Source organism: Salibaculum sp. (assembly GCF_035270045.1).
In the GTDB taxonomy this organism is placed as follows: Bacteria; Pseudomonadota; Alphaproteobacteria; order Rhodobacterales; family Rhodobacteraceae; genus Salibaculum.
In genome coordinates this window covers 1-55761 of sequence record NZ_DATFIP010000086.1, presented here as the reverse complement: position 1 = coordinate 55761, position 55761 = coordinate 1, and the positions used below count along the sequence as shown (strand labels likewise).

Annotated in this window: 53 protein-coding genes; 22 read left to right on the top strand and 31 right to left on the bottom strand. The window is 65.3% G+C overall.

What is annotated here, in order from left to right:
- Positions 1-17: 17 nt before the first annotated feature.
- Both VJ897_RS14810 and infB read left to right on the top strand, forming a co-directional pair.
- Positions 18-650: an RNA-binding protein gene (locus VJ897_RS14810; RefSeq protein ID WP_324056553.1), complete on the top strand. Its 633-nt coding sequence runs from the start codon at positions 18-20 to the stop codon at positions 648-650.
- Positions 647-3145: a translation initiation factor IF-2 gene (gene infB / locus VJ897_RS14805; RefSeq protein ID WP_324056552.1), complete on the top strand. Its 2499-nt coding sequence runs from the start codon at positions 647-649 to the stop codon at positions 3143-3145. Before VJ897_RS14810 ends, infB begins: the two co-directional genes overlap by 4 nt.
- Before the next feature lie 71 nt (positions 3146-3216).
- Here infB and mutT read toward each other — a convergent pair whose 3' ends face one another.
- From mutT to VJ897_RS14790, 3 genes are read right to left on the bottom strand one after another with little or no spacing between them, the layout of a single operon-like run.
- Positions 3217-3615, bottom strand: coding sequence for an 8-oxo-dGTP diphosphatase MutT (gene mutT / locus VJ897_RS14800; RefSeq protein ID WP_324056551.1), 399 nt, complete (start codon positions 3613-3615; stop codon positions 3217-3219).
- On the bottom strand, positions 3612-4826 hold the full coding sequence (gene argJ, locus VJ897_RS14795) for a bifunctional glutamate N-acetyltransferase/amino-acid acetyltransferase ArgJ (RefSeq protein WP_324056550.1): 1215 nt from the start codon (positions 4824-4826) through the stop codon (positions 3612-3614). The genes mutT and argJ overlap by 4 nt, the downstream gene beginning before the upstream one ends.
- 3 nt (positions 4827-4829) lie before the next feature.
- Positions 4830-5696, bottom strand: a complete 867-nt coding sequence (locus VJ897_RS14790; RefSeq protein ID WP_324056549.1) for a peptidylprolyl isomerase — start codon at positions 5694-5696, stop codon at positions 4830-4832.
- Between the two features lie 189 nt (positions 5697-5885).
- On the opposite strand from VJ897_RS14790, the gene secA reads away from it, so the two are divergent.
- The 3 genes from secA to VJ897_RS14775 all read left to right on the top strand — a co-directional run bounded on the left by secA (position 5886) and on the right by VJ897_RS14775 (position 11300).
- Positions 5886-8612, top strand: a complete 2727-nt coding sequence (gene secA, locus VJ897_RS14785) for a preprotein translocase subunit SecA (RefSeq protein ID WP_324056547.1) — start codon at positions 5886-5888, stop codon at positions 8610-8612.
- A gap of 133 nt (positions 8613-8745) precedes the next feature.
- Positions 8746-9801 carry a hypothetical protein gene (locus tag VJ897_RS14780; RefSeq protein WP_324056545.1) on the top strand — a complete coding sequence of 352 codons (1056 nt, stop codon included), beginning with the start codon at positions 8746-8748 and terminating at the stop codon, positions 9799-9801.
- 71 nt (positions 9802-9872) lie between these two features.
- The gene (locus tag VJ897_RS14775) at positions 9873-11300 is read left to right on the top strand and encodes an OmpA family protein (protein ID WP_324056544.1); all 1428 of its coding nucleotides are present in this window, start codon (positions 9873-9875) and stop codon (positions 11298-11300) included.
- 3 nt (positions 11301-11303) lie between these two features.
- Here VJ897_RS14775 and radC read toward each other — a convergent pair whose 3' ends face one another.
- The 3 genes from radC to dnaK form a co-directional block, all read right to left on the bottom strand.
- The gene (radC, locus tag VJ897_RS14770; protein WP_324056543.1) at positions 11304-12095 is read right to left on the bottom strand and encodes a RadC family protein; all 792 of its coding nucleotides are present in this window, start codon (positions 12093-12095) and stop codon (positions 11304-11306) included.
- 45 nt (positions 12096-12140) lie between these two features.
- Entirely contained in the window at positions 12141-13298 is a 1158-nt protein-coding gene (dnaJ, locus tag VJ897_RS14765) for a molecular chaperone DnaJ (RefSeq protein WP_324056541.1), read from the bottom strand.
- A 74-nt stretch (positions 13299-13372) separates the two neighbouring features.
- Positions 13373-15292 carry a molecular chaperone DnaK gene (gene dnaK, locus VJ897_RS14760; RefSeq protein ID WP_324056540.1) on the bottom strand — a complete coding sequence of 640 codons (1920 nt, stop codon included), beginning with the start codon at positions 15290-15292 and terminating at the stop codon, positions 13373-13375.
- A gap of 154 nt (positions 15293-15446) precedes the next feature.
- Between dnaK and VJ897_RS14755 the strand changes: the two genes are divergently transcribed.
- Together VJ897_RS14755 and zapE are read left to right on the top strand one after the other, a co-directional pair.
- Positions 15447-16082, top strand: a complete 636-nt coding sequence (locus tag VJ897_RS14755; protein ID WP_324056538.1) for an alpha-ketoglutarate-dependent dioxygenase AlkB family protein — start codon at positions 15447-15449, stop codon at positions 16080-16082.
- 279 nt (positions 16083-16361) lie between these two features.
- Complete coding sequence (gene zapE, locus VJ897_RS14750; RefSeq protein WP_324056589.1) at positions 16362-17468, top strand: cell division protein ZapE; 1107 nt, start codon at positions 16362-16364, stop codon at positions 17466-17468.
- Positions 17469-17687: 219 nt separating this feature from the next.
- Here the strand turns inward: zapE and VJ897_RS14745 are convergent, their stop codons facing one another.
- From VJ897_RS14745 to accD, 3 genes are read right to left on the bottom strand one after another with little or no spacing between them, the layout of a single operon-like run.
- Entirely contained in the window at positions 17688-18248 is a 561-nt protein-coding gene (locus tag VJ897_RS14745; RefSeq protein ID WP_324056536.1) for a hypothetical protein, read from the bottom strand.
- On the bottom strand, positions 18245-19516 hold the full coding sequence (locus VJ897_RS14740) for a bifunctional folylpolyglutamate synthase/dihydrofolate synthase (RefSeq protein WP_324056535.1): 1272 nt from the start codon (positions 19514-19516) through the stop codon (positions 18245-18247). The genes VJ897_RS14745 and VJ897_RS14740 overlap by 4 nt, the downstream gene beginning before the upstream one ends.
- Positions 19513-20469, bottom strand: coding sequence for an acetyl-CoA carboxylase, carboxyltransferase subunit beta (accD, locus tag VJ897_RS14735; protein WP_324056534.1), 957 nt, complete (start codon positions 20467-20469; stop codon positions 19513-19515). The genes VJ897_RS14740 and accD overlap by 4 nt, the downstream gene beginning before the upstream one ends.
- A gap of 234 nt (positions 20470-20703) precedes the next feature.
- Between accD and VJ897_RS14730 the strand changes: the two genes are divergently transcribed.
- The 4 genes from VJ897_RS14730 to VJ897_RS14715 all read left to right on the top strand — a co-directional run bounded on the left by VJ897_RS14730 (position 20704) and on the right by VJ897_RS14715 (position 24728).
- The gene (locus VJ897_RS14730) at positions 20704-21336 is read left to right on the top strand and encodes a hypothetical protein (RefSeq protein WP_324056533.1); all 633 of its coding nucleotides are present in this window, start codon (positions 20704-20706) and stop codon (positions 21334-21336) included.
- Between the two features lie 107 nt (positions 21337-21443).
- Complete coding sequence (locus VJ897_RS14725) at positions 21444-22217, top strand: DUF6478 family protein (protein WP_324056531.1); 774 nt, start codon at positions 21444-21446, stop codon at positions 22215-22217.
- An 11-nt stretch (positions 22218-22228) separates the two neighbouring features.
- Complete coding sequence (locus VJ897_RS14720; RefSeq protein WP_324056529.1) at positions 22229-22615, top strand: hypothetical protein; 387 nt, start codon at positions 22229-22231, stop codon at positions 22613-22615.
- 88 nt (positions 22616-22703) lie between these two features.
- Positions 22704-24728, top strand: a complete 2025-nt coding sequence (locus VJ897_RS14715; protein WP_324056528.1) for an oxidoreductase — start codon at positions 22704-22706, stop codon at positions 24726-24728.
- Positions 24729-24731: 3 nt separating this feature from the next.
- On the opposite strand, the gene VJ897_RS14710 is transcribed toward VJ897_RS14715, so the two are convergent.
- A complete protein-coding gene (locus tag VJ897_RS14710) occupies positions 24732-25739 on the bottom strand; it encodes a Hint domain-containing protein (RefSeq protein WP_324056527.1) in 1008 nt (335 codons plus the stop codon).
- 228 nt (positions 25740-25967) lie between these two features.
- On the opposite strand from VJ897_RS14710, the gene VJ897_RS14705 reads away from it, so the two are divergent.
- Positions 25968-26873 carry a LysR family transcriptional regulator gene (locus VJ897_RS14705; protein ID WP_324056525.1) on the top strand — a complete coding sequence of 302 codons (906 nt, stop codon included), beginning with the start codon at positions 25968-25970 and terminating at the stop codon, positions 26871-26873.
- 84 nt (positions 26874-26957) lie between these two features.
- Here the strand turns inward: VJ897_RS14705 and VJ897_RS14700 are convergent, their stop codons facing one another.
- From VJ897_RS14700 to VJ897_RS14680, 5 genes are all read right to left on the bottom strand, one after another.
- Positions 26958-27875: a cation diffusion facilitator family transporter gene (locus VJ897_RS14700; protein WP_324056524.1), complete on the bottom strand. Its 918-nt coding sequence runs from the start codon at positions 27873-27875 to the stop codon at positions 26958-26960.
- A 170-nt stretch (positions 27876-28045) separates the two neighbouring features.
- Positions 28046-28978, bottom strand: a complete 933-nt coding sequence (locus tag VJ897_RS14695) for an OmpA family protein (protein WP_324056523.1) — start codon at positions 28976-28978, stop codon at positions 28046-28048.
- A 7-nt stretch (positions 28979-28985) separates the two neighbouring features.
- Positions 28986-29558, bottom strand: a complete 573-nt coding sequence (locus VJ897_RS14690) for a peroxidase-related enzyme (protein WP_324056522.1) — start codon at positions 29556-29558, stop codon at positions 28986-28988.
- A complete protein-coding gene (locus VJ897_RS14685; RefSeq protein WP_324056521.1) occupies positions 29558-30274 on the bottom strand; it encodes a GNAT family N-acetyltransferase in 717 nt (238 codons plus the stop codon). The genes VJ897_RS14690 and VJ897_RS14685 overlap by 1 nt, the downstream gene beginning before the upstream one ends.
- Positions 30271-30993: a competence/damage-inducible protein A gene (locus VJ897_RS14680; protein WP_324056519.1), complete on the bottom strand. Its 723-nt coding sequence runs from the start codon at positions 30991-30993 to the stop codon at positions 30271-30273. The genes VJ897_RS14685 and VJ897_RS14680 overlap by 4 nt, the downstream gene beginning before the upstream one ends.
- Before the next feature lie 39 nt (positions 30994-31032).
- Between VJ897_RS14680 and sfsA the strand changes: the two genes are divergently transcribed.
- Positions 31033-31737 (top strand): DNA/RNA nuclease SfsA, encoded by a 705-nt coding sequence (gene sfsA / locus VJ897_RS14675; RefSeq protein ID WP_324056517.1) that lies wholly within the window; start codon positions 31033-31035, stop codon positions 31735-31737.
- Between the two features lie 68 nt (positions 31738-31805).
- Positions 31806-32675 (top strand): type I methionyl aminopeptidase, encoded by an 870-nt coding sequence (gene map / locus VJ897_RS14670; RefSeq protein ID WP_324056515.1) that lies wholly within the window; start codon positions 31806-31808, stop codon positions 32673-32675.
- Here map and VJ897_RS14665 read toward each other — a convergent pair.
- The 3 genes from VJ897_RS14665 to VJ897_RS14655 are packed head-to-tail and all read right to left on the bottom strand — an operon-like array spanning position 32669 to position 34643.
- Complete coding sequence (locus VJ897_RS14665; protein ID WP_324056514.1) at positions 32669-32845, bottom strand: hypothetical protein; 177 nt, start codon at positions 32843-32845, stop codon at positions 32669-32671. The two genes, map and VJ897_RS14665, sit on opposite strands and share 7 nt — an antisense overlap.
- 44 nt (positions 32846-32889) lie before the next feature.
- Entirely contained in the window at positions 32890-33438 is a 549-nt protein-coding gene (gene rsmD, locus VJ897_RS14660; RefSeq protein WP_324056513.1) for a 16S rRNA (guanine(966)-N(2))-methyltransferase RsmD, read from the bottom strand.
- Entirely contained in the window at positions 33435-34643 is a 1209-nt protein-coding gene (locus VJ897_RS14655) for an NAD(P)/FAD-dependent oxidoreductase (protein WP_324056512.1), read from the bottom strand. The genes rsmD and VJ897_RS14655 overlap by 4 nt, the downstream gene beginning before the upstream one ends.
- Before the next feature lie 85 nt (positions 34644-34728).
- On the opposite strand from VJ897_RS14655, the gene VJ897_RS14650 reads away from it, so the two are divergent.
- Positions 34729-35217 carry a peroxiredoxin gene (locus VJ897_RS14650; protein WP_324056511.1) on the top strand — a complete coding sequence of 163 codons (489 nt, stop codon included), beginning with the start codon at positions 34729-34731 and terminating at the stop codon, positions 35215-35217.
- A gap of 77 nt (positions 35218-35294) precedes the next feature.
- On the opposite strand, the gene VJ897_RS14645 is transcribed toward VJ897_RS14650, so the two are convergent.
- The 7 genes from VJ897_RS14645 to VJ897_RS14615 form a co-directional block, all read right to left on the bottom strand.
- Positions 35295-36086 (bottom strand): mechanosensitive ion channel family protein, encoded by a 792-nt coding sequence (locus tag VJ897_RS14645; protein WP_324056510.1) that lies wholly within the window; start codon positions 36084-36086, stop codon positions 35295-35297.
- A 124-nt stretch (positions 36087-36210) separates the two neighbouring features.
- Positions 36211-36495, bottom strand: coding sequence for a 4a-hydroxytetrahydrobiopterin dehydratase (locus VJ897_RS14640; protein WP_324056508.1), 285 nt, complete (start codon positions 36493-36495; stop codon positions 36211-36213).
- A 16-nt stretch (positions 36496-36511) separates the two neighbouring features.
- Positions 36512-37699 carry a GNAT family N-acetyltransferase gene (locus tag VJ897_RS14635; RefSeq protein ID WP_324056507.1) on the bottom strand — a complete coding sequence of 396 codons (1188 nt, stop codon included), beginning with the start codon at positions 37697-37699 and terminating at the stop codon, positions 36512-36514.
- A gap of 31 nt (positions 37700-37730) precedes the next feature.
- Entirely contained in the window at positions 37731-38477 is a 747-nt protein-coding gene (locus VJ897_RS14630) for a glycerophosphodiester phosphodiesterase family protein (protein WP_324056505.1), read from the bottom strand.
- Positions 38477-38935 (bottom strand): RidA family protein, encoded by a 459-nt coding sequence (locus tag VJ897_RS14625; RefSeq protein WP_324056504.1) that lies wholly within the window; start codon positions 38933-38935, stop codon positions 38477-38479. Before VJ897_RS14625 ends, VJ897_RS14630 begins: the two co-directional genes overlap by 1 nt.
- Positions 38936-39003: 68 nt before the next feature.
- A complete protein-coding gene (locus tag VJ897_RS14620) occupies positions 39004-40317 on the bottom strand; it encodes an HlyD family type I secretion periplasmic adaptor subunit (protein ID WP_324056503.1) in 1314 nt (437 codons plus the stop codon).
- Complete coding sequence (locus VJ897_RS14615) at positions 40314-42059, bottom strand: type I secretion system permease/ATPase (protein ID WP_324056501.1); 1746 nt, start codon at positions 42057-42059, stop codon at positions 40314-40316. Before VJ897_RS14615 ends, VJ897_RS14620 begins: the two co-directional genes overlap by 4 nt.
- A gap of 135 nt (positions 42060-42194) precedes the next feature.
- On the opposite strand from VJ897_RS14615, the gene VJ897_RS14610 reads away from it, so the two are divergent.
- The 3 genes from VJ897_RS14610 to VJ897_RS14600 are packed head-to-tail and all read left to right on the top strand — an operon-like array spanning position 42195 to position 43920.
- Complete coding sequence (locus VJ897_RS14610) at positions 42195-42965, top strand: MlaA family lipoprotein (protein WP_324056500.1); 771 nt, start codon at positions 42195-42197, stop codon at positions 42963-42965.
- Positions 42965-43564, top strand: a complete 600-nt coding sequence (locus tag VJ897_RS14605; RefSeq protein ID WP_324056499.1) for an MlaC/ttg2D family ABC transporter substrate-binding protein — start codon at positions 42965-42967, stop codon at positions 43562-43564. The genes VJ897_RS14610 and VJ897_RS14605 overlap by 1 nt, the downstream gene beginning before the upstream one ends.
- Positions 43561-43920 carry a hypothetical protein gene (locus VJ897_RS14600; protein ID WP_324056497.1) on the top strand — a complete coding sequence of 120 codons (360 nt, stop codon included), beginning with the start codon at positions 43561-43563 and terminating at the stop codon, positions 43918-43920. Before VJ897_RS14605 ends, VJ897_RS14600 begins: the two co-directional genes overlap by 4 nt.
- A gap of 11 nt (positions 43921-43931) precedes the next feature.
- On the opposite strand, the gene VJ897_RS14595 is transcribed toward VJ897_RS14600, so the two are convergent.
- On the bottom strand, positions 43932-46067 hold the full coding sequence (locus VJ897_RS14595; protein WP_324056496.1) for a transglycosylase domain-containing protein: 2136 nt from the start codon (positions 46065-46067) through the stop codon (positions 43932-43934).
- Positions 46068-46330: 263 nt separating this feature from the next.
- On the opposite strand from VJ897_RS14595, the gene VJ897_RS14590 reads away from it, so the two are divergent.
- Both VJ897_RS14590 and amtB read left to right on the top strand, forming a co-directional pair.
- Positions 46331-46669 carry a P-II family nitrogen regulator gene (locus VJ897_RS14590; RefSeq protein WP_324056494.1) on the top strand — a complete coding sequence of 113 codons (339 nt, stop codon included), beginning with the start codon at positions 46331-46333 and terminating at the stop codon, positions 46667-46669.
- 25 nt (positions 46670-46694) lie between these two features.
- Positions 46695-48005, top strand: coding sequence for an ammonium transporter AmtB (gene amtB, locus VJ897_RS14585; RefSeq protein ID WP_324056588.1), 1311 nt, complete (start codon positions 46695-46697; stop codon positions 48003-48005).
- A 119-nt stretch (positions 48006-48124) separates the two neighbouring features.
- Here amtB and VJ897_RS14580 read toward each other — a convergent pair whose 3' ends face one another.
- From VJ897_RS14580 to smpB, 3 genes are all read right to left on the bottom strand, one after another.
- On the bottom strand, positions 48125-49312 hold the full coding sequence (locus VJ897_RS14580) for an amino acid aminotransferase (protein WP_324056493.1): 1188 nt from the start codon (positions 49310-49312) through the stop codon (positions 48125-48127).
- Entirely contained in the window at positions 49312-50169 is an 858-nt protein-coding gene (gene sseA, locus VJ897_RS14575) for a 3-mercaptopyruvate sulfurtransferase (protein ID WP_324056492.1), read from the bottom strand. The genes VJ897_RS14580 and sseA overlap by 1 nt, the downstream gene beginning before the upstream one ends.
- Positions 50170-50260: 91 nt before the next feature.
- Complete coding sequence (gene smpB, locus VJ897_RS14570; RefSeq protein ID WP_324056491.1) at positions 50261-50737, bottom strand: SsrA-binding protein SmpB; 477 nt, start codon at positions 50735-50737, stop codon at positions 50261-50263.
- 79 nt (positions 50738-50816) lie between these two features.
- On the opposite strand from smpB, the gene VJ897_RS14565 reads away from it, so the two are divergent.
- Positions 50817-52013, top strand: a complete 1197-nt coding sequence (locus VJ897_RS14565; protein WP_324056490.1) for a winged helix-turn-helix domain-containing protein — start codon at positions 50817-50819, stop codon at positions 52011-52013.
- Here VJ897_RS14565 and dapA read toward each other — a convergent pair.
- A complete protein-coding gene (dapA, locus tag VJ897_RS14560; protein ID WP_324056489.1) occupies positions 52010-52882 on the bottom strand; it encodes a 4-hydroxy-tetrahydrodipicolinate synthase in 873 nt (290 codons plus the stop codon). The two genes, VJ897_RS14565 and dapA, sit on opposite strands and share 4 nt — an antisense overlap.
- A 151-nt stretch (positions 52883-53033) precedes the next feature.
- On the opposite strand from dapA, the gene VJ897_RS14555 reads away from it, so the two are divergent.
- Positions 53034-55079 carry a lytic transglycosylase domain-containing protein gene (locus tag VJ897_RS14555; RefSeq protein ID WP_324056488.1) on the top strand — a complete coding sequence of 682 codons (2046 nt, stop codon included), beginning with the start codon at positions 53034-53036 and terminating at the stop codon, positions 55077-55079.
- Here the strand turns inward: VJ897_RS14555 and VJ897_RS14550 are convergent.
- A partial coding sequence (locus VJ897_RS14550) for a DMT family transporter (protein ID WP_324056487.1) occupies positions 55053-55761 on the bottom strand: 709 nt, incomplete at its 5' end. The genes VJ897_RS14555 and VJ897_RS14550 overlap by 27 nt on opposite strands.

Below are 55761 nucleotides of genomic sequence, written 5' to 3'. Positions count from 1 at the left end.
GGGCCTTCTGGGTGTCTATGGGTCGCGGAGGTCGCGCCAAGGAACGGGATGGGCCCGAACGCCGGTGCATCGTCACCGGTGAAACGGCTCCCAAGTCCGGGCTGATCCGGTTCGTTGTCGGGCCGGACGGGGGCATCGTGCCCGACATCCTGGGCAAGCTGCCCGGGCGCGGCATTTATGTCACCGCGGATCGCGCGGTGATCGAGGCGGTAAAGCCTGCCCAGTTCGCACGCGCGGCCAAGGGCAAGGTTACGCTGCCCGCCGGTTTGGCCGACGAGATCGAGCGCCAGCTGGTCCGTCGCGTGGTCGAGGCGATCTCGCTCGCGCGCAAGGCGGGGCTGGCTGTCTGTGGCTTCGAGAAGGTCAAGGGCTGGCTCGCGGGTGGGGCAACCGTACGCGCGTTGCTGCAGGCCTCGGATGGATCGGTGCGCGGAAAGGGCAAGCTCTGGACACCGACCGGGGCACGATATTTCGACTGCCTTACGTCAACCGAATTGGGTTTGGCATTCGGGCGTCAATCTGTGATACACGGTGCGCTTGCCTCTGGTGGACTCGGCGACCGTGTTGTAGAGGAAGCCGCAAGACTGAAAGGTTTGCGGACAAAAGTCGGTGGCGAGGGCGCCGCCGGAAAGGATACAGAAGCCAAATGAGCGATAGTGACGGCAAGAAACCCCTTGGTCTTCGTGGCGGCCCGCGTTCGGGCAACGTGAAGCAGAGCTTCAGCCATGGCCGGACCAAGAATGTCGTGGTCGAAACGAAGCGCAAGCGCGTTGTCGCGCCCAAGCCCGGTGCCGCCGGCGGCAAGACCGGAGGCGCTGGTGGAGCATCGGGCCCGACCGGCGGGGATCCGTCAAAGCGCCCGGCCGGAATCTCGGATGCCGAGATGGAGCGCCGGATGAAGGCACTCGCCGCCGCCAAGGCGCGCGAGGCCGAGGACGTCAAGAAGCGCGAGGAAGACGAGAAGGCCCGCGCCGCCGACCGTGAGCGTCGCCGCGCCGAGATCGAGGCGAAGGAGCGTGAAGAGCGGGAGCGCGAAGAAGCGCTCAAGGCCAAGCAGGAAGAGGAAGAGCGCAAGAAGCTCGAAGAGGCCGAGGCCGCCAAGAAGGCTGCCGCGCCCGCCGAACCTGTCCAGCCCCCTGCGCCCGAGCAACAGCCCCGCGGCGGTGGCCGTTCGGCTCCCGGTCCGCGCAAGGACAAGGAGCGCGACAACAAACAGCCCAAGGGCAAGGGTGGCCGCGACGAGGGCCGCCGCTCGGGCAAGCTGACGCTGAACCAGGCGCTGCGAGGCGGCGAGGGCGGACGCCAGAAATCCATGGCCGCGATGAAGCGCAAGCAAGAGCGTGCGCGGCAGAAGGCGATGGGTGGCCAGGTCGACCGCGAAAAGGTCATCCGCGACGTTCAGCTGCCCGAGGCCATCGTTGTGAGCGAACTGGCCAACCGCATGGCGGAACGGGTGGCCGATGTCGTCAAGGCGCTGATGCAGAACGGCATCATGGCGACCCAGACCCAGGCAATCGACGCCGATACCGCCGAACTCATCATCGAGGAATTCGGGCACCGTGTCGTGCGGGTTTCGGATGCGGATGTGGAACAGGTCATCGACACGATCGACGACAAGGAAGAGGACATGCAGTCGCGCCCGCCGGTCATTACCGTGATGGGCCACGTCGACCACGGCAAGACCTCGGTGCTTGATGCGATCCGCAACGCCCGTGTTACCGCGGGCGAAGCCGGGGGCATTACGCAGCATATCGGCGCCTACCAGGTGCAGACCGAGTCCGGCAGCGTGCTGACCTTTCTTGACACGCCCGGCCACGCCGCCTTTACCTCGATGCGGGCCCGCGGTGCGGATGTGACGGATATCGTGGTGCTGGTCGTGGCCGCCGACGACGCGGTCATGCCGCAGACCATCGAGGCGATCAACCATGCGAAGGCGGCCAAGGTGCCGATGATCGTCGCCATCAACAAGTGCGACAAGCCGGACGCAAGCCCCGACAAGGTGCGCACCGATCTGCTCCAGCACGAGGTCATCGTCGAGGGGCTGTCCGGTGACGTTCAGGATGTCGAGGTCTCGGCGATCAATGGGCAGGGTCTGGACGAACTGCTCGAGGCCATTGCGCTGCAGTCCGAGATCCTCGAGCTCAAGGCCAATCCCGACCGCGCCGCCCAGGGCGCCGTGATCGAGGCCCAGTTGGACGTGGGCCGCGGCCCTGTCGCGACGGTTCTGATCCAGAAAGGGACCCTGCACCAGGGCGACATCTTCGTTGTCGGGGAACAGTGGGGTAAGGTCCGCGCCATGGAGAACGACCAGGGCAAGCGTGTGAAGGAGGCTGGCCCCTCGGTCCCCGTCGAGGTGCTGGGCTTGAACGGCACGCCCGAGGCCGGCGACGTGCTCAACGTCGTCGAGACCGAGGCCCAGGCCCGCGAGATTGCCGAATACCGCCAGGAGGCCGCCAAGGACAAGCGTGCCGCCGCCGGTGCGGCGACCACGCTGGACCAGTTGCTGGCCAAGGCCAAGGCGGACGAGAACGTCAAGGAATTGCCCATCCTGGTCAAGGCCGACGTGCAGGGCTCGGCCGAGGCGATCATCCAGGCAATGGAAAAGATCGGCAACGACGAGGTCCGAGTGCGGGTTCTGCACTCGGGCGTCGGCGCCATCACCGAGACTGACATCGGCTTGGCCGAAGCGTCGGGCGCGCCGGTGATCGGCTTCAACGTCCGGGCCAATGCGCCAGCGCGGAATTCGGCCAACCAGAAGGGTGTCGAGATTCGCTATTACTCGGTCATCTACGACCTGGTTGACGATGTGAAGGCGGCGGCCTCGGGCCTGCTGTCGGCCGAGGTGCGCGAGAACTTCATCGGCTATGCCGAGATCCGCGAGGTCTTCAAGGTTTCGGGTGTCGGCAAGGTCGCAGGCTGCCTGGTCACCGAAGGCATCGCCCGTCGGTCCGCCGGTGTGCGCCTGCTGCGCGATGACGTTGTGATCCACGAGGGCACGCTGAAGACGCTCAAGCGCTTCAAGGACGAGGTGGCCGAAGTCATCTCGGGCCAGGAATGCGGCATGGCCTTCGAGAACTACGAGGATATCCGCCAAGGCGATGTCATCGAGATCTTCGAACGCGAAGAGGTTGAGCGCAGCCTTTGACGCCCCGCGAAATAGACACGTGCAAAGGGCGCCCGACGAGGGCGCCCTTTTGCATTGTGCAGGTTATCGGGTCAGAGCCAGTCCCGCAGGATGGGGATCAGGGGGATATCTGCGGGCGGCATCGGGTAATCGCGCAACTCAGACGTACGCACCCACTTCAGCCGCTGGCCTTCCTTGCCCTGCGGTGCCCCGTCCCATTTGCGGCAGGCGAAGAGAGGCATGAGCAGGTGAAAGTTGTCGTAGCTATGACTGGCGAAGGTCAGGGGCGCCAAGCAGGAGGACCAGGTGTCGATTCCGAGCTCTTCCTGCAATTCGCGGATCAGCGCGATTTCGGGTGTCTCTCCGGGATCGACTTTTCCGCCGGGGAATTCCCACATCCCCGCCATGTGCTTGCCCTCGGGCCGTTGTGTCAGAAGGACGCGCCCGTCAATATCGACCAGTGCGACGGCACTTACCAGAACCGTCTTCACGACCTGTAATCCGCGTTGATCGAGATGTACCCGTGGGTCAGGTCGCAGGTCCAGACCGTGGCCATGCCCCCGGCCAGTCCGAGGTCCACCGCGATCCGTATTTCGTCATTCTGCATGTAGGCGGCGCCGGCCCCTTCGGTATAGCTGCCGGCGACCCAGCCCTTTTCCGCCACGAGAATATCGCCAAGGCGGATCGTGATCCGATCGCGATCCGCGCGGGCACCGCTCTTGCCAATGGCCATGACAATACGGCCCCAGTTGGGATCTTCTCCGGCGACGGCGGTCTTGACCAGCGGGGAATTGGCGATGGACAGGCCAATCTGCCTCGCGTCGCCGTCCGTGGCGGCGCCGCTGACCTGCACCTCGACGAACTTGCTTGCCCCCTCGCCGTCGCGCACGACCTGCTGGGCCAGGTTCAGCATCACGTCATGCAACGCCTTGGTGAACCCGGTGCTTTCGGTGACATCCACCCCCGAGGCGCCGGTGGCCGCACAAAGCAGCGTGTCCGAAGTCGAGGTGTCGCTGTCCACGGTGATGCAGTTGAAGGTCTGGTCCGTCAGGGTGCGCAGCAGGGTCTGCAAATCATCCCGCCCGATGCGGGCATCGGTGAAGATATAGACCAGCATGGTGCCCATGTCCGGGGCCACCATCCCTGATCCCTTGGCGATTCCGGCGATGCGCACCCGCTGGCCGCCGATCTCGACCTCTGCCATGGCGCCCTTGGCAAAGGTGTCGGTGGTCATGATGGCGCGCGCAGCCCCCTCTATCCCCCCGGGGGCGAGGCCGCCGGAGAGGCTGGACAGGCTGGCGAGGATACGATCATGGGGCAGAACCTCGCCGATCACTCCGGTTGAGGCGGTAAAGACACGTGCCGGGTCCAGGTTCAGCGTTTCGGCCACCCCTTCGCACAACGCGGCAACCGATACCGCGCCCGCGGCCCCGGTAAAGGCATTGGCGTTGCCCGAATTCACGAGGATGGCGGCGCGGCCCGTGCCCGCCCCCCCGATCTTGGCCTCGCAATCGAGCACCGGCGCGGCCCGGGTCGCGCTGCGCGTGAAAACGCCGGCGATGGTCGTCCCCTCGGCAAGTTCGGCCAGCATCACATCCGGCCGGTCTGAGTAGCGCACGCCGACAGCCGCGCTGGCGAACCGCACGCCTTCGATGACCGGCAGGTCGGGAAAGCGCGCGGGCGCCAGTGGGGATTTCGCCATGGATCAGTCCTCGATCAGGCCCAGATCGTTGATCACGGCAGGATCGAAATCCCCGTCCGCCGCGCGATCGACCTCGGCACTCTCGCCCAGTTCATCGAGGCGGGCCTGAAGCGCGCTCTCTTGCAGTTGCGAGACGATTTCCTGGCGTATCTCGTCAAGGGCTGGGGCCGCCTGCATGCGGGTGTCGTTCAGCTTGACGATGTGCCAGCCGAACTGCGTCTGCACCGGCTCGGAGACATCGCCAGTCTCCATGGTGGTCAGGGCTTCCTCGAAGGGGGCAACCATCATGCCCGGCCCGAACCAGCCCAGTTCGCCGCCGCTGGAACCGGAAGGCCCGGTAGACCGTTCCTGTGCCGTTTCGGCGAAATCGGCGCCACCTACGACCAGGTCCTTGATCTCGGCAGCCTCTTCCTGGGTCTCGACCAGAATGTGTGAGGCGTTCCACTCCATGGAGTCGCCCATTTCGGCCACGCGCGCTTCGTAGGCGGCCTGGACGGCCTCATCCGTCACGGCTTCGGCGTAGATATCCTCCAAGACTTCGCCCGCCCGCAGCGCGCGTTCCTCGTTGGCCAGCGCGATTTCCAGGCGGCTGGGCGTCTCTTCCAGCGTGTCGGCCAGAAGCTGCTGCTGCACCAGTTGGTCAAGGATGCCCGAAAAGAGCACCTCGTCGGGCAGCTGCTGGTACTGCTCGGGCAGTTGCTGACGCGTGATGATCATCTCGCCCAGGGTGATATCCGTCCCGTTGACCGTCGCGACCACCGTGTCGGCGGCGACGTTGCCCGAGGTCGTGCCCTGGTCCTGGGCCAGGGCCATGCCCGCGGGCAGCGCCAGTCCGGTCAGCAGGGTCGCGATCTTGAGGCTATCGTACATGAGGGTTCCGTCCTTTATCTGTCGCGTCGGCGCGCGGCGTTGACACCTGAATTGCGGCCCCTTACATCGCCTAGCAGGTCCCGAGGGGGGCCGGTCTTGGCCCCGAACTTAGGCGGCGTGCCGGTCTGGCACAACCAACCTCCTCATACTTTGACGCCATGAGGGCCTGGATCTGGCCGCGGAGACAAAATGCTCGGTTTCGGAACAATCGCGAAAAAGGTCTTTGGGACCGCCAATGACCGCAAGATCAAGGCGACACGCCCGATTGTCGAAAGGATCAACGCGCTCGAGCCCGAGTTCGAAAAGCTCAGCGACAGTGATCTGAAGGCCCGGACCGAGGCGCTGAGAAAGCGCGCCATGGATGATGAGAGCCTGGACAATCTTCTGCCAGAGGCCTTCGCCAATTGCCGAGAGGCCGCCAAGCGTGCCCTTGGCCTGCGCGCCTTCGACGTGCAGTTGATGGGCGGCATCTTCCTGCATCAGGGCAATATCTCGGAGATGAAGACAGGCGAGGGCAAGACCCTCGTTGCGACCTTCCCGGCCTACCTGAACGCGCTGACCGGCAAGGGCGTGCATATCGTCACCGTCAACGACTACCTGGCCCGTCGCGACTCCGAATGGATGAGCAAGGTTTACAATGCCCTGGGCCTGACATGCGGCGTGGTCTACCCGCAGCAGGACGAGGACGAGAAAAAGCAGGCCTACGATTGCGACATCACCTATGCCACAAACAACGAGCTGGGCTTTGACTATCTGCGCGACAACATGAAGTCCGAGCTCAAGGACATGAAGCAGCGCGGGCACAACTTCGCCATCGTGGACGAGGTCGACAGCATCCTGATCGACGAGGCGCGCACCCCGCTCATCATCTCGGGGCCGGCGCAGGACCGGTCCGATCTCTACGTGGCTATCGACAAGGTCATTCCGGACCTGAACGACGACCATTTCGAACTGGACGAGAAGACCCGCGGCGTCACCTATACCGACGATGGCAACGAGTTCCTTGAACAGCGCCTGCACGCAGCCGGGCTGCTGCCCGAGGGGCAATCGCTCTACGATCCCGAAAGCACCACGGTCGTCCACCACGTGAACCAGGGCCTGCGGGCGCACAAACTCTTCACGCGGGACAAGGATTATATCGTGCGCGACGGCCAGGTCGTGCTGATTGACGAGTTCACGGGGCGAATGATGCAGGGGCGACGCCTGTCCGAGGGGCTGCACCAGGCGATCGAGGCCAAGGAGGGCTGCGAGATCCAGCCCGAGAACGTGACCATGGCGAGCGTGACGTTCCAGAATTACTTTCGGCTTTACGACAAGCTTTCGGGCATGACCGGCACGGCCCTGACCGAGGCTGACGAGTTCATGGAGATCTATGGCCTCGGCGTGGTCGAGGTGCCGACAAACAAGCCCATTGCCCGAGCCGACGACGACGATGCGGTCTATCGCACGGCCAAGGAAAAGTTCGATGCCATCGTCGAGACCATCAAGGACGCCAATGCCAAGGGGCAGCCGATCCTCGTGGGCACGACCTCGATCGACAAGTCGGAGTATCTCAGCCAGTTGCTGACCGACGCAGGCGTCAAGCACAATGTGCTCAACGCCCGCCAGCACGAGCAAGAGGCGCAGATCATCGCCGATGCCGGGAAGCTCGGCGCCGTGACCATTGCCACGAACATGGCCGGCCGCGGGACCGACATCAAGCTGGGCGGCAACGTCGATTTTCAGATCATGCAGGCCATCGAAGCCGATCCCGAGGGTGATCCCGAGGCGGTTCGCGAACGCATCGAGGCCGCCCACGAGGCCGATGAAGAGGCGGTCAAGAAAGCCGGCGGCCTCTTCGTTCTTGCCACCGAGCGGCACGAGAGTCGCCGCATCGACAACCAGTTGCGCGGCCGGTCTGGCCGCCAGGGTGACCCCGGAAGGTCGGCCTTTTTCCTGTCGCTCGAGGATGACCTGATGCGCATCTTCGGCTCCGAACGACTGGAAAAGATGCTGTCTGGCCTCGGTATGAAAGAGGGGGAGGCGATCGTCCACCCTTGGGTGAACAAATCGCTGGAACGGGCGCAGGCCAAGGTCGAGGGGCGCAATTTCGACATCCGCAAGCAGCTGCTGAAATTCGATGATGTCATGAATGACCAGCGCAAGGTGATCTTCGGGCAGCGCCGCGAGATCATGGAAGCGCAGGATCTGTCAGAGATCGTCAGCGACATGCGCGAGCAGGTCATCGACGATCTGGTCGACGCTCACATGCCGCCCAAGACCTATGCCGACCAATGGGACACCGAGGGCCTCTATGCCGAGGTCATCGCAAAGCTCGGCATCGACGTGCCGGTCATGGAGTGGGCCGATGAGGAAGGCGCCGACAACGACGTGATTCGTGAACGCCTTGAAGAGGCGGCGGACAAGCACATGGTCGAGAAAGCCGAGGCCTTTGGCCAGGACACCATGCGCAATATCGAGAAGCAGATCCTTCTTCAGACCATCGACACCAAGTGGCGCGAGCATCTCGTGACGCTGGAACACCTGCGCTCGGTCGTTGGCTTCCGCGGCTATGCCCAGCGTGACCCGCTGAACGAATACAAGACCGAGTCCTTCCAGCTGTTTGAGGGGCTTCTGGACGGACTGCGCACCGATGTGACGCAGAAGCTGTCGCAGATCCGGCCCATGACCGAGGAAGAACAGAAGCAAATGATGGCTCAGCTGCAGGAGCAGCAGAAACAGCTTCAAGACGCGGCATCGCGTGAAAATACCAGCGGCGCTGCGGCTGGGGCGCCGGCCGCAGCGGCCGCCGCCGCCGCCACGCGCGAAGGTTTCGACGAGCATGACCCCGCCACCTGGGGCAATCCCGGTCGGAACGAAACCTGCCCCTGTGGATCGGGCAAGAAGTTCAAGCATTGCCACGGGCGCCTGGCCTGACGCCCAGCTTTGTGCCGGGGGCATAATACTGCCCCAATTCCGACGCCAAGACTCCCCGGTTGGGTCATCCTGAGGCCACCGGCAGACGCCAGTTTCCTTCCAGACCACATCGTGGGAAGGAGACTTGGGGATGATGTCCCGCGTCAAACAGATCGCCATGGCCGCCGGCACGTTCAGCGTTGCGTTGGGCATCGGCTTCGTCATGCAGAACGGCGACGCCTTGGCCAACCGTTTCGGCTTGGATGCGCCCGATGGCGCCACGGGCGCCGATGTTGCCGGTGTCAAGCAGGCCGAGGCGCCCGATCCGCAGCCTGCTGCCGGGCTCTCCGGTTTGGCCTTCGAGGCCTCCGCCCCCGCAGTTATGGACCTTGACGCGGTGGTGTCGCTGCCCGGGCCGACCCGGCCGCCAGAGACCCCGGCCGCCCCGGTTCACCTGGCAGCGGTCGAAACCGATATCGCCCCGCAACGACCCGGCACCGCTGACGCCGAGGCCCGCCCTCGTGGTGCGGAGTGCCAGGTCACGCTGGAGGGTACGCCAGACAAGGCAGCGACCGTCGACCTTCGGGTCACGGCGCCTTGTCATGCGGATGCCCCTTTCGTTCTGCACCACCAGGGCCTTCGGGTCAGCGCCATGACCGATGCACAGGGCAGGGCGTCACTTGATGTCCCCGCTCTTGCCCCGACAGGGGCTTTTGTCGTCGCCTTCCCCGATGGCTCAGGCGGGGTCGGTACTGTCACGGTGACCGATTTCGACCGGTTCGATCGAGCGATACTGCAATGGCGCGGTACCCCCGACCTGATGCTGAGCGCCTACGAGTTCGGCGCGGGCTTTGGTGAAGAGGGGCACATTTTTCGCGAGAACACCGCCGATACTGCGCGGGCACTGTCCGGTGAGGGCGGGTTCCTCATGCGGTTGGGGAATCCGGCGGCTGGCGAGGCGCCCCACATGGCCGAGGTCTATACCTTTCCCTCGGGCCAACATGACCGTGGCGATATCGCGCTGGTTGCCGAAGCCCGGATCACAGCCGAGAACTGTAACGCCGAGCTGGCCGCCCAGAGCATCCAGGTGCGCCCGGACGGCACGACCGAAGCATTGGACCTGAGCCTGAGAATGCCGGGCTGCGAGGCAGTGGGTGACTATCTCTACTTGCAAAACATGTTCGAGGACCTGAAACTCGCCGCGCGATGAAGGGGCGATGGGTGCGGGGCAATCGGGAACTACGGAAAGTCGCGGCGATTTTCGCCGCATTTTTCTGTCTGTTGGCCGTCCCGGTCGGGGCCGACCCGATCACCCTGCGCTCGGCCGATGGCGGCGTCGAGGTGACGGGGCGGGTGCTGGCGCATGACGGCGACGTGCTGACCCTTCAGACCGACGCGGGCCGAGTGTCGCTTCGGCTGGAGGGGCTCCTATGTGACGGAGCCGATTGCCCCGGCAAGACGGACCAACCAGTGCTGCGCGTCGCAGTGCAAGGACAGGCGGGGCAGCTTCTGATCCCCGCGCTCTTGGAGGCCTATCACCGCGATACCGGGACGCGGCTGGACCTCGACCTGCACGAGGCGACAGCCGATGATGTGCTCGACGGCTTTCCGGCGCGGCCCTTTGACCTTTTCTTGTCCCCGCACCCGCTGTCGGTGCGTGAACTGGACCGTGCCCGCAAGACGGGGCTGGGCGATCTGGCCAGCACCCGGCAAGGGCGGGTCCTGGCCATGGACGCGCTTGTGCCAGTGGTCGCCGCCGGCCAGCGGCGGGACAGTATTCCTCTCGCGGCGCTGATGCGGCGACTGTCAGGGGCACCGGTTGCATGGACCGACAGCGATGCCGCCATGAACCTGCACCTCCTGGCGGCGACGGGCCCTGACCTGTCCTGGCTCTTGCCCGAGGCGGCAAGGGGCCGTGCCGAGCTTGGGATCACCTGGCATCGGGAAGCCGGTGCGCTGGTCGGGGCCCTGGCGGCTGATCCCGATGGACTGGGGCTGGTGCCCGCCTCGCTTGGAGGTCCCTGGAAACCGCTTGCCCTTTCGGGACCATGTGGATTGCGCGCGCGGGCCACGGGCCGCACGATCCGAACCGAGGATTATCCACTGACCTACCCGGTCTATCTCTACCTGCCACCCTGGCGCCCGCATCCCGGGATTGCCGCCTTCCTCGACTGGGTGCGCGGCGAGTCGGCGCAACTGGTTGTCCGCCGCGCCGGGTTGGTGGACCTGGCCGGTGTGCCCGTTCGGCTGGAGGCCCAGGGTCGTCGCCTGGCCAACGCGATCCGCATGGCTGGCGAGGACGTGCCATTGGGCGAGTTGCAGCGCCTGGTCACCGCGATGGACAGCCATACCCGCATTTCCAACACCTTCCGCTTTGCCCCCGGCTCGACCCGGCTGAACGCGCCGTCACGGTCGCATATCATGCTGCTGGCACAGGCGATCCGTGACGGACGTTACCACGGGCGTGACATCCTGCTGGTGGGCTTCAGCGACGGGCGTGGCCCGGCCGATGCCAACCGGGATCTTGCTGCGGCCAGGGCCGAGGCTGTGAAAGAGGACCTGATGCGGGCGCTGGGCGGGGATCTGCCGTTCAACGTCGGGCTGGCCACCGATGCCTTTGGCGAGGCCATGCCGCTGGCTTGCGACGATACGCCCATGGGGCAACGCGCCAACCGGAGGGTCGAGATGTGGGTGCGGGCGCGGCGCTGAGACCTAAAGCAGCCCCTGCGCGCGAAAGCTCAACTCGCGTGACCGGCCGATCACGAGATGATCGTGCAGGGCGATGCCAAGGGCGTTGGCTGCCTCGTGGATCTGACGGGTCATGTCGATATCGGCGTCCGAAGGGGTCGGGTCGCCCGAGGGATGGTTATGCACCAGGATCAGGGCCGAGGCGTTGAGTTCCAGCGCGCGCTTGACCACCTCGCGCGGGTAGACGGGCACGTGATCGACTGTGCCCTGACCCTGGGCCTCGTCCGCGATGAGGATGTTCTTGCGATCCAGGAAAAGGATTCGGAACTGCTCGGTATCGCGATGGGCCATGACCGTGTGGCAGTAGTCCAGAACGGCATCCCAACTGCTGATGACATGGCGCCGCAGCACCTTGGCGCGGGCCATGCGATGGGCCAGCGCTTCGATGATCTTGAGCTCGGTGGCCACGGCCGCTCCCACGCCCTCTATGGCCTCCAGGCGGGTGACGGGGGCCGATAGCACGCCGTTTACGTCTCCGAAGGTCTCGATCAGGCGCCGGGCCAGCGGCTTGACGTCCTGTCGGGGGATCGCGCGGAACAGGGCCAGTTCCAGAAGTTCGTAGTCTGGCATGGCCGTTGCGCCCCCGGTCCGGAACCGCTCACGCAGGCGCTTGCGGTGATCGGCCAGGTAAGAGGGCGGGCGCTTCCCCCGGCGGCGCGGCGCGTGGGCGACCGCCTGCCCCTCATGATTCTCGGTCAGAAGGTCCGGCTGCAGGCCGGGCAAGGGGGCTTCGGAAAAGGCGCGCGGGTCCGACATGGCACCAGACTTGCGCCGATTCCCTTTCCGAAGCGTTAACGCGGCTTAACCCTTCATCGACTCCCAGAAGTTCTTGACCGACTTGAAGAAGTTCGAGCTTTGCGGGTTGTTGTCCTCGGCCTGCTTCTCGAAGTCGCGAAGCAGCTCTTTCTGGCGCGCGGTCAGGTTCACCGGCGTCTCGACGGAAAGTTCGATGAACATGTCGCCCGATCCGCCGCCGCGCAAGCTGGGCATGCCCTTGGACCGCAGCCGCATCTGCCGGCCGGATTGACTGCCTGCCGGTATCTTCACGCGCGACCGGCCGCCGTCGATCGTGGGAACCTCGATGTCCCCACCCAGTGCCGCCGCGGTCATGGAAACGGGGACGCGGCAAAACAGGTGGTTGCCGTCACGCTCAAACAGGTCGTGCTCGATCACGTCGATGAAGACATAAAGATCGCCGGACGGGCCACCGCGCATCCCGGCTTCGCCTTCGCCCGCGTGGCGAATGCGCGTGCCGGTCTCGACACCCGGGGGCACGTTGACTGCAAGCTGCTTTTCCTTTTCGACGCGGCCGGCGCCGTGGCAGGTCTTGCAGGGGTTCTTGATGGTCTGGCCCATGCCGTTGCAGGTGGGGCAGGTCCGTTCGACGGTGAAAAAACCCTGTTGCGCGCGCACCTTGCCCATGCCCGAACAGGTTGGACATGTCACCGGCTCGCTGCCGCCCTCGGCGCCCGAGCCGTCGCAGCTGTCACATTGTACCGATGTTGGCACGGTGACGGTCTTCTGGGTGCCGGTATAGGCCTCTTCCAGGGTGACGCGCATGTTGTAGCGCAGATCGCTGCCGCGGGCCGCCCGCGAGCGTCCGCCGCCGGGGCCACGGCCCCCCATGAAATCTCCGAACAAATCGTCGAAAACATCCGAGAAGGCGCTGGCAAAGTCGCCTTGGCCCTGAAAGCCGCCGCCCGGGCGACCACCACCACCGCCGCCCATGCCCCCCTCGAAGGCGGCGTGGCCGAACCGGTCGTAGGCGGCCTTTTTCTCGGGATCCTTGAGAACCTCGTAGGCTTCGCCCGCCTCCTTGAACTGCTGCTCGGCTTCGGGGTTGTCGGTGTTCCGGTCCGGGTGCAGTTCCTTGGCCTTCTTGCGATAGGCCTTCTTGATGTCGTCGGAGCTGGCGCCCTTGGAGACCCCGAGAACCTCGTAATAGTCACGTTTGGACATTCGCGTTTCCCCCTATGGGTCGCAAAAGGCCGACCCGCCACTGGGTGCGGGCCAGCCTCGGCGCGTGGTTTCCCTCAGGCGCGCTTGTTGTCGTCGTCGAGGTCCTCGAAGTCGGCGTCCACGATGTCTTCGTCGGCGCCGCCCGTACCCTCTTCAGGGGCCTCGGGATCGGCATCGCCGGACTCTTCGGCCTGTGCCTTGTAGATCGCCTCACCCAACTTCATGGCCGCCTCGGTCACGTTCTGGATGCCGGAACGGATCTTCTCGGGGTCCTCGCCCTCCAGATCCTCCTTGAGCGCAGAGATCGCCAGTTCGATAGCCTCGACAGTGGTCGGGTCGACCTTGTCGCCGTGGTCTTCCATCGACTTTTCGGTCGAATGGATAAGGCTTTCAGCTTGGTTGCGGGCCTCGACAAGGTCCTTGCGCTGCTTGTCGGCCTCGGCGTTCTCCTCGGCGTCCTTGACCATCTGTTCGATGTCATCCTCGGACAGGCCGCCCGAGGCCTGGATCGTGATCTTCTGATCCTTGCCGGTGCCCTTGTCCTTGGCCGAGACATTGACCACGCCGTTGGCGTCGATGTCGAAGGTGACCTCGATCTGTGGCATCCCGCGCGGCGCCGGCGGGATATCCTCGAGGTTGAACTGACCCAGAAGCTTGTTGTCGCTGGCCATCTCGCGCTCGCCCTGGAACACGCGGATGGTCACCGCGTTCTGGTTGTCCTCGGCGGTCGAGAAGACCTGGCTCTTCTTGGTCGGGATCGTGGTGTTGCGGTCGATCAGCCGGGTAAAGACACCGCCCAGCGTCTCGATGCCGAGACTAAGCGGCGTGACGTCCAGCAGGACCACATCCTTGACGTCACCCTGAAGCACACCGGCCTGGATGGCGGCGCCCATGGCGACCACCTCGTCAGGGTTCACACCCTTGTGCGGTTCCTTGCCAAAGAACTTGGTGACCTCGTCGAAGACCTTGGGCATCCGTGTCTGGCCGCCGACCAGGACGACTTCATCGATGTCGTCCGTCGACAGGCCCGCATCCTTGAGCGCGGCCTTGCACGGCTTGATAGACGCGGTGACCAGGTCGCTCACAAGGCTTTCCAGCTTGGCGCGGGTCAGCTTCATGACCATGTGAAGCGGCGAACCGTCGGACCCCATCGAGATGAACGGCTGGTTCACTTCGGTCTGAGACGCGCTGGACAGCTCGATCTTGGCCTTCTCGGCGGCTTCCTTGAGGCGCTGCAGGGCCATCTTGTCCTTGGTAAGATCGACCCCGTTCTCTTTCTTGAACTCATCCGCCAGATAATTGACGATCCGCATGTCGAAGTCTTCACCGCCCAGGAAGGTATCCCCGTTGGTGGACTTCACCTCGAACAGGCCGTCGTCGATTTCCAGGATGGTCACGTCGAAAGTGCCGCCGCCAAGGTCGTATACGGCGATCGTCTTGGTTTCCTTCTTGTCGAGCCCGTAGGCCAGCGCGGCCGCAGTCGGCTCGTTGATGATGCGCAGAACCTCGAGGCCCGCGATCTTGCCGGCGTCCTTGGTGGCTTGGCGCTGGGCGTCATTGAAATAGGCGGGCACGGTGATGACCGCCTGGTCCACCTCTTCACCGAGGTAGCTCTCGGCGGTTTCCTTCATCTTTTGCAGGATGAAGGCGGAAACCTGGCTGGGGCTGTACTTGTCGCCCTTGGCCTCGACCCAGGCGTCGCCGTTGCCACCATCGATGACCGAGAACGGCATGTTCTTGTTGTCCTTGGCAAGATCGCTGTCGTCGAGGCGACGGCCGATCAGGCGCTTGACACCGAAGATGGTGTTCTCGGGGTTGGTGACAGCTTGCCGCTTGGCCGGCTGGCCGACAAGGCGTTCATCGTCCGTGAAGGCGACGATCGAGGGCGTCGTGCGCGCCCCTTCCGCGTTCTCGACAACGCGGGGCTGGCTGCCATCCATGATGGCAACGCAGGAGTTGGTGGTCCCTAGGTCAATTCCGATGACTTTGGCCATTTTACAAATCCCTTCCTTCAGGCGGTTTGAGCGGCTGGGCCCGTTGTGGCACCCCGGCCTCATGGATTCTGGTAGATCGGGGCCATCCCCAATCCGGATCACGGCGTATATAGGTAGGTGCAAAGGGGCCTGCAAGCCGGGGAAAGGCAATGCGATGAGCAATTTCGGGGAATCTGGACAGAGCGTTGCGTCGACGCTCTGTCGGCGCGGGGTCGATTTCTGGCAGCCCTGGCTGTCGCCGGAGGACCAGCAAGAGATGCTGGCCGACATTCGCGCGGTGGCCGCCCGAGCGCCTCTTTTCGTGCCCGTGACGCCCTCGGGCAAGACGATGAGTGTGCGCATGACCGCCGCAGGCCGCTTTGGCTGGGTCACCGACAAGGCCGGCTACCGCTATGAGCCGCGCCATCCCCAGGGCATGGACTGGCCGCCGATCCCGCCCTCGGTTCTGGACGTCTGGACGGCGCTCTCTGGCAGCGACCGTGCGCCTGAATGTTGCCTTGTGAACTACTACCCGCCGGGGTCCCGCATGGGGATGCATCAGGACCGTGATGAAGCCGACTTCGGTCAGCCGGTGCTGTCGATCTCGCTGGGCGACGAGGCGCTGTTTCGGATCGGCAACACGACTCGCGGCGGCAAGACCGAGAGTGTTTGGCTGCGCTCGGGGGACGTACTGCGCATGGGCGGCGACGCTCGCCTGCTTTACCACGGGATCGACCGGGTCAGGGACGGCAGTTCGGCGCTTCTCAAGGACGGGGGCCGGATCAATCTGACCCTGCGCGTGGTGACCTGACCGCGCGATTGGCCCTCGGCGTTTCCGGAATGCCCTGATTGCCGGGGCGCGGCCCACCCTCCGCGCGGCAGCGAAAGACGATACTGACCGGCGCAAGATGTTCCCGACATGCCCCGGTGTGCGACACAGCCATAGGCGTATTTGGTCAAGGTCAGACTGTCCCCGATCATCCCCGGGCGATCCATGAAGGTCGCGCCGTGGCGGGGTCCCGGGTGCTTCGTCCAACCCGAGGGGCCGCTTGCGCTTTTCAACCGCCACCTGCCACGCTATCACACGGCCATGGGACGGGTTCAGGATGCTTATTTCGACCGGGTCGAGGCGGGCGAGTTGCATCACGATGCAGCGCAGGAAGCCGTCCTGGACGAATTGGAACGGGTGCGCCTGGCCCTGAAAAACCCGCCCGCGCGTCCGAAAAAGGGGCTGTTCCGCAAGGCGCAGCCGGTCGAGCCGCCAAAGGGGCTGTACATGTGGGGCGGCGTCGGGCGCGGCAAGTCCATGCTGATGGACCTGCTGGTTGACCTGGTCGAGGCGCCCAAGTGGCGGGCACATTTCCATGCCTTCATGCAGTGGGTCCACGCGGAGATCGCCAAGGCCCGCGAAACGGGCGTCGACGATGCCATCCAGCCCGTCGCCGAGGCTTTGGCCGCCGACGTCCGGTTCCTTGCCTTCGACGAGATGCAGATCAACGACATCACCGATGCCATGATCGTGGGCCGGCTGTTCGAGGCGCTTTTCGCGTCCGGCGTGACGGTGGTGACCACTGCGAACCGTCCCCCTGACGACCTGTATCGCGACGGGCTGAACCGGCAGCTTTTCCTGCCCTTCATCGACTTGATGAAAGACAGGCTCACAGTCTGGGAACTGGTCAGCGATACAGACTACCGGCAAACCGTTCTGGCAGGGTCGCCGTCTTACTTCACGCCCGCCGACACGGCGGCGCGCGAGCAGATCCGGTCGATCTGGACGGAATTCACCGGTTGCAAGGCCGAACCCATGGTGCTGCGGGTCAAAGGGCATGACCTGCACATCCCCGGCTTCTACAACGGCGTGGCGCGGGCCAAGTTCCACGACCTCTGCGGGCGGGCCCTGGGGGCGGCGGACTATCTCGCCCTTGCAGAAGTGGCGCGCGTGCTGATCCTGGAGGATATCCCCCTGCTGGGCCGGTCCAACTACAACGAGGCCAAGCGGTTCGTCACCCTGGTCGATGCCCTCTACGAGGCGAAGGTCCACCTGATCTGTTCTGCTGCCGCTGCGCCGGACATGCTCTATGTCGAAGGCGAAGGCGTTTTCGAGTTCGAGCGCACCGCCAGTCGCCTGCGCGAGATGCAGGGCATGGATTGGGCCGGCACCGGCCCGACCGGCGTATCGGGCGCGGCGCATTCCTGACACAAGAGGACGAGCCTTCTGGCCCGTCCCCCCGCCCTGCCAAGACTGTGCGGGTGTCCGCCGCGTACGGATCGGACAAGATGCAAGGGCCGACCTTAACTGCTTGTCCGCAACCGGATACGCGCCGTATAAGGTTGAATTGGCTGCTTGGCCGCAAACATATCGTATCCAATACTAGATATAGCGACTGGGGAATCCGCAGGTCAAAGAAAAACCGAATCAGGAATTCGTTTTTCTTTCCCACGTCGCCAGCCGCGCCTCGTTGTCCCTGAGCGCGCCCAGCAACGGGGCCCCGCCGCAATCGAGCGCGGCCGCGCCCGACCCGTAGACGGGAAACCGGGTGTACCGGTTGATCATGCTGTCGGTGATCCAGGTGTCATTGACGCAGAGGTCCTGCGCGTTGGTGCCTGAATTGAATCCGAACCCCGGGTCCCCGCAGTCGTTGGCGCGCCCCCCGGCGTTCCAGGCCTGTCCCTCGGGGCCATCGTGCATGCCTCCTGTTGGAAAGACCATGCGCACCGGATCGAAGGACAGGTTCCAGCTGGTGTCGGCGGTCAGTTGCGAAAGGTCCCAGCTGCCGATGGGAATGTCATGGTGAAAGCCCTGTATGAAAAAGCCTGTGACGTCGTCATGTCTGACCAGCGCTTGTGACAGGCGGACATCGGGGACGGTCATGCGCCCCTCCATCCGGTAGCCGTTGTCGCCCTGCCAGCAGAACACGAAGTCTGCCGCCTTGGCGGGCGTGGCGAGCAGAAGAAGAATGGCACAAAGCCGGATCATCCGTTTTCCCTCAGGACATGCCCGGCCAGGTATAGCGATCCGCAGATCAGGATACGCGCCTCGGGTTGGTCGGCGGTGATGGCTTGCAGGGCGCCGTCGAGGTCCGGAGCAGTCGTTGCCGACATGCCTGCCTGCGTGGCGGCCCGGGCCGTGGTCTCGGCGGGCAAGGTGGCGGCCTCGCCGGGGATGGAAATCGCCGTCAGGCATTCGGCATGGCGGGCGAGTGGTGCCATGTAGCCGGTGATGTCCTTGGTGTTCAGCATCCCGCAGACCAGATGCGTCGGGCGTTCGGGCAGGCCGTCCAGCGTTGCCGCGAGCGCCGCACCCGCAGCCGGGTTGTGCCCGCCGTCGAGCCAGATCTCGGCGCCGCGGAAGCGCTCGACAAGCGCGCCCCGCGTCAGCTTCTGCATCCGGGCGGGCCAGACGGAGTCGGTCATTGCGGCCTCGCAGGCCGCCTCACCGAACCCCAGTTGACGAAGGCCGGCCAGTGCCGCACCGGCGTTCTCCACCTGGTGAGGGCCGGGCAGGCTTGGCAGGGGCAGATCCAGCAGGCCGGTCTCGTCCTGGTAGGTCAGGCGCCCCCGGTCTTCCGCCACCTGCCAGTGCTGGCCCAGGGCCTTCACCGGGGCCGCGAGGCCCGCGGCGCGGTCTTCGATCACCTGCAGCGCGGCGTCATGCTGACGCCCGACGATGCAGGGCACGCCGCGCTTGATGATCCCGGCCTTTTCGGAGGCAATCTGTGGCAAGGTGTCGCCCAGGAATTGCTGGTGATCCATGTCCACCGGGGTGATGATGGTCAGCGCTGGGCGGTCGACCACGTTTGTCGCGTCCAGTCTCCCGCCAAGGCCCACCTCGAGCAGCGTGTAATCCGCCGGGGTCTCGGCAAAGGCCAGCAGGGCAGCGCATGTCGTGATCTCGAAATAGGTGATCGGCTCATCGCCATTGGCCCGTTCGCAGCGCTCGAGGGTTTCGGCCAGGTGGTCCTCCGAAATCAACTCTCCTGCCAGCCCTATGCGTTCGTGAAACCGCGCCAGGTGCGGCGAGGTATAGGTGTGCACGCGGTGCCCTTCCCCCTCCAGTCCGGCCCGGATCATGGCAAGTGTAGATCCTTTTCCGTTGGTGCCTGCGATGTGTATCACCGGCGGCAGGCGCTCCTGCGGGTTGTCCAGGGTGTCCAGGAGACGCCAGACCCGGTCCAGTGTCAGGTCGATGATCTTGGGGTGCAGGGCCATCATCCGTTGCAGGATGACGTCGGACCCGGCGCTCACGCCTCAGGGTCCTTTTCCGGGGCGGCGCCCTCTGCCGCCTCGTCGGGGGCCGCGTCGGCGACCGCAGCGTCGGGCGGGGCGGGCAGGTCACCGGCGATGGCGGGACCTTCGCCCATCAGAATGCGCGTGATCGTGATCAGTTCGTCGCGCAGTTGCGCGCGCGGCGTCACACGGTCCAGCATGCCGTGATCCAGCAGGTACTCGGCGCGTTGGAACCCCTCGGGCAGCTTTTCCCGGATTGTCTGCTCGATCACCCGTGCCCCGGCGAACCCGATCAGGGCATTGGGCTCGGCGATCTGCACATCGCCCAGCATGGCGTAGGACGCGGTGACGCCGCCCGTTGTCGGATGGGTCAGGACCACGATATAGGGCAAGCCCGCTTCCTTGAGCATCTGCACCGCGATGGTGGTGCGCGGCATCTGCATCAGGCCGAGGATGCCCTCTTGCATCCGGGCGCCACCCGCGGCCGAGAACAGGATCAGCGGACGCTTCGTATCAATCGCGCGCTCGGCGGCAGCGATGATGGCATTGCCGACATACATCGACATCGACCCGCCCATGAAGGAAAAGTCCTGCCCGGCCGCGACGATGGGGGTGCGGCCGATCTCGCCCTCGACGACCAGCATGGCCTCTCGTTCGCCGGTCTTTTTCTGCGCCGCGCGCAGGCGATCGGGGTATTTCTTCTGGTCACGGAATCTCAGCGGGTCCTCGACCGGCTGGGGCACGTCGACCTCGGTGAAGACGCCGCCGTCGAAGAGCGCCCTGAAGCGATCCCGTGGCGTGATCCCCATGTGATGCCCGCAGGAAGGGCAGACGTTCAGCGCCTCTCTCAGTTCCCGATGGAAGAGCATCGTGCCGCATTCATCGCATTTCGACCACAGGTTCTCGGGCACCTCGCGGCGCGAGAAGATCGAGTTGATGCGCGGGCGGACGTAGTTGGAAATCCAGTTCATGGGCGCCTCTGACGTTGCGCGACAGGGATAAGGCGGGCGCGGATGGAATGCAATCAGCGACGGATGGCCGCCAGCGCGTCTCGATCCTGTGCCGGGGCGGTGACCACGGCCATGGCCGTGCACGGTGTCGTGCCGCATGGCCCACGACCTGGCGGTGTGAACCGGGGCAATCGGGCTTGTTCCCCCGGGGGCCCGCCATTAGACCGACACGGGCGAATGGCGCGGAGGAGGATCATGCGCAAGACCATTCTGGCGCTGTTGGGGCTGGCCTGGCTGTCGGCCTGCACAGACGGGGCCGCCTTTCCCGGGTTGGGGCGCGACATGACCGGTGACGGCATCCGCACCCTCTCAGTGCTGGATGGCGCGGTGCGTGTACGCGGCCCCCGGGGCTACTGCGTGGACCAGTCCGCCAGTGTGGCTTCCAAGGGGTTCGCGATTATGGCGGGCTGCGCTTTGTTGTCAGACCGTGCCGCGATGATGCCGGATCGCGCGGGGTTGCTAACGGTGCAGTTCGGGGCGCCGGGCAGCGCGCTTGTCGGCGCAGGGTCCAATGACCTGGCCGAGGTGCTGCGTGACGATGCCGGGCAGGCCCTTCTGGCCAGTGGCGAAGACGGGGTCGAGATCGGCAAGGTCCGTGTTGGTGACGGCGTCGTCCTGGTCCGGTTCGAGGATCGCGCGGGCGCGCCGATTCCGGGGACGACGCCCACGGTATGGCGCGGCTTTACCGATATCGGTGACCGGTTGGTCACGGTCTCGGTCCTGAGCTACGAGCGTGATCCGCTGGACAGCGAGGCGGGCCGCAGCCTTTTGGAACTCACGCTGCAGGCCCTCGCCGAAGTGAACCGCCCGGCGATCGGGGGCGCCTGACCGTCGGCCCAAGGGTGAAGATTTCCCGGCATCGTCGGCAAATGTTTCCTTTCATGAAACAATTTGGCAGGTATGTTGCCGAAAGTTAAACAACGCGAAGGCGTCACATGGCAAAGCTGCGCAAAGGGCTGCTGGCACGGTTCGTAAACCGCCGGATGCGACAGTACTGGTCGCGCGCGGCTGCGCAGGCCCCGCGAACCGAGCTGTCGGAACTGCGCCGCCAGCGTGACGCCGCCCGCAACCTGAGGCACACGCTGGACGAACTGACCTACCAGGCCGACAGCCGCCTTGCCCTGCCGAGGATCGGATCGACGGCTTTTCCCCGCCCGCAGGGAACCGACTGGTCCTGGCGGCCCCAGGCCTGGCGCGGGGCACTGCCCGTCAAGGGCCTCGTCGCGGTCGAAACCCGAACCACGCTGGGTGACGAGGTCACGCTGTTCCACGATTGCCGCGTCTCGGAACTGACGCTGCGCCAGCTCCGAAACACGCGCGAGGCGGACCTTGCACCCTTCGGCCTGCGCCTTGACGTGTTTCAGTTCGATGGCTCTTTCCTCAGCCTTGTCGTCGACCTGCCGCAGACGGCCTGTGATGGTTTGCGCAAGAGGCACCTGCTGCGCCTGGACGTCATCGTCGAGATGGAAAAACCGCTCGAGATTTTTGCGCGTCTCAACGTCCGGCACGGGCCGAATACAGAACAGATCGTGCGGGAATTGCCCCTGCACGAGGACAAGGTCATGGTCGAGTTCGACCTTGCCTATACCAACCTCAACGAGAAGAGGGTCGAAGCCGCCTGGGTAGACCTGATCTTCGAGGGGCCGCAGATGAACCAGGTGACAATCCGGGATGTCACCTTTTGCCGCGTGCCCCGGGCCGCGCTTTGATGGGGGATGCCATGGGACAGGACATGACGCTGACCAAGCTGCGCTTGATCGAGGGGGTCTGGCACGGTGTGCTCAGCCGGGACAGGCGCGACAATTGGCAGCCGGATCTTGTCGTCACGCATCTGGATCAGACCATCGAGGGTGTCGAAGTCGAGGAGGACCGGGTCGAGGAATGCTGGTATGTCCGCGTACCAATTCCGGCGGATCGGCTTGCGGACGGGGTACAGACTTTTCTGATCCGTGACCGGCGCGAGGACGAGGTGTTGGCCTCCTTCGCCATCGTCGCCGGTGATGCCCTGGCCGAGGATATCCGCGCCGAAATTGGCCTGCTGCGGGCTGAACTGGACATGCTGAAAAAGGCGTTTCGTCGGCATTGCGTGGAAACCATGGACGAGTGACATGATCCGTGGCGGTCGCATTACGCCGCGTCCCGCGTGACCTGCGCGTCAACTTGCGGCAAGACGAAGCCCCATAGGGAGGCACTCCATGACCGACTATCCACACTTGCTTGCTCCGCTTGACCTTGGATTCACCACGCTCAAGAACCGCGTTCTGATGGGGTCCATGCACACCGGGCTGGAGGAAACGAAGGACTGGAACCGCGAGGCCGAATTCTACGCGGAACGGGCGCGCGGTGATGTGGCGCTGATGGTCACTGGCGGCATGGCCCCGAACCGTGAAGGCGGCGTCTTTCCCGGCGCGGCTGGGCTCTTCACCTCGGAGGACGTCGCCAATCATCGCATCGTCACGGACCGGGTGCATGACTCTGGCGGCAAGATCGCCATGCAGATCCTGCACGCGGGCCGATATGCCTATGGGAAGGACTGCGTCGCGCCCTCGGCCATCAAGTCGCCGATCTCGCCGTTTGTGCCGACCGAGCTGGACGAAGACGGGATCGAGAAACAGATCGCCGACATCGTCACCGCCGCCGCCCGCGCCCGCGAGGCGGGCTATGACGGGGTCGAGGTCATGGGGTCCGAGGGCTATTTCCTGAATCAATTCCTCGTCGAGCATACCAACAGGCGCAGCGATCGCTGGGGCGGCAGCCTGGACAACCGCCAGCGTCTTCCTGTCGAAGTGGTGCGCCGGGTGCGCGCGGCAGTGGGTGACGATTTCATCTTGATCTACCGGTTGTCCATGATCGACCTGATCCCCAGGGGCCAGACTTGGGACGAGGTCGTCATGCTGGCATCCAAGATCGAGGCTGCGGGGGCTAGCATCATCAACACGGGCATCGGGTGGCATGAGGCGCGCATCCCGACCATCGCCACCAGCGTGCCGCGCCGGGCCTTTTCCTGGGTCACGAAAAAGCTGATGGGGCAGGTGGGTGTGCCCGTCATCACCTCGAACCGTATCAATACTCCGCAGGTGGCCGAGGACGTGCTGGCCGAGGGATGCGCCGACATGGTCTCCATGGCGCGGCCCTTCCTGGCCGATGCGCATTTCGTCAAGAAGGCGGCAGAGGGGCAGGCGGCCCTGATCGCCCCCTGCATTGCCTGCAACCAGGCCTGTCTCGACCATACCTTTTCCATGAAAATCGCGTCCTGCCTCGTGAACCCGCGCGCCGCGCACGAGACCGAGATCACCCTGGATCCGGCCGTGCAGGTCAAGCGCGTCGCCGTGGTCGGCGCGGGCCCGGCGGGGCTGTCGGCGGCGGTGACCGCGGCCAGCAGGGGTCACGACGTGACGCTTTTCGACAAGGCCGGGACCTTGGGCGGTCAGCTCAACATGGCAAGGCGTATCCCGGGAAAAGAGGAATTTCACGGACTGGTGGACTGGTTTGCGGCGAGCGTCAGCGCCACTGGTGTGAAAACCCGTCTCGGCACCGAGGCCACCGCGGGGATGCTTGTGGAATTCGATGAGGTCATCATCGCCACCGGGGTCGCCCCCCGTGATCCGTCGATCCCCGGGCAGGACGGCGCCAACGTCCTGTCCTATGTCGACGTCCTGTCGCGTGGCGCAGACGTGGGCGACCGGGTGGCGGTGATCGGGGCCGGCGGGGTCGGCTTCGATGTCGCCGAGTTCCTGACCGTTGACGACAGCCCGACCGAGGACCTGAACGACTGGATGGAGGAATGGGGCGTGGGCGACCCGGAGCAGGTGCGTGGCGGTTTGCGCCCCGAGGGCCCGAAGCCTGATGTCCCGGCCCGAAAGGTCACGCTGCTGCAACGCAAGGCGCAGAAACTGGGCAAGGGGCTGGGCAAGACCACCGGCTGGATTCACCGTGCCAGCCTGCGGATGCGCAACGTCGAGATGATCGGCGGCGTCAACTACGAACGGATAGACGCGGACGGGCTGCACGTCACATTCGGCGAGGGCCGCGAAAACCCGACACTGATCGAGGCCGACACGATCGTTCTCTGTGCCGGTCAGCTTTCCGAACGCCGCCTGGCCGACGCTCTTGAGGAAACCGGGACGGTTGCGCATGTCATTGGCGGGGCCGACGTTGCGGCCGAACTCGATGCGAAACGGGCCATCGACCAGGGCGTGCGGCTGGCAGCCGCGCTCTGACCCTCAGGCCGCCGAGAGGACAATCGCTTCGTAGCCGCGCAGACAGGGGCGAACGGTCTGCCGCGCGGCCCTCGTCGGCGCGGCCAGCTCGGGAAACAGGGTCAGAAGCTCAGCACGGGTGGCGGCCTGCATCCGGTCGAGGATCGTGTCGCCGACATGGAAACTCTCGGTTGCGGCCCCCTCGGCGAAGAGGATCTCGTGCCGTTCGCACATCAGGTGATGGTAGGTCACCGACCCGCCCGATGCGCGGTGTATCCCACCGTGCCCGACTAGATGCTTGGCCGCCACCAGCACGTTGTCCGTGCCGAAAAGCAGTTCGGCCCGCCAGCCGCCGATCAGCACGCGATGTTCGGGCGACAGGCGCAGTGCGCGGGTGTTGCCGAGTGCGCCCGGGGGCAGGTGGATCGGCGCATGGGCACCGATCGCGGCAACCGTCGTGGACCCGATCCACCACAGGCTTTGCGGCCCGCGATCAGCGGTCAGGACCATATCGCCCGCACGCAACCTCTCGACCGGGGCCGGCCCGTCGGGCGTGTCGATCAGCGTTCCGCTTGCAAAACAGGGGACGGCGTAGTCCGCGGCCAGAAAGTTGGGCCCCTCGGTGGCAGTCTGGACCGTCAGCGGAACGCCGGTCGGGGGAAATCCGCCGATGAAGGCCAGGCCCTCCACCGTGCCGTAAGCCGGTGAACTGTTGTTCACGTTGAAGGCGATGACCTCGTAGGTAGTTGTGCCGTCCGATACGGTCAGCTGATACTCTGCCTCGACAGTCGTCCCCGACGCGTAAGAGATGCCGTTGATGGTTTGCGGCCCGTCCAGTGACTGGCCGGAATCACTATCGCCGAAGCTGCTGTCATTGTCAGAGATGTCGATCGCTTGCCAGTTGTTGGAGTCGAGCGTGATCGTTTCGCCCTCCAGGTGCGAACCGTCGCCCTGTGTCACCCCGTCAAGGCTTTCCCCGCCGGAAACGGAAACCTCGGATTTATCCAGGGTGTAAATCTGGTAACTGGCCACTGGAGGTCTCCTTATTATCGCCTCTCTAGGCTTGACCGCATGAATCTGTGCGAATTGGTTCCGAACTCAGGCAATTCTTGGGTCATAAGCTACTTGTGAGGCAGGGCGCGTTTCCGTGCGCTGAACGGTTCCCGGAAAACCTATCAATTGTCAGGCGCGCGCCGCAGTCCTGCCCGATTTCAGGATCAAGCATTGTGTCTGAACACGGGACAGTACCGAGGACACAGGATGGATCGTCTGACCGAAATGGAAGCCTTTGCCACGGTCGTGGACCAGGGCGGGTTCACGGATGCTGCAAAAAAGATGGGCATTTCGAAGTCCGCCGTTTCCAAGCATGTGTCCTCTCTCGAGGCGCGCCTGGGCGCACGGCTGCTCAATCGGACCACTCGGCGGGTCAGTCCAACCGAGATCGGCCTGGCCTACTACGATCGGGCTCGGCGGGTGCTGACCGACGCGGGCGAGGCGGATGCCCTTGTCACCTCGATGCAATCGGATCCCGCGGGCCTGCTGCGAATATCCGTGGCCACCGATTTCGGGGTCAATCACCTCTCCCCCGTGCTGGGCGAATTCCTTCAGGAGTTTCCCGATATCACCGTCAACATGGTGCTCAACAACCGCTATGTTGAACTGATATCCGAAGGCTTCGACATGGCTGTCCGCATTGGTGAGCTGGAAGACAGTACCCTGCGCGCGCGCAAGCTGACCGAGACGTCCAAGCGGATGGTCGCCAGCCCGTCGTATTTCCAGAAGCACGGCCGCCCTCAGCGCATTGACGACCTGAACGAACACAAACTGTTGCATTATTCCAATGCCGCCAATTCCGCCGTCTGGAAACTGACCGCGCCCTCTGGCGAAAAACGCCAGGTGCGGACCGCTGGATGGTTGACGGTGAACGATGGGCAATCCCTGCTGAATGCCGCGATCTCGGGGCTGGGCATCGCCTACCTGCCCAGCTTTCTTTATGCCGAGGCGATGCACCAGGGCCTGGTCGAGGACGCGATCCCCGATCTGCCCTTGGAGACCCAGGGTATCTATGCCGTTTACCCGCCGGGCCGGTTCACCCAGCCCAAGGTCCGTGCCTTCATTGATTTTCTGGCCCATGCCTTTGCGGAAAAGGGCCCGGAACGCTGGTAGGAGCCGGCGAAACGATCTTCCTGATGGGATGCTTCCCCAACCTCCGCGGCCCCCGGGCCGCGGCTTCTTTTTGGTCCATTCTTGTCAGGCTTGCCCGAAACGCGGCGCATCGGTGCAGGCATGTGCAGCGCATTCCAGTTCCAGCACGCTGTGTGTGATCCCGAAATCGCGGTTCAGACGCGCCTTGATCTGGGTCTTGATCGCGTCGGCCCGTGACCAGTCCCCCCTGCGGATGACGACATGTGCATGGAAGGCGGCCTGATGCTCCTGCATTTCCCACAGTTGAGCGTTGTGGATCGCCCGCACCCCCGGGACATCCTGCGCCGCTGCATGCACCGCCTCGGGTGATAGTCCCGCGGGGCTGGCCAGCATCAGCGTGCGGATCACGGGGGGCATCTCGGACAGGGCCATCCAAAGGATGTAGCCGGCGATCCCCAGCGTGATGATCGGGTCCACGATCCACCAGTTGAACAGCAGGATCAGCACCCCCGAGACGATTACCGCGATCGACCCCGCGGCATCGGCCAGGTTGTGAAGGAAAGCCGCCCGGATATTCACGCTGTCCTTGGCCATCCGCCATGTCAACAGCGCCGTGACCGTGTCGACCATAAGCGCGACCCCGGCGATAATCACAACGATCCACCCGCCCACGGGCGTGGGATCGACGAACCGCCAAGCGGCCTCCCAGGCCAGGTAGAATCCGATCAGGATCAGAGCGGTGTAGTTGATGAGGGCCGCCACCACCTCGGCCCGACCATAGCCGAAGCTCATCGAGGGTTGCGCAGGTTTGCGTGCGATCTTGCGAGCGGCGAGCGCGATGCCCAGCGAGGCGGCGTCGGACAGATTGTGAACCGCATCGGCGACCAGCGCCAAGGAGCCGGACAACAGCCCCCCGGCGATCTGCGCCAGCGTGAGCACGACATTGACTGCGATTGCCCCGACCACCCTGGCATCTCCGGCCGTTGGGTCGATGTGGTTATGGTGGTGATGTGCATGTCCCATGGCTCGCCTGTCTTGCTGCACCTGATGACCTGATCCTTCCACCTCCGAAGTGCAAGGGGCGCAAGGTCGGGGTGCCGATGACCGGGCCGGCAAGGGCCAAGGTCTGCCCGTCTCCCGTTGGTATCGCCCGACCCCGTCGTGATCGCGCCAAGGTATAGGGCCGGCGCCCTTCAGCGTGTTGACAGCAGGATCACTTCGACACGCCTGTTCGACTCGCGCCCGGCCTCGGTCAGATTGCTGGACAGTGGGGCGAGATAGCCCATGCCCTCGGCCTCCATTTGGCGGCGTGGCACGCCGTGCTCCGTGGCCAGCCGTTCCAGCACCGATCCGGCCCGGCGGCGGCTGAGCGCGATGTTGTTTTCAAGCGCCCCGACGGAATCAGTGTGCCCGACCAGGGCAATGCGTCGCTCGGGGTGCAGGGCAAGGTAGGTCGCCAGTTCGGACAGCGAGCCGAAGCTGCCTGCCCCCAGCTGTGCCGATCCGATCTCGAAGGCGAGGTCCGAAAGCACGGCGCGTCCGCGGGTTTCCAGCCGCTCGGCCAGCGCCTCGGGCGAGGCGGATTCGGCGCGCTGTAGAGGCGCGCCGGTGGTGACCCGGTCGGTCTCGGCCTCGGCCGGGGGGCCGATGCGGGTGATCTGAACATGGCCCGCCTGCGCCGAGCGGCTGATCAGCAGGCTTACCAGTTCCGTGCCGTCGCTACGGTTGCGTTCGGCGGCGAGGTATCGAAAATCGCCCAGGTCCACGTGCATGTCCGGTGCGGGGATCACCCGGGTGGAAAAGCGGAAATCGAAGCCGCCACATCCGTCGGCCCGGCATTCGAACAGAACTTCGAAACCGGCCTCCGACAGCTGGTCGCGCAGGGGCAGCAGAATCTGTGCGGTGGTCAGTCCCGAGCCCTCGATCAGCCAGGCCTGTTGGCGAAAGGCCCCCTCGTGCGATAGCACCGGCATCCCGTCGACCCGCCAGGGTGCAACCGGCATGTCATAGGTTCCCGGGCTCTCGCTGACTTCGGACTGAAGATTCGCACTGGCCGGCAATTCCAGCGTTACGGCCCCAGCCGACGCGGGCAGGAAAGCCAGGAACAGGACGCGCACCAGTGTCATCTCGACCTCAGCGGGATTGCCCGTGATAGGCCGCGTTGGGCCGCATGTCGGTGGCCGAGGCAACCCGGTTGGTCATGTTGAAGAACCCGGCAACATTGGCGATGTCCCAGATATCGTGATCGCTCAGACCCACATCGCGCAGGGCCCGGCGGTCGGTCTCGGTGATCTCGGCACTTGCCCGCGTTATCTTCTCGGCAAAGCCCAGCATGGCGAACTGCCGCGCGTCCAGGTCGGCGACGCGCCAGTTCATCACCAGCCTCTCGCCCAGCACGGGATCACCGGACAAGTCGCGGACCGCGGCACCATGGGCGGTCAGGCAGTAGAAGCACTTGTTGACGGAACTGACCACCACGGCGATCATTTCGCGTTCGAGCTTGGTCAGCCCACTGCCGGCCAGCATAAGCTCGTTGTACATGGCCGTGAAGGCGTTCAGCTTGTCGATATTGAAGGCATGGGCGCGCAGCACGTTGGGCACCAGGCCCAGCTTTTTCTCGCAGATGGCGAAATATTTCGCCGTGTCCGTGGGAAGGGGCTCCACCATGGGCAGGTCAAGAGCGGTGGGCTGGTCGTTGTCGGGCATCAGGTCTCCGGGTGAATTCGATAGTGATATCCTGCCGCAGCGCGCATCCCGAGGGAAGAGTAGAGCGCATTCGCTGCGATATTGGCCTTCGTGACAAGAACGGCGAGGGTTTTTGCTTTTGCTTCCTGCGACCAGACCGCTGCGCCCTGCACCATCAGCCGGGCCATTCCACGGCGACGGAAACGGGTCGGGATCTCGATGGCGTGAACCATGGCCGCGCGCCCATGCAGCGCGACGAAGAGCGTCCCGGCCGGGGTGTCGTCGCAGCGGCCCAGTATCGTGGTTTTGGGCGTCCCGGCGCGGTCCATGATCGCGATCCGCTCCGGACCGATCCCGCCCGCGGCCCAGATTTCCCGCTGCGCGGCCAATGGCGGCCAGACCCTGAAGCAGGTGATCGGCGGCGGCTGGAGCGCCAGTTGCGCCACGGGCGCGGCATAGAGCGTAACCGGGTCCTTGACCCCGTATCCGCGTTCGGCGAGCGCGGCGTCGAGCACCTCTTCGCCGTCGCGCAGCATGAACAGCGGCACCTGCCCCAGCGCCCGCATGGCCGCCTCGGCGGTGGGAATGTCATCGGGGCTTGGGGGCGTGTGGGCTGTTGCTGCACTGACACGGCTGCCACCGCCTTTGCCTGCGCGGATGGTCCAGGGCCCGTCGCGGCGCAAGTATGCGGCGGGCCAAGTGGCGTCTATCAGGTCTGTCAGGGCCGCCGGCGTCATGCCCCAAGGTCGGCAGCCAGCCGCACCATGGCGGCATCCACCTGCGCACCGTCGACGCCTCGTACCACGACATGGGTGCCGTATGCCCCATCCTTCTGGAACGGGTAGGAGCCGATGGAGAGATCCGGAAAGGCCTCGGCGACGCGGGCCAGCGGACCCGCGACATCGCCCTCGCCCCGATTGACCCGAAGTGTCTGGCTGAGCATCGGGGCGCCCCCCACCAGCATCGGCAGGACACTCGCCACCATGGCTTGAAAGACCGAGGGGACCCCCGCCAGCACGTGTACATTCTTTAGCGAGAATCCCGGGGCCGCGCTGACGGGATTGTCGATCAGCGCGGCCCCGTCGGGGATGCGCGCCATGCGCAACCGGGCCGCGTTCAGCTCGGTCCCTGCGCGGTCGTAATGCGCCTTGAGGATGGCACGGGCATCATCGCGCACGTCAATGCCCACGCCGAAGGCCGCCGCCACGCAATCGGCGGTGATATCGTCATGCGTCGGCCCGATCCCGCCCGAGGTGAAGACCGTGTCGAAGGCTGCGCTCAGGGCATTCAGTGCCGAGACGATGGCCGCACGGTCGTCGCTGACCACGCGCACCTCTTTCAGGTCGATGCCGATCCGCGTCAATTCACCGGCCAGGAAATGCATGTTCGAATCGCGGGTGCGTCCCGACAGGATTTCATCCCCGATCACGAGCATGGCGGCGGTTGGGTTCGGCATTGGCTTCTCCTTCGCTGGGCCTTGGTATAGGTCGGGGTCATGCGTTTTGCCACTCCCCTCGTGCCCGGCCGGCTGAAACGCCGCTACATGCGGTTCCTGTCCGACGTTGTGCTGGACACCGGTGAAGAGGTGAAGGCGCATTGCCCCAATCCCGGCTCGATGCTGGGGCTGAACGCGCCGGGGACAAGGGTCTGGCTGGAACGCAACGACGATCCGAAAAAGAAGCTCGACTGGGGCTGGCGTCTGGTGGAACTGGACAGCGGTTTCGTCACCATCGACACCGGGCTGGCCAACCGTGTGGTGGGCGAAGCATTGCGGGCCGGGGCGGTGCCCGCGCTGGCCGGTGCTGGCAGGGTCCGCGCCGAGGTGAAGTTCGGCACCGGCAGCCGCGTGGATTTCTGCCTGGGCGAGGATACCTTCGTCGAGGTCAAGTCGGTGACCCTGGCGCGGCAACCCGGCCTGGCGGAGTTTCCCGACAGCGTCACCAAACGCGGAACCCGGCACCTGAACGACCTGGCCGAGGTCGCCCGGACGGGGCGGCGCGCGGTGATGTTCTACCTGGTCCAACGCACGGACTGTGCCGAAATGGACCTGGCCGCGGATATCGACCCGGCCTATGCCGGCGCCTATCAGGCCGCCCGGGCAGCCGGCGTCGAGGTGGTCTGTCATCGTGCCGCGATCACGCGGGAGGCGATTACCCTTGGTCCCGCCTGCGCTTTTCGGGGCTCGACCACGGCGCATTAGACGCATTGCCGGGCCTTTTGCGCCGGACGGTTTTGCCTTATCTGAAGGTCAAACAAGGAACAGGTGCCATGGACGACACGCACGGCAGGATCACAAGGGATGGCATTCGCCTGCACGAACGGGCGGATTTCGCTGGAATGCATGCCGCCGGGCGGCTTGCGGCCGAGATACTGGACAGGATCGCCGATCACGTGGTGCCCGGCGCCACCACCGGCGACCTTGACAGGCAGATCACCGACTGGGTGAGCGAGGCCGGGGCGGCATCGGCCACGATCGGCTACAAGGGGTTCCAGCACGCCAGCTGCATCAGCGTCAATCACGTGGTCTGCCACGGTATCCCCGGCGCGCCGATCCCCAAGGCCAGATCCGAGACCATATCTAAGAACTTCGAGAAGCGCCGCGACACCGACGCTTTACAGGACGGCGACATCCTGAACATCGACGTCACTGTGATCCTGGATGGCTGGTTCGGCGATACCAGCCGGATGTTTGTCGCCGGTGGACGGCCCAACCAGAAGGCCGAGCGGCTGCTCCAGGTGACCCATGATGCGCTGATGAAGGGAATCGAGGCCGCGCGCCCGGGCAACACCTTTGGCGACATCGGCCACGCCATCCAGTCCCACGTGGAAGGTCAGCGCATGAGCGTTGTGCGTGATTTCTGCGGCCACGGCCTGGGCCGGGTGTTCCACGCTCCGCCCAACGTGCTGCACTACGGGCGCGCGGGCACCGGTCCGATGCTGGAAGAGGGAATGTTCTTCACCATCGAACCCATGGTCAACCTGGGCCGCCCGGAAACAGTGGTGCTCAAGGATGACTGGACGGCGGTGACCCGGGACAAGCAGCTCTCGGCCCAGTTCGAGCATTCCATCGGTATCACCGCAGACGGGGCCGAGATCTTTACGCTGTCCCCGGCGGGCACGTTCCACCCGACCTATTGATCCTCGCTCCTGCGCTCCAAAAGGGCGTGCAGGACCGTGCTGCCCGCGAACGGCGTGGCGCAATCGCCGATCATCACCGGCATGTCGAACAGAACCGGTGGCGGTAGCTTGACGGGTTCAGGTTCTTCACGGGCCACGACGGGTGCATCCGTGAAACTGGCATCTGTCATGAGCAAAAGTCTAGCACAGGTGTGGAGGCCGGCCAAACCGACGGCTAGACGGGGTGCATCATGGTGATGTGCGTGTCCCCGTAGCGCCGCGTATCGCGCAGCTGGAACCCCTCTGGCGCGTCTTGTGAGCGGTTGTCCTCCCAGACGATCAGGGCGTCGGGCGCCAGCCAGCCTTGCCGCTCGGCCGCCAGAAGCGCCGGCTCACCCAAAGCCAGCCCATAGGGCGGGTCGAGGAAGACCAGTTCGCAGGGCACCTCGGCCCGAGGCAGGCGGTCGGCGGCACAGCTCAGAATGCTGGCATCCTTCTCGCGCCGCGCCTTAGACAGGTTTTCGCGGATCAGGCGCTGGGCCACGCGTCCCTTGTCCACCAGGGTGGCATGGCTGGCCCCGCGCGACAGCGCCTCCAGCGCCAACGCCCCGGTGCCCGAGAACAGGTCCAACACGCGGGCGCCCTGGGGCAGTCCGTAACCCGCCAGAACATTGAACAGGCTTTCGCGCACCCGGTCCGGGGTGGGACGCAAATGCGCCCCCGCGTCGCCTTTGCCGACCGAGGCGAGCGTCAGCCCACGGTGCTGCCCGCCGATGATCCTCACGCTTTCACAAGGGCCTTCATGTCGGTTTCCAGGTCCGTGACGACCTCGGGCGCGGGTGATTTCCCGGCCTCGATCAACCGCTTTGCTACCATGTAGGTGCGGGCGTCGTTCATCGCGTCCACGGCGATCAGATCATCGCCCTTGTAATACCAGTGCGACCGGGCTTCGCCACCGTCGCGGACATGCACCGCGTCATAGCCCAGGTTCAGGCCTGCGATTTGCAACTTGCAGTCATACTGGTCAGACCAGAACCATGGTTTGGGATCATAGGCGACATCGCCGCCTGCCATGTTCTGCGCTGCGACTTCTGCCATGTCGATGGCGTTGCCCACGCTTTCCAACCGGATGCGCTGGCCCTTGAAATCGCAGGTGGCACAGTCGCCCGCTGCATAGATGTCGGGGTCCGAGGTGCGGCATCGCCGGTCGGTGACGATGCCGTTGTCCACCATCAGCCCGGCGCCTTCGGCCAGAGCCGTCGCGGGCTGAATGCCCACGCCGACGATGGCGAAATCCACCTCAAGTTCGGTGTCGTCCGTCAGCACCGCGCCTTTGACACGGTCGGTGCCGGTCAGTTCCTGAAGGCCAACGCCCTCGCGGATATCCACGCCATGTTGGCGATGCAGGTCGCGGAAATAGGCCGAGGTCTCGGGGCAGGCCACCCGTTGCAGGATACGGTCGGCCATTTCAACCAGCGTGACCTTGACGCCTTTCCTGGCGGCCACTGCGGCGGCCTCCAGCCCGATGTAGCCGCCGCCGATGACCAGAAGGCGCGCGCCCTCGCGGAACTCCGGGGCCATGGCGTCCGCGTCGCGCAGGTCGCGCACGGTATACACCCCGTCCAGTGTGCCGCCGATCGCCGCCGGAAGGGTGCGTGGATGTGAGCCAGTGGTCAGGGCGAGCTTGTCATAGGTCAGCACCTCGCCGCTATCGAGGCGCAGGGTCTTGTAGTGGGAATCGACTTCGGCCACCCGAACGCCCATGCGCAGCGTGATGTCATTGTCCGCATACCATTGCTCCGGCCGCAGAACTATCCGGTCGAGCGTCATGTCGCCAAGGAGATAGGCCTTTGACAGGGGCGGGCGTTGATAGGGCGGCACAGGTTCCGCGCCGATCACTGTGATATCGCCTTCAAAACCGGTGCTGCGCAGCTTGGCCACGAGCGAGGCTGCCGCCTGGCCGCCGCCGATCACGATATGATGCGCCATTATACACCGTCCTCTTCTGGCCTTTGGTTGTCGTGACCCTATAGTCCAAGCGGATCGAAACGCAATTGACGAAGAGGAAAGCCGAATGACGATTTCCGTTGGTGATGAGTTGCCCAATGCCAAAGTGTTGCGCATCGGGGCGGATGGCCCCGAAGAGGTGCAGATGTCGGAACTAGCTGGAAAGGGCAGGGTGGTGCTGTTTGGGCTGCCGGGCGCCTATACCGGCACCTGCACCACGGCGCATGTGCCCAGTTTCATCCGCACCAAGCCGGACTTCGACGCCAAGGGTGTGGATGCCGTGATCTGCCTGAGCGTCAATGACCCCTTTGTCATGGGCGCTTGGGGGGACAGCACGGGCGCGACCGAGGCCGGCATTCACATGATCGGCGATGCCACATCCGAATTTACCAAGGCCATCGGCATGGATTTCACCGCGCCGCCGGTCGGATTGATCGATCGGTCCAAGCGCTTTGCGCTCTATGCCGAGGACGGTGTCGTCAAGGTCCTTCATGTCGAGGAGAACCCGGGCGTCTGCGAGACCTCGGGCGGCGAGGCGCTGCTCGCGGCCCTCTAGAAACAAGAGGGGCGCCGGTTCGGGACATTGTCCCGAACCGGCGCCCCGGCTTCGCCCACCGGGCGGGCTCGGTGGCGTCATCCTGCCTGCTGGATCAGCGTCTGGGTCGGGAAAGGAATGTCTACGCCCTGCTGGTCGAAGGCTTCCTTGACCGTGCGGGTCAGGTCGAACTTCAGGTCCCAGTAATCGGCCGCGCCGCACCAGGCGCGCACGGTGAAATCGACCGAACTGTCGCCAAGATTGGTGACCTTCACGAAAGGCGCCGGGTCGGACATGACCCGGTCGTCACTGGTGACGATCTGGGTGATGATCGTTTCGGCCTTCTTCAGGTCGGTGCCATAGGACACTCCGAAGACCAAGTCGCAGCGCCGCGTGTCGTAATGCGAGAAGTTGGTGATCGCGCCCGAGAAGACATCTCCGTTGGGCACGATGATCTTGACGTTGTCCGGCGTCGTCATCTCGGTGGTGAACAGGGTGATCTCGTCGACGGTGCCCGACTGGCCGCCGGCGGTCACGTAATCTCCGGCCTTGAAGGGGCGGAAAGCGATCAGCATGACCCCGGCGGCGAGGTTCGCAAGCGACCCCTGCAAGGCAAAGCCGATTGCCAGACCCACAGCACCGACCAGCGCGGCGAGCGAGGTCGTCTCGATCCCGAAACGGCCCAGGATGAAGATCGTCGCAATGGCCAGAACCGCGTAGCGCACGAGGCTGCCCAGGAACCGTGCCAGCGTGCCATCGAATCTCGGGTTCTTTTCGGAAATCTTGATCATCCGGCCCCTGAGCCAGCCGCTCAACCAGAGCGCTGCCACAAAGATCGCCAGTGCGACGGCGATGTTTATGACAAGATCGAAAATGAAGTCTTCTGACATGGCGACGGCCCCTTTGATGAATCACTTGTCCGACGAAGGATATCCCCGGCCCGAGTGCCGCACTAGCCATGCCGGTGTGGCGGCGCAACGTCTCCGGTGGGGGAAAGTTGCGCCGCCGGTCCCCTCAGGCGGCCAGCTTGTCCATTTTCTGCGCCAGTTTCAGGTCCAGATCGCTGAGTCCGCCGATGTCATGAGTCGAGAGAGTGACCTCGACCGTCTTGAAGACGTTGAACCATTCGGGGTGGTGGTTGAGCTTCTCGGCCCAGATCGCCGCGCGGGACATGAAGCCCCAGGCCTCGATGAAATTGGCGAATGTGAATGTCTTGATGACCGCATCGCGGCCCTCGACCGGAGTCCATCCCGCCTCTTTCAGGGTCGCGCGTCCGGCGTTGTCGATCGGGTCGGCCATTATCAGTCTCCTTTGGTCAGTCGTGGTCGTCGGTCTCGGCCCGGCGGAACGGGCCGTAGCTGGTAAGAACCTCGATCTCCTCGTCCACCGCGCGGCGCTCGGCTTGCAGGTATCTGTCGACCGCGTCCCGGAACCCGTCGTCGGCGAACCAGTGCAGGGCATGCGTGGTCACGGGCAGGTAGCCCCGGGCGAGCTTGTGTTCTCCCTGTGCGCCGGCCTCGACCGTGCGCAGACCTTGGGCGATGGCATAGTCGATGGCCTGATAGTAGCAAACCTCGAAATGAAGGAAGGGGTGATGCTCGGTGCAACCCCAGTAGCGCCCGAACAGGTTATGCCGCCCGATCAGGTTCATGGCCCCCGCAAAGGGCTGGCCGTCGCGCTGGGCAAAGACGAGCAGGATGTCGTCGCGCAGGGTTTCTTGCGCGATGTCGAAAAACCGGCGGGTCAGGTAGGGCGTGCCCCATTTCCGTGCGCCGGTGTCCTGGTAGAAGGTCCACATCGCGTCCCAGTGTTCGGGCCGGATCGCCTCGCCGGTCAGTTGCACGATCTCTCCGCCGAAGGCTTGCGCCTCGCGGCGTTCCTTGCGCAGCGTCTTGCGCTTGCGGCTGGAAAGGTCGGACAGAAAGGCCTCCCAATCCGCGTAACTTTCGTTGGCCCAATGATATTGCTGGGACGTGCGCCGCAGCAGGCCCATTTCCTCCCCGGCGATGGCCTCGTCCTCGGTGCAGAAGGTCGCATGAACGGACGACAGCCCATTGTCCGACGCCAACTGCACCGCCCCCTGCACCAGGGCCGCCATACCCTGAGCCTCATATCCAGGGCGGGTCAGGAAGCGGCGACCCGTGACCGGTGTGAAAGGCACGGCGATCTGTAGCTTGGGGTAGTACTTCCCGCCGGCGCGTTCATAGGAATGGGCGAAATTGTGGTCGAACATGTATTCGCCCTGGCTGTGCGCCTTGCCGAACAGCGGCGCCACGGCGATGATCCGTCCATTGTTGCGGGCGGCCAGGTAATGCGGCTCCCAGCCCGTTCCGGGGCCGGTGCTGCCGCTGTCCTCGAGCGCTGCAAGAAACCGGTGAGTCGTGAACGGGTCGACAGGCCGGCCGCCATCCGCGGACTCGGGGCAGGCGCATGCATCCCATTCGGCGGCCGGAATCTCTTTCAGGCTGCGATGCGTGGTTATCTCTACCGGAGCTGCGTCCATAGCTACGAAGTTGGCGCTGGGGCCTGTCCGGTCAAGCCAGGTAACCCTCGAAAGTGACCTGGTCGGCCCCATTTTCCAGTGCCGCGGCCTGGTCGCTGTCCGACCGGATGGTCCAGCAGAAGATGCGTAGGCCCTTCGCCCGGGCCGCGGCAACGGCGGGGTTGGTCAGGTCATCCCATCGGTGGCTTATGAACTTTGCCCCGAGGGAGACAAGGTCGGGCATGGCGCGAAGCTCATTCAGCCTTGCCGGGGGTACGGTCGGCCAAACTTCCGGTGCGAAGGCATCGGTCGTCAGGCCTCGCGGCAGGTCCGGGAGGAGCTGTCCCAGGCGCGCCACGGAATGCGGGTTGAAAGACATGACTGCCGCCGGGCCGGGATAGTCGGCAAGGCACGCGGCAGTGGCTTCCTCCAGCGGGCCGACATCCGGCCCCAGCGCGCCGTCCTGGTCCTTGACCTCGATCAGCAGCGGCACTGCCCCTGCGACCTGGTCAAGGACCTGGCGCAGGGTGGGAATGCCCTCTTCGCTGTCGTTCAGTTGAATGGACGAGAGGCGTTCCGCGCCAAGCCCGCGCACCGGCCCGCGCGCGCAGGTCAGCCGGTCCAGCGCGTAGTCGTGGAACACCATGGCCTGGCAATCTCCTGAAAGCTGCAGGTCGAGCTCGATGCCGTAGCCGGCGGCCATGGCTGCGTCGATGGCCGAGCGGCTGTTCTCGGGTCGACCCGGACCGTGCAGCGCCCGGTGAGCGAAGGGGCGTGCATGAAAGCCTGTCGGCAGCATCAGGCGATCTCGAACAGGCCCTCGATCTCGACGGCAACGCCCAGCGGTAGGGCGGCGGCCGAGACCGCCGACCGGGCGTGTCGCCCGGCCTCGCCCAGTGCTTCGACCATGAAATCGCTGGCGCCGTTGATGACCTTGGGCTGGTCAGTGAATTCGGGGGTGGAATTGACGAAACCTGTCAGCTTCACCACCCGCACCAGCCTGTCGATGTCGCCATCACATGCCGCCTTGAGCTGGGCCAGAAGGCTGATCGCGCAGAGCCGGGCCGCCGCCGCCCCTTGCGTAACTGTCATTGTATCCCCGAGCTTGCCCCTGACCGGCCCGTCGGCGTCCATTGCGATCTGGCCCGAGACATGCACAAGCGACCCGCTTTGAACGAAGGCCACGTAGTTCGCGGCGGGCGCGGGCGGCTCGGGAAGGGTGACGCCGAGTTCGGCAAGACGCGATTCGATGGACATTTCCGGACTCCTCTTTCGTCATCGCCGTCAACGCTAGCCCCGATCCCCGGGTGGCGAAAGACCCGAGGTTAGCCCTCGCGGAAGGTGCGCGCGATATAATCCATCAGGGGCTGCGTCAGGTAGGCCATGGGGGTCCTGTCCAACGTGCGGATGAATGTCTCGACCGGCATGCCGGGGATCAGGGTCGTGCCCTCGGGCAGGCGCGCGGCCTCGCCCGTGTTCAGCACCACCTCGACCTCGTAGTAGCTGCGGCCCGTCGTGTTGTCGGTGAAAGCATCAGCCGAGACCTGCCGCACTGTGCCGAGAAGCGCAGGGGTTCGACGACCGTCCAGAGAGGAGAACCGCAGTGTCACCTCTTGCCCGCGACGGACCAAGTCGATGTCGGTGGGCGCCACCCGCGCTGCAATGACCAGCGGGCGGTCCTGCGGCACCAGGTGGAGGACGGGCTCTGCCGGGCGGATGACCGCGCCGGGGCCGAAGACCTGCAGCCCGTAGACCACGCCCGATACGGGGGCGCGAACCTCGAGCCGGTCCAGCCGACGTTGCAGGTCGGCGCGCTGCTCGCGCAGCTCCAACTCGTTGAATTGCAGGTCGCGCAGGCGGGTGATGGCCTCTTCCCGGCGGGCCGTGCGAAGACGGATTATCTCAAGCTCCAGTTCGATGATCTTTTCCCCGGCTTCCGCCTTGCGGGCGGCCAGGTCCCCGGCCTGGCCGGACAAGCGGGCCTTTTCCCGTTCCAGCGTCAGCACCGTGCCGGCCTGTGCCAATCCACGATCCAGCAGCGACCGCTGGCTCGTCAGTTCCTGCTCGATCAGCTCGATCTGGCGATCCAGTGCGACCTGTTGCGCCTCGATCCCGATGACCTGGCTGCGCACCTGCCCGGCCCGGCGGCGCAACTGCTCGGCTTCTTGCGCGGCAGTCTCAAGACGGGTGCGGAACAGCCTTTCCTGTCCTTGCATCAGGTCCCGGGTTTCCGCGTCCCGATCGGCGCGCAGGATCGGATCGAAGGCAAGTGTGCCGGTGCGGTCGCGCTCTGCCTCGTAGCGGGCTCGACGGGCCAGGACCTCGAAAAGCTGCCCCTCGACGATGGCCAGTTGCGCCGTCAGATCATCCGGGTCCAGCCGCACAAGCACCGCGCCCTCTTGTGCGTTGTCGCCTTCGGCCACCAGGATCTCGCGCACGACGCCGCCGTCGATGTGCTGGATCACCTGTCGATTCTGTTCCACCTCAATACGGCCCGACGCCATGACCGCCCCGGTGATCCGGGCGGTCATGGCCCAGCCGCCGAAGCCGCCCAGCAGGATCAGTAGCGACAGCAACCCGATCGCCACGGGACGGCGTACCGGCCAGCGGCGGGTTTGCCGAACCCGCGCCCCGGTCATGCGACGCCCGCGCCGCAGTCGGAGCGGGCCTTCTCGATCTGGGCGCGATTCGCGACGACCTTGGTCATAATCTCGTCGCGCGGGCCGAAAGCCCGGGCCGCGCCGTTTTCCAGGTAGAGGATCAGGTCGCACTCCTGGATCGCGGCGGGGCGATGCGCCATGATGAAGACCGCGCGCCCGGCCGCCTTCATGGCGCGGGTTGCGTTGTTGAGCGCCCGCGACCCCTCATTATCGAGGTTTGCGTTGGGTTCGTCCAGCACCAGCACCACCGGGTCCATGTAGAGGGCGCGCGCCAGTCCGATGCGCTGGATCTGCCCGCCCGAGAGCCGCCCGCCGGTCATGTCGACGGGGGTGTCATACCCTTCGGGCAGTTTCAGGATCATGTCATGGGCGGCGGCCTGTTTCGCCGCCGCGACCACGGCTGCATCGTCGGGGTTCGTTGACATCCGGGCGATGTTATCCTTGATCGTGCCCTCGAAAAGCTGGACCCGCTGCGGCAGGTATCCGATGTGTTTGCCCAGCGTGTCCGGCTCGTGCTGGTCCAGTGCGGCACCATCGAGGCGTATCTTGCCCCCGGCTGGGTGCCACAGCCCGATCAGTGCCTTTGCCAGGGTCGATTTCCCCGCGCCCGAGACACCGATCACCCCCATGGCCTGTCCCGGTTCCAGCCGAAAGCTGACCATGCGCAGGGTGGCGCTGGTCTGGCCCGGGGGCACCACTGTGACGTCGCGCGCCTCGACAGTGGCGCGGGGGGGAGGCAGCGCGGTGCGCGCGCGGGACGGCGGCACCCTGCCCAGCAACCGCGCCAGGCTGCGCCACCCGTCGATCCCGCTTTGGACCACGGCCCATCGGTTGATCAGGATCTCGACCGGTGCGAGCGCACGGCCCAGCAGGATCGAGCCGGCGATCATGGCCCCTGCGGTGAGCTGATCCTGCAAAACCAGATAAGCCCCGAGGCCCAGCATGGCCGATTGCAGGAACAATCGAAACGCCCGCGTCATCGCCGAAAAGGTGCCCCCGTGATCCCCCGCCCGGATGCTGGCCGCCAGCGTCTGGCCGCGCAGCCGGTCCCAACGGTCGAAACTGGCCTGGCGCATCCCCAGCGACTGCACCATCTCGGCTTCGCCGCGCAGGGACTGGCCCAGCGCCTCGGTGCGATGGGCGGCGGCATTCGCCTCGGCCAGCGGCGCGCGGGTGGTCACCTGGTTGGCAAGCGCCAGCAGGATCAGCAGCCCGCCCCCGGCAATGGCCAGGTAGCCCAGCAAGGGGTGGAAAATGAAGATGCCCAGCAGGAAGATCGGCGTCCAGGGCAGGTCGAACAGCGCCATCAGCACCGGCGAGGTGATCAGCCGCTGCACATTCTCGAGGTCGCGCTGGCCGGTCGCGGCCTCTTGCGGGGCACGGGCGTCAAGCGTGGCCATGAAAACCCGGCGGTCCAGCGCCGATTGGAAACGGGCCCCGGCCCGGCTCATGACGCGGCCCCGGGCATAGTCCAACAGTGCCATCATCAGGTAGAGAAAGCCCACCAGAACTGAAAGCGCCACGAGGGTTTCCACGGACCGTGAGCCCAGCACACGGTCATAGACGTTGAGCATGTAGAGCGGGCCGGTCAGCATCAGCGCGTTGACGAAGACGCTGAACAAGGCGACGAACCGGAACAGCGCGCGCGACTGGCGCCGGGCCGCGCGCAGTTCCTGTCGACCGGCTGCAATCTCTGCTCTTGTCGGGTCGGCGTGCGTCATGGGCGTGGTCTTGCCAATCCTTGTACCGTGGTCCGGGCCGGCGTGGTATCCGGATCACGAATTCTCCTAGCTGTCGTGGCAGGCCTGTTCATTGCCTGTCCTTTCACTATCTGGGAAAGGTTAGCAAAGCACTGAATGGATATGCCCTTGCCTTTTGTCCGCCGAACGCCCCTGCTGAGCCTCTGCACCGTTCTTTCCTTGGGTGCCATGGCCGCCTGCACGCCCGCCCCGCCCGGCGGCGGCGTCAACGACCCCTATGAGACCACGAACCGCGAGGTGCATTCCTTCAACAAGTCACTCGACCGCGCCGTGTTGCGTCCTCTGGGCCAGGTCGCGGCCGAGGCTCCGCGCGAAGTCACCGGCCCGGTCGCCAATTTCGCCGACAATATCGGCCTGCCGGGTATGGTGCTCAACGGCGTGCTGCAAGGGGATGTCGGCGGGGCCGGCACCAACACCATGCGCTTCCTGCTGAACACCACCATCGGCGTGGGCGGGCTGTTCGACCCGGCCGGCGGGATCGGCCTGCACGAAGAAACAACGGATTTCGGAGAGACCCTCGCGGTCTGGGGGGCCGACGAAGGTGCGTACATCGAACTGCCCGTCTTCGGGCCTTCGACCGAGCGGGATGCCGCGGGCCGCATCGTGGACCTCGTGCTCGACCCGCTGTCGCGGGTGGGTACGCAGCCGCAACTGGATTATGGCGCGGTCACGCGCGGCGCCGCCATCGTGATCAACCGCGGTCGCTTCATGCAAACCATGGACGGGGTGCTTTACGAAAGCGCCGACAGCTACTTGCAATCACGCTCTGCCTATCTTCAGAACCGCCGGTTCGATCTTGGCGAGGCGCCTTCCGGGGCCGAGGCCGGGATCGATCCATTTGCCCTGGACCTGGAAGGATTCGAATGATGTCCCTGACCCGTCGCCGGTTCTCTGCCCTCGGCCTTGCCGCCGCCGCTACAGCGGCGCTTCCCATACCCGCCTTTGCACTGACGCAGTCGCAGGCCCGCCAGCTTGTCGACCGCGCGGTGGGAGACATCAACGCCATCATCTCCTCGGGCGGCTCCGAGGACCAGATGATCCGCCGGTTCAGGACCGTGTTCGACGACTACGCGCACACGGCGGCGATCGCGGCCTCGGCCCTCGGCGTGGCGGGGCGGTCGGCCAGCAATTCACAGCGCTCGGCCTTTGCAGAAGCCTTCGGGACCTACCTTGCCAACAAGTACGGCCGTCGCTTCCGCGAATTCCAAGGCGGCGAGATCACCGTGCAGCGCACCGTCCCGGTGAACAACTACATGGAGGTTCAGACGGTTGCCGACCTGCCTGGCCAGTCCCCGTTTCGCGTGGATTTCCATGTCTATGACCGGCCCGGTCGCCCGGTCTTCTTCAACCTGATCGTCGAGGGCGTGAACATGCTCGTCTCAGAGCGCCAGGAGATCGGGGCAATGCTGGACAGGCGCGGCGGCGATCTCGACGAGCTGATCTCGGACCTGAGGGCGATGGGATGACCAGGGCCCTGGTCCTCGCCCTGCCCCTCGTGCCGGGGCTCGCGCTGGCCACGCCCTATGACGGCACCTACCGTCAGAATGCCAATGCCGACTGCGCGCTGGTTGGCGTCGACGGCGGCGCATTGAGGATCGAGGACGGCATCTTCTACGGCGTCGAGAGCGAATGCCGCATGACGCGGCCCGTGAATGTCGTGAACATGAACGCGACGCTCTATACCATGGAATGCAGTGGCGAAGGCGCGCGCTGGACCGAACGCGCCATGGTCATGGAGGCTGCCGAGGGCGACGGGATCATCATGGTCTGGGACGGCTATGCCTTCCGTTACGAACGGTGCACCCCGCTCACCGAGGAGTAGCGCCGACCACGCTACTGACCGGCGAGTTCCTGCAACAACAGGTCGATCAGTGCTTCGGCGGCCGGGTCGGACAGACCCGGTCCACCGGTCTCGGCTCCGGCGGGCGGTTGCATTGGCAGTGGCCCCGGCTGCACGGGGCCGAGGACCCCGGTCATGGTCTCGCGCCAGATGTCTGCCGGCAGGCCCGAGCCCGTGACCCCGGTCAGCGGCGTATTGTCATCGTAGCCCATCCAGATCCCGGCGACGTAGTCGGCGGTGAAGGCTATGAACCAGGCGTCACGCGCCTGCTGTGATGTTCCCGTCTTGCCCGCGATCTGCCAGCCGTCGATACGCGCCCGCTGGCCGGTGCCCTGTTCCACCACCTGGTGCATCATCCATGTAAGCTGTCGCGCGGCGTCCTGGCGAATCACCCTGTCGCGGATGCCGCCGCCCGCGTCCATCAGGGGCTTGTCATCGCCCATCAGGCGCAGTTCCACCAGGCCGTAGGGCGTCACCGCCGAGCCGCCGTTGAGGATGCCGGCATAGGCGCCCGTCATTTCCAGAAGGGTGCTTTCCGAAGTGCCCAATGCAAGGGCGGGGCCCGTGGCAAGCTCGCTTTCGATGCCGAACATCTCGGCGACGGTGCGGACGTTGTCGCGGCCTACCCGTTCCGAGACCTTGACCGCCGGGATGTTGAGCGAGGCCATGAGCGCCTGTGTCAGCGTGACCTCGCCGGCATGGTCGCGGCTGTAGTTCTCGGGGCACCAGTCGTCTGGGCCGGGCACGTCCCAGCAGGTGGGGTCGTCGATAATCACGTCCATGGGGCGCATCCCCAGATCCAGGGCTGTGGCATAGACGAAGGGCTTGAAGGCCGACCCGGTCTGGCGCAGCGCCTGCGTGGCGCGGTTGAAGGCCCCGGCCGCCTCGGTATCGCGTCCGCCCACCATGGCGCGTACGGCGCCATCGGCGCCCATCACGACGATGGCAGCCTGGGCTTGGGACCCGTCTCGCACCTTTTCCTCGAAAACCCGGGTCAGGCCCTCTTCGGCGGCCTGCTGGATCCGCTGGTCCAGCGTGGTGCGGATGATCACGTCCTCGGTGGTCTGGCGGGTGAAGAACTCAGGCCCGCTGGCCATGACCCAGTCAGCGAAATAGCCGCCCGAGCGCTGGCGCGCAGCCTTCGACAGCGTGGCCGGGTCGGCCTGGGCCCGTGCCGCTTCTTGGTCGGTCAGATAGCCCTGATCGCGCATCAGCCGCAGCACGGTGTCGCCACGGTCCTGAGCGGCTTGAAGGTTGCGCGTCGGCGAGGTGGCCGAGGGTGCGCGCAGAAGCCCGGCCAGCATGGCGGCCTGCGCTGGATCGACCTCGGCCGCGGAAATGCCGAAATAGCGCTGGGCGGCGGCCTCGAACCCGCGTGAGCCTGCGCCAAGGTAGGCGCGGTTCATGTAGACCGTCAGGATCTCGTCCTTGGAATAGCGGGCCTCCATAGCCATGGCATAGGTGGCTTCCACCACCTTGCGCCAGAGCGTGGTCTCGCGGCAGTCGGCCTCGTAGGCGGTCTCGCTCTCCCAGGTGTCCGGATCGTAGGGACGTCCGAAGCACAGGAGCTTGGCCGTCTGCTGGGTGATCGAGGACCCGCCGGCCCCCGACAGCGGATTGCCGTTCTCACGGTAGTTGCGAACCATGGCCGCGGCGGTGGCGTAGAAATCGATCCCCATGTGATAGGGGGCGTAGAATCGCTTGTCCTCGGTCGCGATGATGGCATTGCGCAGGTGCGGGCTGACGGTCTCGGCGGTGACCATGCCGCCGAACTGGTCGCCGCGCCAGGCAAAGACCTCGCCATTGTTGTCCAGCAGCGTGACCGAGCCGCGCGTGCGCCCGTCGATCAGCTCGTCGATCGGCGGCAGGGTGGCGGCATAATAGAAAACGCCCAAACCTGTGAGCAGCACGACCGCAAGGCCGGCGCGCACCCCGAAACGCCACGCCAGAAGCAGGACCCACTTCACAACCCCGCCAAGCAACGCCCGCAGAGCGCCCAGCGGGCCACGCCGCGCGCCGCCCCCGCGTCGGGCCTGCGCGGGCTTGCGCGCAGGCTGTTTCCGCCTGGCTTTTGTCGCGTGGCGGTTTTCGGCCACAAGCGGTGGACGCGTGCGTTTTTTTCGGGACATCTCTGCTCTGCCGTTGCCGAATTTGCGCGCACAATAGCCCGGCGGGATTCGTTTGTAGAGGCGGATCGCCCCGCGACGAGCGCTTTTATGCGTGCTTAAATTTTCATCAATAAGCACGAAATGTGCATTTTTTGTGCGATTATGTTCCGGCGACCATTTCGCGCGCGCAGCATATTATTGAGCTTCCGGCCAACAAACGGCCCCCTTGAGAGCAAGCGCAGCCGCGAAGGGTGCGCACAGACGCCAAATGCAAGGGGAAGCCAGTGAAACTCATCATTGCAACGATCAAGCCGTTCAAGCTGGAGGAGGTTCGTGAAGCGCTCACCTCCATCGGCGTGCGCGGCATGATGGTGACCGAGATCAAGGGGTTCGGTTCCCAGTCTGGTCACACCGAAATCTACCGCGGGGCGGAATACGCCGTGAATTTCGTGCCCAAGGTCAAGCTGGAGATCGCGGTCGGCGCCGCCATGGCCGACGAGGTCGTTGCGACCATCGCCAAGACGGCCAAGACCGACAAGATCGGTGACGGCAAGATCTTCGTGCTCGACCTGGAAAGTGCCCTGCGCGTGCGTACGGGCGAAACCAATGACGACGCGCTTTGACGCGCTGGCCAAGGGACATCTGACAATGAAACTTCTCAAGACACTTTCGGTCGCCGGTGCGCTTGCCGCCCTGCCGACCCTTGCGCTGGCCCAGGAGGCCGCCGCGCCGGGCTTCGACGAGATCGGGCCCTATATCATGACCACGCTGCTGTTCCTGGTGGGCGGCTTCCTGGTGTTCTGGATGGCTGCGGGCTTCGCCATGCTCGAAGCCGGGCTCGTGCGCTCGAAGAACGTCACCATGCAGCTGACCAAGAACATTGCGCTCTACTCGACGGCCGCCATCATGTACTGGCTGGTCGGCTTCAACCTGATGTATCCGGGAGAGTTCAACGGATACTTCGCGCCCAACTTCGTGCCGACAGTGCTTGAGCCTGTCGGGCTTGGCGCGGCTGACGCCTCGCTCGGCTATGCCTCGGTGGCGTCGGACTTCTTCTTCCAGTTGATGTTCGTGGCCGCGACCGCCTCGATCGTTTCGGGCGCGCTGGCAGAGCGGATCAAGCTTTGGCCTTTCCTCGTCTTCGTCGTGATCCTGACGGGCATCATGTACCCGATCTCGGGGTCCTGGCAGTGGGGCGGCGGTTTCCTGTCGCAGCTGGGCTTCTCGGACTTTGCTGGCTCGACCGTCGTGCACTCCGTCGGCGGCTGGGCTGCCCTGGCCGGTGCCATCGTGCTGGGCCCACGCCTGGGCAAGTACAAGGACGGCAAGGTCAATCCCTTCCCGGGGTCCAACCTGGCACTTGCCACGCTCGGCACTTTCATCCTGTGGCTGGGCTGGTTCGGTTTCAACGGCGGCTCGCAGCTTGCGGCTGGCACCGTGGGCGACATCACCGATGTCGGCCGGATCTTCGCCAACACCAACATGGCTGCTGCCTCCGGTGCCATCGCGGCCCTGATCCTGACACAGGTGATGTATGGCAAAGTCGACCTGACCATGGTGCTCAACGGTGCCTTGGCCGGCCTGGTGTCGATCACGGCGGAACCGCTTGCGCCGTCGCTGTTCATGGCGCTCATCACCGGTGCCATCGGCGGTGTGATCGTGGTCCTGACCGTGCCCATGCTGGACAAGTTCAAGATCGACGACGTGGTTGGCGCCATTCCGGTGCACCTCTTCGCCGGTATCTGGGGCACGCTGGCCGTGGCCTTCTACACCGGCAACTGGGGGGCACAGATCACGGGTATCGTCGCCTACGGTGTCTTCACCTTCGTTGTCGCGCTGGTCGTCTGGTACATCCTCAAGGCCGTGATGGGCATCCGCGTCAGCGAAGAGTCCGAGATCAACGGTCTCGATACCAGCGAGTTGGGCATGGAGGCCTATCCCGACTTTACCAAGGGCTGACCTTCCTTCCGAAGCCTTTGACAACCTGCCCGGGCGAGCGATCGCCCGGGTTTTTTCTTTGGCCATCGAAAAACGCCGGACCCCTGGGCCCGGCGTTCATCGCTGTCTATGCGAACGGTTCAGTCGCCGATGACCTCGGCAATCGCCTTGGCCAGAACCGGAACAGTGTCCTTGTTCAGCCCGGCGATGTTGATGCGGCTGTCCCCGACCATGTAGATCGCATGATCGGTCTTGAGCCTCTCGACCTGTTCCGGGGACAGCCCCAAGCGCGAGAACATGCCGCGATGTTCCGCCACGAAATCGAAAGTCCCGGAATTGGTGAGGCGCCGCAGCTCTTCGGCCAATTGTTTGCGCAGCTCCAGCATGCCCAGGCGCACCTGTTCCAGTTCAGCCTGCCAGTCGGCCCGCAATTCGGGGTCCGACAGGATCATGCTGACACAGCGCGCGCCGTGGTCGGGCGGAAAGGAATAGTTCTGCCGATTGAGGTAGTTCATATTCTGCTGGCTCAGAGCCGCCTCCTCGGCATCGCGCGACACGGCCATCAGGATGCCCGTGCGTTCGCGGTAGACGCCGAAATTCTTGGAGCAGCTGGCCGCGATCAACAGGTTGTCGAAGGCCGTCGCCACGCGCCGGGTGACGGCCGCGTCCGCGTCCAGCCCGTCACCGAAGCCCTGGTAGGCGATGTCGATCATCGGGACCAGGCCCTTGCCCTCCATCACCGCGATGACCTCGTCGATCTGATCCAGCGTCAGGTTGGCCCCGGTCGGGTTGTGACAGCAGCCATGCAGCAGAACGATATCCCCCGGCTTGGCCCCTGCGAGATCCGCCAGCATCCCGTCGAAATCGATCCCGCCGGTCGCATCGTCGAAATAGCGATAGGTTTTCTGTGGCATCTTCATGAAGTTGAGGATCGAGACGTGATTGGGCCAGGTCGGGTTCGAGACCCAGACCGTCGCCTCGGGGTTGGCCAGCCGGACAAGTTCGAAGCCCTGCCGGCAGGCCCCGGTGCCGCCGGGCGTCGCGATGGCCGCCACGCGGTCACGCGCGACGCTATCGTCGAGAACCAGTTCGATCATGCCATCGGCAAAGGCGGGGTCGCCCGCCAGCCCGGTGTAGGACTTGGTTTCCTGTTCCTGGACCAGACGCCGTTCGGCGGCCTTGACCGCGCGCATCACCGGCGTCTTGCCCTCGGCGTTCTTGTAGACGCCGACGCCCAGATCGATCTTGTCGGGGCGGTCGTCGGCCTTGTACTGCGCCATCAGCGCGAGGATCTTGTCGGCGGGTTGTTGGCTCAGGTTCTCGAGCATCAGGCCTCTCCGGTTGCGATGGGCAGGTCGTCGTACATGCCCCATTCCGACCAGCTGCCATCATAGATGGCATGGTCCGTCTTGCCGATACGTTCCAGCGCCAGCGCCAGGATCGCGGCGGTCACGCCCGACCCGCAGCTGGTGATCGCCGGTTTCGACAGGTCGACGCCTGCGGCCTCGAAGGCGGCTTTCAGCGCCTGGGTGTCCTTCATGGTGCCGTCGTCGTCGAGCAGATCGGCAAAGGGCAGGTTGCGTGATCCGGGGATATGGCCCGAGCGCAGCCCTTCGCGCGGTTCCTCGGCCTCGCCGCGGAACCGTGCAGCCGCACGGGCGTCTATGATCTCGTGATCCAACAGCTTGGCGGCGCGGGCGACCTGCGTGACGTCCTTTATCATGTGGTTCTGGCGCTGGACGGTCATGTGCCGATCGCGGATGACGGGGGCCATGTCCTCGACCGGGCGGCCTTCGGCGCGCCATTTCGGAAACCCGCCGTCCAGCACCGCGATATCGGTCTTGCCCATCAGTCGGAACAACCACCAGACCCGCGCGGCGGAAAACAGCCCGGCGCCATCGTAGACCACGACCTGGTGCCCGTCGCCCACGCCCATGGCGCGCATCCGCGCCATGAACTTCTCGACCGGGGGCACCGTGTGCGGCAGCTCCGAGCGGTGGTCGCTGATCTCGTCAAAGTCGAAGAAACGCGCGCCGGGGATATGGGCCGCATCATACTCTGCGCGGGGGTCACGCCCGTCATCGGGCATGTACCAGGAGGCGTCGAGCACACGCAGGTCCGGATCCTTGATGTGGTGGGCCAGCCATTCCGTCGAGACAAGCGTCTTGGGGTCGTCGTTCGCCATCGGGTCACTCTCACGCTGCAAACGCATTGTCCCTAGCGCCGTGCCCGCAAGACTGCAAGGTTTGCATGATCCCGGCGGCGCAGCGCGTGGGTCAGCCGTTCTGCTTGAGCAGGCGCTGTTTCTGGCGGTTCCAGTCGCGCTTGGCTTCGGTGGCGCGTTTGTCGGCCTTCCTCTTGCCCTTGGCGGTGGCGACCTTCACCTTCACGATGCCCCTGTGGTTGAAATACATCACCAGCGGGACGAGGGTCATGCCCTCGCGCTGGGTGGCGTTCCACAGGCGGGCCAGTTCGCGCCTGCTGACCAGCAGCTTGCGGCGGCGGCGTTCCTCGTGCGGGAACATGGCCTGCTGGTAGGGGGCAATAAAGGCATTGGTCAGCCACAACTCGCCGTCTTCGACGCTGGCATAGCTGTCGGCGATGTTGGACTGGCCGGTCCGCAGCGATTTCACCTCGGACCCGGACAGCACGATGCCGCATTCAAGATCGTCGACGATCTCGTAATCGCGGCGGGCCCGCCGGTTCTCGGCGATGACCTTGTAGTTCGGGTTATCGGGTTCTTTGCTGGCCATAGTGGCCTGAAATAGGTCATGCGGCCGGGCCGCACAAGCGGTCTGGCCATTGCAGGGCAGGGCGTTAGGATCGCGGGCCATGAGCCGGCCTGTCCTTTGCAACCGCGCTGCGCGCCGCCTGTTCCTGGATCGGCACCAGTTGTTGCGGCCCGGGGCGGGGACGGGGCGGGGCGCCGACCTGCACCGGTTGCTGAATAACCTCGGGTTCGTGCAGGTGGACAGCGTCAACACGCTGGCCCGCGCGCATGACCTGATCCTCTGGTCGCGACGGGGACAGTATCGTCCGCGGGCATTGGAACTGGCCGTGGCCCGTGATCGGACGGCTTTCGAACACTGGACGCATGACGCCGCCGTAGTGCCCATGGAGTTCTACCCGATGTGGCGGCTGAAATTTGCCCGTGACGAGGCGCGGATGCGTGCTCGCTGGCCGAGTTGGCAACGCTCGGGCTGGGAACAGGAGTTCGACACGGTGCTGGAGCGGATAGCCGCCCATGGCCCAACCTGTTCCGCTGACGTGGGCGAGGGACAGGAGAAGGGATCGACCGGCTGGTGGGACTGGCACCCGTCAAAGACGGCACTGGAATTCCTCTGGCGGTCGGGGCGGCTGGCAATCTGCCACCGTCGCGGCTTTCGTAAGTATTACGACCTGGCCGAACGGGTGATCCCGGCGGAATACCTGAACACGCGGGTCGCGGACGCCGAGATCATCGACTGGGCCATGTCCGCAGCCGTGGCGCGGCTGGGGTTCGGCACAAGCGGCGAACTTGCTGCCTTCTTCGAGATCGTGACCCGAGAGGAGGCGCGAGATTGGTGCGCCCGTGCCGTCGAAAATGGACGCATGTTCGAGATCGAGGTCGAGGGCGCCGATGGCGCGCGGCGGCGCAGCTTCAGCGATGCCACGCAGATGGCGGCCATCCCGAACCTGCCCGATCCCTCAAGCCGCGTTCGCCTGCTGTCCCCCTTCGACCCGGCCCTGCGGGACCGGGCCCGGGCCGAGCGGTTGTTCGGCTTTTACTACCGGATCGAGATTTTCGTGCCCGCCGCCAAGCGCCGCTACGGCTACTATGTGTTTCCGGTGATGCAGGGTGATCGGCTGATCGGACGGATCGACGCGAAACGTTCGGGTGATGCCCTGCGCGTCGCCGCCTTCTGGCCCGAAAGGGGGGTGGCCATGGGCAAGGGCCGGCAGGCCGCGCTGACCGCCGAACTGGAGCGGGTGGCGCGGTTCGCGGGCCTCTCGGACCTGAGGTTCGACACGGGGTGGCTGCGCGCCTAGTTCAGCAGCCCCGCGTGCACCATGCCGTCGCGGATATGGGCTTTGGTGCTGTCTTCCAGCGGTGCCAGCGGCGAGCGCACTTCGGCGTCGCAAAGCCCGAGCAGGGACATGCCGTATTTGGCGCCGACAAGGCCCGGCTCCTCGAAAATCGCGATATGCAGCGGCATCAGCCTGTCGGTGATCGTCAGGGCCGTTGCGAAATCGCCGGCCAAAGTGGCCTCCTGCATCTCGGAACACAGCTTGGGCGCCACGTTGGCCGTGACCGAGATGCAGCCGGTGCCACCATGGGCGTTGAACCCCAGCGCCGTGGCGTCTTCACCCGACAGCTGGATGAAATCGGTGCCGCAGGTCAGGCGTTGCCTGGGCACGCGTGCCAGATCGCCGGTGGCGTCCTTGACCCCGACGATATTGGGGTGGCGGGCCAACTCGCCCATGGTTGCCGGGCTCATGTCCACGACCGAGCGGCCGGGGATATTGTAGATCACGATCGGCAGACCGCAATCGGCGGCGGCGGTGTAGTGCGCGATCAGGCCCTTCTGGGTTGGTTTGTTGTAATATGGGGTGACGACCAGCGCGGCATCGGCCCCGGCCTCTTTCGCCGCCTTCACGAGGCGCACGGTCTCGGCGGTGTTGTTGGACCCGGCCCCCGCGATCACCGGAATGCGACCGGCGGCGGCCGCGATGACCTCGGCCACGACCTTGTCATGTTCGGCATGGGTCAGCGTCGGGCTCTCGCCCGTTGTTCCGACCGGCACGATCCCGTGGCTGCCCTGGTCCACATGCCAGTCCACCAGTTTCTTCAGCGTCTCAAGATCGAGCTGGCCGTCCTTGAACGGCGTGACGAGGGCGGGAATGGACCCCTTGATCATGACACGCTTCCTTCCATGGTTCGGGTCGGATCGCCCGGTGGTAAAATCGCGCGGACCCTAGTGCGGTTTTCCGCCTTTGCCAAGTTTGTGAATTGCGGCCGGGCGCCATGGCGCTAGCCTTGCAGCGGCGCGGCAGGCAACGAGGCGAGACATGCGGCAGATACTGGCGGTTCTGGGGCTTTGGCTATGCCTTTGTACCCCTGCCACGGCACAGGGACCGGACGATCCCGCCCCCGTCCGGGCGGCTTTCGACGCGTCCGAGGCCGGCAACTGGCAGACCGCCTATGCGCTGATGGCGGAGCAGGGCGACCTGGGGCGCGACCTCGTCACATGGTTGCGCCTGCGCGCGGGGGATGCCGTATTTGCCGAATACCCGGCTTTCCTGGCGGCGCGGGCAGACTGGCCCGGACTGGACGCCGCGCGCGAGGCCGCCGAGGAGCTGATCGATGACACCGTGCCGACCGACCGGGTGCTGGCCTTCTTCGAGGGGCACCGGGCCGAAACGGGCGTTGGCGCGCTGGCCCATGCCCGGGCCCTGACCCATGCGGGCCGCAGGACAGAGGCCGAGGCGATGCTGATGGATTTCTGGACGACACGAGGCCTGTCCGAGGAGGGATTCGCGGCACTTTTCGCGGAATACCCCGCACTGTTGGCCCCGCATCACCCCGCGCGGGCGGACGGGATGCTCTGGCGCTGGCGGACCGAGGACGCGGCCCGACTGCTTCCGGTGCTGGGGGACGAGACGCGCGCCCTTGCTCGCGCCCGCATCGGCTATATCGATGGGGCCGACGATATCGACACCAGGCTGGCGGCTGTCCCGGAGCGCCTGCGCACCGACCCGGCGCTGGCCTATGACCGGTTCAACTGGCTGGCCGGGCGCGGCGACTGGACCGAGGCCGTGGCCCTGCTGCGCGATCGCTCGGCCAGTGCCGAGACGCTGGTGCACCCATGGCGCTGGGCCAGCTGGCGTCGCATCCTGGCCCGGTGGCAGATGCGCGAGGGCGAGCCGCGCATCGCCTATGACCTGGCAAGTCGGCATTTTCTTGACGATGGCGCGTCCTTCGCCGACCTGGAGTGGCTGTCAGGCTACCTGGCACTTACCTACCTGGACGATCCCGCCCTGGCACTGAACCATTTCGAAACCTTCGCCGCGGCGGTCTCGACGCCGATTTCAAAGGGGCGCGCCGGCTACTGGCTGGGCCGCGCACGGGACGCGCTGGGCGAAACAGAGGCGGCCCGTGCCGCCTATGCTCGCGCCGCCCGGTACCAGACGACCTTCTATGGCCTGCTGGCCTCAGAGCGTCTCGGTCAACCGCTGGCGTCAGAGGTGGCGGGGGGCGAGGTCTTTCCCGACTGGCAAGGGGCCGCCTTCTTGGCCGACGACAGGTTCCGCGCCGCCATGCTGCTGCTTTCGGGGAACGAGCGCGGGCTGGCGGTGCTGTTTCTGGCCGACCTCGCCCGGACCCTCGACCGCGAGGAGGTTGGCCAGATGGGCAATCTGCTGATGGAACTGGACGAGCCCTTCTTCACCGTTCTCGTGGCCAAATCCGCCCTGCGCCGGGACCTGCTGGTGCAGGACCACCATTTCCCCCTGCATCCCATGGCCGAGATGGAGATGCCGGTCGAACCCGCCCTCGCCCTGGCCATCGCGCGGCAGGAAAGCGAGTTCCGTACCGACGCCGGCAGCGCCGTGGGCGCGCTGGGCCTGATGCAGTTGATGCCGGGCACCGCGCAGGACATGGCTGTGGACCTGGACCTGCCCTATTCGCGGGCGCGGCTGGTCTTGGATTGGCCCTATAACGCGCGGTTGGGCACCGCATACCTAGACTACCTGCGCGGCGAATTCGGCGACAGCCCGGTCCTGATCGCGGTGGGCTACAATGCTGGGCCAGGGCGCGTGCGCGACTGGATCGAAGCCCGTGGCGACCCTCGGAACGATGAGATCGACGTGGTCGACTGGATCGAGCACATCCCCTTCCGCGAAACGCGCAACTACGTCATGCGCGTGACCGAGGGCATCCCCGTCTACCGTGCACGACTGACAGGGAACACCGGCCAAGTGGCGTTCCGCGCCCTTTTGAGGGGTGCCGCGCCGGTGATCCGCCCCCGCCTGCGCCCCGATGGGATGGGCCTGCCCACCCTGCGCCCACGGCCGCGCCCGGCCGATCTGTCAGGTGCCGCGACGGGTACGCAATAACGTGAAGAGCCCGGCCCCGACGACGATGGCGGCGCCGATGGCGACATTCGGTTCGAGTGTTTCGTTGAACACCGCGATACCAAGCGCGGATGCGAAAACCAGTTGCAGATAGGCGAAGGGCTGAACGGCGCTTGCCTCGGCGACCTCGTAGGTCTTGATCAGCAGAAAGTGACCCAGTGCGCCAGTGATGCAGAGCAACCCCATCCAGCCCCAGTCGAAGGTGGTCATGCTTTCCCAGAACCAGATGCCGGCAAGCGTCAGGGCGACCATCCCACTGACTCCGGTCCAGAAAAAGGACGTGGCGGCAGTGTCGCGTCGCGCGGCATAGCGTGTCAGCAAGCCGTAAAGCGCGAACATCGTCGCTGCGATCAGCGGGATGACGGCGGCGGGCTGGAACACTGTGATCCCCGGTTGCAGGATGACCAGCACGCCGACAAAGCCCACGCCGATGGCCACCCAGCGCCGCCAGCCCACGCCTTCGCCCAACACCGGGCCCGAAAGCGCGGCGATCAGCAGCGGGTAGCAGGCAAAGACCGCGTGACTTTCGACAAGCCCCAGGTAGACGAAGGCCAGAACCATGACGCAGATCTCGGCGGCCAGCAGCAGGCCTCGGAATATCTGCAGGACGGGTTGAGTGGTGCGCGCCGCGGCCCGGATCGATCCTGCCTGCCGCCGCGCGATG

Excerpts from the sequence above, each read along its gene's own strand:
- sfsA (WP_324056517.1), top strand. The coding sequence starts at position 31,033 with ATGCGTTTTGCCACTCCCCTCGTGCCCGGCCGGCTGAAACGCCGCTAC.
- amtB (WP_324056588.1), top strand. The coding sequence starts at position 46,695 with ATGAAACTTCTCAAGACACTTTCGGTCGCCGGTGCGCTTGCCGCCCTG.
- VJ897_RS14610 (WP_324056500.1), top strand. The coding sequence starts at position 42,195 with ATGGATATGCCCTTGCCTTTTGTCCGCCGAACGCCCCTGCTGAGCCTC.
- VJ897_RS14745 (WP_324056536.1), bottom strand. The coding sequence starts at position 18,248 with ATGATCCGGCTTTGTGCCATTCTTCTTCTGCTCGCCACGCCCGCCAAG.
- VJ897_RS14685 (WP_324056521.1), bottom strand. The coding sequence starts at position 30,274 with ATGACGCCGGCGGCCCTGACAGACCTGATAGACGCCACTTGGCCCGCC.
- sseA (WP_324056492.1), bottom strand. The coding sequence starts at position 50,169 with ATGGCGAACGACGACCCCAAGACGCTTGTCTCGACGGAATGGCTGGCC.
- VJ897_RS14655 (WP_324056512.1), bottom strand. The coding sequence starts at position 34,643 with ATGGCGCATCATATCGTGATCGGCGGCGGCCAGGCGGCAGCCTCGCTC.
- VJ897_RS14720 (WP_324056529.1), top strand. The coding sequence starts at position 22,229 with ATGGGACAGGACATGACGCTGACCAAGCTGCGCTTGATCGAGGGGGTC.
- VJ897_RS14580 (WP_324056493.1), bottom strand. The coding sequence starts at position 49,312 with ATGCTCGAGAACCTGAGCCAACAACCCGCCGACAAGATCCTCGCGCTG.
- VJ897_RS14650 (WP_324056511.1), top strand. The coding sequence starts at position 34,729 with ATGACGATTTCCGTTGGTGATGAGTTGCCCAATGCCAAAGTGTTGCGC.
- VJ897_RS14695 (WP_324056523.1), bottom strand. The coding sequence starts at position 28,978 with ATGACACTGGTGCGCGTCCTGTTCCTGGCTTTCCTGCCCGCGTCGGCT.
- VJ897_RS14810 (WP_324056553.1), top strand. The coding sequence starts at position 18 with ATGGGTCGCGGAGGTCGCGCCAAGGAACGGGATGGGCCCGAACGCCGG.
- VJ897_RS14730 (WP_324056533.1), top strand. The coding sequence starts at position 20,704 with ATGCGCAAGACCATTCTGGCGCTGTTGGGGCTGGCCTGGCTGTCGGCC.
- secA (WP_324056547.1), top strand. The coding sequence starts at position 5,886 with ATGCTCGGTTTCGGAACAATCGCGAAAAAGGTCTTTGGGACCGCCAAT.
- VJ897_RS14690 (WP_324056522.1), bottom strand. The coding sequence starts at position 29,558 with ATGCCCGACAACGACCAGCCCACCGCTCTTGACCTGCCCATGGTGGAG.
- VJ897_RS14605 (WP_324056499.1), top strand. The coding sequence starts at position 42,965 with ATGTCCCTGACCCGTCGCCGGTTCTCTGCCCTCGGCCTTGCCGCCGCC.
- VJ897_RS14635 (WP_324056507.1), bottom strand. The coding sequence starts at position 37,699 with ATGGACGCAGCTCCGGTAGAGATAACCACGCATCGCAGCCTGAAAGAG.
- VJ897_RS14755 (WP_324056538.1), top strand. The coding sequence starts at position 15,447 with ATGAGCAATTTCGGGGAATCTGGACAGAGCGTTGCGTCGACGCTCTGT.
- VJ897_RS14595 (WP_324056496.1), bottom strand. The coding sequence starts at position 46,067 with ATGTCCCGAAAAAAACGCACGCGTCCACCGCTTGTGGCCGAAAACCGC.
- VJ897_RS14620 (WP_324056503.1), bottom strand. The coding sequence starts at position 40,317 with ATGACCGGGGCGCGGGTTCGGCAAACCCGCCGCTGGCCGGTACGCCGT.
- VJ897_RS14565 (WP_324056490.1), top strand. The coding sequence starts at position 50,817 with ATGAGCCGGCCTGTCCTTTGCAACCGCGCTGCGCGCCGCCTGTTCCTG.
- VJ897_RS14665 (WP_324056514.1), bottom strand. The coding sequence starts at position 32,845 with ATGACAGATGCCAGTTTCACGGATGCACCCGTCGTGGCCCGTGAAGAA.
- smpB (WP_324056491.1), bottom strand. The coding sequence starts at position 50,737 with ATGGCCAGCAAAGAACCCGATAACCCGAACTACAAGGTCATCGCCGAG.
- VJ897_RS14680 (WP_324056519.1), bottom strand. The coding sequence starts at position 30,993 with ATGCCGAACCCAACCGCCGCCATGCTCGTGATCGGGGATGAAATCCTG.
- dnaK (WP_324056540.1), bottom strand. The coding sequence starts at position 15,292 with ATGGCCAAAGTCATCGGAATTGACCTAGGGACCACCAACTCCTGCGTT.
- VJ897_RS14790 (WP_324056549.1), bottom strand. The coding sequence starts at position 5,696 with ATGTACGATAGCCTCAAGATCGCGACCCTGCTGACCGGACTGGCGCTG.
- VJ897_RS14555 (WP_324056488.1), top strand. The coding sequence starts at position 53,034 with ATGCGGCAGATACTGGCGGTTCTGGGGCTTTGGCTATGCCTTTGTACC.
- VJ897_RS14780 (WP_324056545.1), top strand. The coding sequence starts at position 8,746 with ATGTCCCGCGTCAAACAGATCGCCATGGCCGCCGGCACGTTCAGCGTT.
- VJ897_RS14640 (WP_324056508.1), bottom strand. The coding sequence starts at position 36,495 with ATGGCCGACCCGATCGACAACGCCGGACGCGCGACCCTGAAAGAGGCG.
- VJ897_RS14625 (WP_324056504.1), bottom strand. The coding sequence starts at position 38,935 with ATGTCCATCGAATCGCGTCTTGCCGAACTCGGCGTCACCCTTCCCGAG.
- VJ897_RS14600 (WP_324056497.1), top strand. The coding sequence starts at position 43,561 with ATGACCAGGGCCCTGGTCCTCGCCCTGCCCCTCGTGCCGGGGCTCGCG.
- VJ897_RS14630 (WP_324056505.1), bottom strand. The coding sequence starts at position 38,477 with ATGCTGCCGACAGGCTTTCATGCACGCCCCTTCGCTCACCGGGCGCTG.
- dapA (WP_324056489.1), bottom strand. The coding sequence starts at position 52,882 with ATGATCAAGGGGTCCATTCCCGCCCTCGTCACGCCGTTCAAGGACGGC.
- VJ897_RS14725 (WP_324056531.1), top strand. The coding sequence starts at position 21,444 with ATGGCAAAGCTGCGCAAAGGGCTGCTGGCACGGTTCGTAAACCGCCGG.
- VJ897_RS14715 (WP_324056528.1), top strand. The coding sequence starts at position 22,704 with ATGACCGACTATCCACACTTGCTTGCTCCGCTTGACCTTGGATTCACC.
- VJ897_RS14705 (WP_324056525.1), top strand. The coding sequence starts at position 25,968 with ATGGATCGTCTGACCGAAATGGAAGCCTTTGCCACGGTCGTGGACCAG.
- accD (WP_324056534.1), bottom strand. The coding sequence starts at position 20,469 with ATGAACTGGATTTCCAACTACGTCCGCCCGCGCATCAACTCGATCTTC.
- VJ897_RS14645 (WP_324056510.1), bottom strand. The coding sequence starts at position 36,086 with ATGTCAGAAGACTTCATTTTCGATCTTGTCATAAACATCGCCGTCGCA.
- VJ897_RS14615 (WP_324056501.1), bottom strand. The coding sequence starts at position 42,059 with ATGACGCACGCCGACCCGACAAGAGCAGAGATTGCAGCCGGTCGACAG.
- zapE (WP_324056589.1), top strand. The coding sequence starts at position 16,362 with ATGGGACGGGTTCAGGATGCTTATTTCGACCGGGTCGAGGCGGGCGAG.
- VJ897_RS14700 (WP_324056524.1), bottom strand. The coding sequence starts at position 27,875 with ATGGGACATGCACATCACCACCATAACCACATCGACCCAACGGCCGGA.
- infB (WP_324056552.1), top strand. The coding sequence starts at position 647 with ATGAGCGATAGTGACGGCAAGAAACCCCTTGGTCTTCGTGGCGGCCCG.
- radC (WP_324056543.1), bottom strand. The coding sequence starts at position 12,095 with ATGTCGGACCCGCGCGCCTTTTCCGAAGCCCCCTTGCCCGGCCTGCAG.
- map (WP_324056515.1), top strand. The coding sequence starts at position 31,806 with ATGGACGACACGCACGGCAGGATCACAAGGGATGGCATTCGCCTGCAC.
- dnaJ (WP_324056541.1), bottom strand. The coding sequence starts at position 13,298 with ATGTCCAAACGTGACTATTACGAGGTTCTCGGGGTCTCCAAGGGCGCC.
- argJ (WP_324056550.1), bottom strand. The coding sequence starts at position 4,826 with ATGGCGAAATCCCCACTGGCGCCCGCGCGCTTTCCCGACCTGCCGGTC.